Source organism: Phocaeicola plebeius DSM 17135 (assembly GCF_000187895.1).
Lineage (GTDB): Bacteria > Bacteroidota > Bacteroidia > Bacteroidales > Bacteroidaceae > Phocaeicola > Phocaeicola plebeius.
The window spans coordinates 403,701-461,371 of record NZ_DS990134.1; the positions used below are offsets into that span (position 1 = coordinate 403,701).

The 57,671-nt window shown below is 40.8% G+C and carries 40 protein-coding genes and 2 tRNA genes (2 of these 42 cut by a window edge); 32 read left to right on the top strand and 10 right to left on the bottom strand.

Features of this window, described 5'->3' with window-relative positions:
- The 4 genes from BACPLE_RS16565 to xerD all read right to left on the bottom strand — a co-directional run.
- Nucleotides 1–1,528, bottom strand: the 5' portion of a protein-coding gene (locus BACPLE_RS16565; RefSeq protein ID WP_007564069.1) for a YifB family Mg chelatase-like AAA ATPase. Its footprint begins 11 nt before the window's first position; only the first 1,528 of its 1,539 coding nucleotides appear in the window; its start codon is at nt 1,526–1,528; its stop codon lies off the left edge, out of view.
- Between the two features lie 22 nt (nt 1,529–1,550).
- Nucleotides 1,551–2,573, bottom strand: coding sequence for a thioredoxin-like domain-containing protein (locus tag BACPLE_RS16570; protein ID WP_040313357.1), 1,023 nt, complete (start codon nt 2,571–2,573; stop codon nt 1,551–1,553).
- A 138-nt stretch (nt 2,574–2,711) separates the two neighbouring features.
- On the bottom strand, nt 2,712–4,388 hold the full coding sequence (locus BACPLE_RS16575) for a tetratricopeptide repeat protein (protein ID WP_007564072.1): 1,677 nt from the start codon (nt 4,386–4,388) through the stop codon (nt 2,712–2,714).
- Between the two features lie 146 nt (nt 4,389–4,534).
- Nucleotides 4,535–5,446: a site-specific tyrosine recombinase XerD gene (gene xerD, locus BACPLE_RS16580; RefSeq protein WP_007564074.1), complete on the bottom strand. Its 912-nt coding sequence runs from the start codon at nt 5,444–5,446 to the stop codon at nt 4,535–4,537.
- A 65-nt stretch (nt 5,447–5,511) separates the two neighbouring features.
- Between xerD and aroQ the strand changes: the two genes are divergently transcribed.
- The 5 genes from aroQ (at nt 5,512) to BACPLE_RS16605 (ending at nt 9,730) form a co-directional block, all read left to right on the top strand.
- The gene (gene aroQ / locus BACPLE_RS16585; RefSeq protein WP_007564077.1) at nt 5,512–5,943 is read left to right on the top strand and encodes a type II 3-dehydroquinate dehydratase; all 432 of its coding nucleotides are present in this window, start codon (nt 5,512–5,514) and stop codon (nt 5,941–5,943) included.
- 10 nt (nt 5,944–5,953) lie between these two features.
- Nucleotides 5,954–7,414, top strand: coding sequence for a pyruvate kinase (gene pyk, locus BACPLE_RS16590; protein ID WP_007564079.1), 1,461 nt, complete (start codon nt 5,954–5,956; stop codon nt 7,412–7,414).
- A gap of 2 nt (nt 7,415–7,416) precedes the next feature.
- Entirely contained in the window at nt 7,417–8,055 is a 639-nt protein-coding gene (locus BACPLE_RS16595; protein ID WP_007564081.1) for an O-methyltransferase, read from the top strand.
- Between the two features lie 9 nt (nt 8,056–8,064).
- A complete protein-coding gene (rbfA, locus tag BACPLE_RS16600) occupies nt 8,065–8,400 on the top strand; it encodes a 30S ribosome-binding factor RbfA (protein WP_007564083.1) in 336 nt (111 codons plus the stop codon).
- 100 nt (nt 8,401–8,500) lie between these two features.
- Complete coding sequence (locus tag BACPLE_RS16605) at nt 8,501–9,730, top strand: FtsX-like permease family protein (RefSeq protein ID WP_040313358.1); 1,230 nt, start codon at nt 8,501–8,503, stop codon at nt 9,728–9,730.
- On the opposite strand, the gene BACPLE_RS16610 is transcribed toward BACPLE_RS16605, so the two are convergent.
- Together BACPLE_RS16610 and BACPLE_RS16615 are read right to left on the bottom strand one after the other, a co-directional pair.
- Nucleotides 9,654–10,343: an HU family DNA-binding protein gene (locus BACPLE_RS16610; RefSeq protein WP_167535727.1), complete on the bottom strand. Its 690-nt coding sequence runs from the start codon at nt 10,341–10,343 to the stop codon at nt 9,654–9,656. The two genes, BACPLE_RS16605 and BACPLE_RS16610, sit on opposite strands and share 77 nt — an antisense overlap.
- A gap of 232 nt (nt 10,344–10,575) precedes the next feature.
- Entirely contained in the window at nt 10,576–11,607 is a 1,032-nt protein-coding gene (locus BACPLE_RS16615; protein WP_007564089.1) for an endonuclease/exonuclease/phosphatase family protein, read from the bottom strand.
- Nucleotides 11,608–12,089: 482 nt separating this feature from the next.
- On the opposite strand from BACPLE_RS16615, the gene BACPLE_RS16620 reads away from it, so the two are divergent.
- The 9 genes from BACPLE_RS16620 to BACPLE_RS16660 all read left to right on the top strand — a co-directional run bounded on the left by BACPLE_RS16620 (nt 12,090) and on the right by BACPLE_RS16660 (nt 27,079).
- Complete coding sequence (locus BACPLE_RS16620; protein WP_007564091.1) at nt 12,090–15,023, top strand: SusC/RagA family TonB-linked outer membrane protein; 2,934 nt, start codon at nt 12,090–12,092, stop codon at nt 15,021–15,023.
- 15 nt (nt 15,024–15,038) lie between these two features.
- Entirely contained in the window at nt 15,039–16,553 is a 1,515-nt protein-coding gene (locus tag BACPLE_RS16625) for a RagB/SusD family nutrient uptake outer membrane protein (RefSeq protein WP_007564093.1), read from the top strand.
- Nucleotides 16,554–16,575: 22 nt separating this feature from the next.
- On the top strand, nt 16,576–17,472 hold the full coding sequence (locus BACPLE_RS16630; protein ID WP_007564094.1) for a DUF4984 domain-containing protein: 897 nt from the start codon (nt 16,576–16,578) through the stop codon (nt 17,470–17,472).
- A gap of 25 nt (nt 17,473–17,497) precedes the next feature.
- A complete protein-coding gene (locus BACPLE_RS16635; protein ID WP_007564096.1) occupies nt 17,498–19,069 on the top strand; it encodes a DUF5003 domain-containing protein in 1,572 nt (523 codons plus the stop codon).
- Nucleotides 19,070–19,079: 10 nt separating this feature from the next.
- Nucleotides 19,080–21,671, top strand: coding sequence for a DUF4458 domain-containing protein (locus tag BACPLE_RS16640; RefSeq protein ID WP_040313416.1), 2,592 nt, complete (start codon nt 19,080–19,082; stop codon nt 21,669–21,671).
- 15 nt (nt 21,672–21,686) lie between these two features.
- Nucleotides 21,687–23,612 (top strand): BACON domain-containing protein, encoded by a 1,926-nt coding sequence (locus BACPLE_RS16645; RefSeq protein WP_007564100.1) that lies wholly within the window; start codon nt 21,687–21,689, stop codon nt 23,610–23,612.
- Nucleotides 23,613–23,731: 119 nt separating this feature from the next.
- Nucleotides 23,732–25,771, top strand: coding sequence for a S8 family peptidase (locus BACPLE_RS16650; protein WP_007564102.1), 2,040 nt, complete (start codon nt 23,732–23,734; stop codon nt 25,769–25,771).
- 20 nt (nt 25,772–25,791) lie between these two features.
- Nucleotides 25,792–26,586 (top strand): DUF1573 domain-containing protein, encoded by a 795-nt coding sequence (locus BACPLE_RS16655; protein WP_007564104.1) that lies wholly within the window; start codon nt 25,792–25,794, stop codon nt 26,584–26,586.
- 22 nt (nt 26,587–26,608) lie between these two features.
- Nucleotides 26,609–27,079, top strand: coding sequence for a lipocalin family protein (locus BACPLE_RS16660; protein ID WP_007564106.1), 471 nt, complete (start codon nt 26,609–26,611; stop codon nt 27,077–27,079).
- A 344-nt stretch (nt 27,080–27,423) separates the two neighbouring features.
- On the opposite strand, the gene BACPLE_RS16665 is transcribed toward BACPLE_RS16660, so the two are convergent.
- On the bottom strand, nt 27,424–28,731 hold the full coding sequence (locus BACPLE_RS16665) for an IS5-like element ISBpl1 family transposase (protein ID WP_007560346.1): 1,308 nt from the start codon (nt 28,729–28,731) through the stop codon (nt 27,424–27,426).
- Nucleotides 28,732–29,137: 406 nt separating this feature from the next.
- Between BACPLE_RS16665 and BACPLE_RS16670 the strand changes: the two genes are divergently transcribed.
- The 8 genes from BACPLE_RS16670 (at nt 29,138) to BACPLE_RS16705 (ending at nt 43,964) form a co-directional block, all read left to right on the top strand.
- Complete coding sequence (locus BACPLE_RS16670) at nt 29,138–32,083, top strand: SusC/RagA family TonB-linked outer membrane protein (RefSeq protein WP_007564111.1); 2,946 nt, start codon at nt 29,138–29,140, stop codon at nt 32,081–32,083.
- Between the two features lie 24 nt (nt 32,084–32,107).
- Entirely contained in the window at nt 32,108–33,658 is a 1,551-nt protein-coding gene (locus BACPLE_RS16675; protein WP_007564112.1) for a RagB/SusD family nutrient uptake outer membrane protein, read from the top strand.
- A 14-nt stretch (nt 33,659–33,672) separates the two neighbouring features.
- Nucleotides 33,673–34,548 (top strand): DUF4843 domain-containing protein, encoded by an 876-nt coding sequence (locus tag BACPLE_RS16680; RefSeq protein ID WP_007564114.1) that lies wholly within the window; start codon nt 33,673–33,675, stop codon nt 34,546–34,548.
- A 20-nt stretch (nt 34,549–34,568) separates the two neighbouring features.
- On the top strand, nt 34,569–36,416 hold the full coding sequence (locus tag BACPLE_RS16685) for a BACON domain-containing protein (protein WP_148374554.1): 1,848 nt from the start codon (nt 34,569–34,571) through the stop codon (nt 36,414–36,416).
- 44 nt (nt 36,417–36,460) lie between these two features.
- Nucleotides 36,461–39,157, top strand: a complete 2,697-nt coding sequence (locus tag BACPLE_RS16690; RefSeq protein WP_167535728.1) for a DUF4458 domain-containing protein — start codon at nt 36,461–36,463, stop codon at nt 39,155–39,157.
- A 16-nt stretch (nt 39,158–39,173) separates the two neighbouring features.
- Nucleotides 39,174–40,967 carry a BACON domain-containing protein gene (locus BACPLE_RS16695; RefSeq protein ID WP_007564120.1) on the top strand — a complete coding sequence of 598 codons (1,794 nt, stop codon included), beginning with the start codon at nt 39,174–39,176 and terminating at the stop codon, nt 40,965–40,967.
- Entirely contained in the window at nt 40,930–42,771 is a 1,842-nt protein-coding gene (locus BACPLE_RS16700) for a leucine-rich repeat domain-containing protein (RefSeq protein WP_167535729.1), read from the top strand. Before BACPLE_RS16695 ends, BACPLE_RS16700 begins: the two co-directional genes overlap by 38 nt.
- Before the next feature lie 77 nt (nt 42,772–42,848).
- Complete coding sequence (locus BACPLE_RS16705) at nt 42,849–43,964, top strand: hypothetical protein (protein WP_007564124.1); 1,116 nt, start codon at nt 42,849–42,851, stop codon at nt 43,962–43,964.
- Between the two features lie 19 nt (nt 43,965–43,983).
- Here BACPLE_RS16705 and BACPLE_RS18655 read toward each other — a convergent pair whose 3' ends face one another.
- Entirely contained in the window at nt 43,984–44,682 is a 699-nt protein-coding gene (locus BACPLE_RS18655) for a DUF1573 domain-containing protein (RefSeq protein WP_007564126.1), read from the bottom strand.
- Between the two features lie 98 nt (nt 44,683–44,780).
- Nucleotides 44,781–44,853: transfer RNA gene (locus tag BACPLE_RS16715), tRNA-Phe, on the bottom strand.
- A 163-nt stretch (nt 44,854–45,016) separates the two neighbouring features.
- Between BACPLE_RS16715 and BACPLE_RS16720 the strand changes: the two genes are divergently transcribed.
- From BACPLE_RS16720 to BACPLE_RS16760, 9 genes are all read left to right on the top strand, one after another.
- Nucleotides 45,017–45,089 (top strand) — tRNA-Pro (locus tag BACPLE_RS16720).
- 174 nt (nt 45,090–45,263) lie between these two features.
- Nucleotides 45,264–45,731: a ribosome assembly cofactor RimP gene (gene rimP / locus BACPLE_RS16725; RefSeq protein ID WP_007564129.1), complete on the top strand. Its 468-nt coding sequence runs from the start codon at nt 45,264–45,266 to the stop codon at nt 45,729–45,731.
- 2 nt (nt 45,732–45,733) lie between these two features.
- On the top strand, nt 45,734–46,993 hold the full coding sequence (gene nusA / locus BACPLE_RS16730) for a transcription termination factor NusA (RefSeq protein WP_007564131.1): 1,260 nt from the start codon (nt 45,734–45,736) through the stop codon (nt 46,991–46,993).
- A 102-nt stretch (nt 46,994–47,095) separates the two neighbouring features.
- On the top strand, nt 47,096–50,017 hold the full coding sequence (gene infB / locus BACPLE_RS16735; RefSeq protein WP_007564133.1) for a translation initiation factor IF-2: 2,922 nt from the start codon (nt 47,096–47,098) through the stop codon (nt 50,015–50,017).
- Nucleotides 50,018–50,151: 134 nt separating this feature from the next.
- A complete protein-coding gene (locus tag BACPLE_RS16740) occupies nt 50,152–50,670 on the top strand; it encodes a CvpA family protein (protein WP_007564135.1) in 519 nt (172 codons plus the stop codon).
- A gap of 1 nt (nt 50,671) precedes the next feature.
- The gene (gene sufB, locus BACPLE_RS16745) at nt 50,672–52,123 is read left to right on the top strand and encodes a Fe-S cluster assembly protein SufB (RefSeq protein WP_007564137.1); all 1,452 of its coding nucleotides are present in this window, start codon (nt 50,672–50,674) and stop codon (nt 52,121–52,123) included.
- 19 nt (nt 52,124–52,142) lie between these two features.
- Nucleotides 52,143–52,895, top strand: a complete 753-nt coding sequence (sufC, locus tag BACPLE_RS16750) for a Fe-S cluster assembly ATPase SufC (RefSeq protein WP_007564139.1) — start codon at nt 52,143–52,145, stop codon at nt 52,893–52,895.
- A gap of 2 nt (nt 52,896–52,897) precedes the next feature.
- A complete protein-coding gene (gene sufD / locus BACPLE_RS16755) occupies nt 52,898–54,241 on the top strand; it encodes a Fe-S cluster assembly protein SufD (protein ID WP_040313418.1) in 1,344 nt (447 codons plus the stop codon).
- Nucleotides 54,242–54,262: 21 nt separating this feature from the next.
- Nucleotides 54,263–55,483 (top strand): aminotransferase class V-fold PLP-dependent enzyme, encoded by a 1,221-nt coding sequence (locus BACPLE_RS16760; RefSeq protein ID WP_007564143.1) that lies wholly within the window; start codon nt 54,263–54,265, stop codon nt 55,481–55,483.
- A gap of 81 nt (nt 55,484–55,564) precedes the next feature.
- On the opposite strand, the gene BACPLE_RS16765 is transcribed toward BACPLE_RS16760, so the two are convergent.
- Nucleotides 55,565–57,346, bottom strand: a complete 1,782-nt coding sequence (locus tag BACPLE_RS16765) for an aminopeptidase P family protein (RefSeq protein ID WP_040313363.1) — start codon at nt 57,344–57,346, stop codon at nt 55,565–55,567.
- 199 nt (nt 57,347–57,545) lie between these two features.
- Here BACPLE_RS16765 and rpsU point away from each other — a divergent pair, with 199 nt between their 5' ends.
- Nucleotides 57,546–57,671, top strand: partial view of a 30S ribosomal protein S21 gene (gene rpsU / locus BACPLE_RS16775; RefSeq protein ID WP_007564149.1) — the 5' portion only. Its footprint extends 66 nt past the window's final position; 126 of the gene's 192 nt are visible here — the first part of the coding sequence; its start codon is at nt 57,546–57,548; its stop codon lies off the right edge, out of view.

The following is a 57,671-nucleotide window of genomic DNA, read 5'->3' on the forward strand; positions in this document are numbered from 1 at the left end:
AGTTTTCTCTGTCCAGATTGCGATAGCTGATAGCCTCTGCCAAATGTTCCGGACGTATTTCATTACTTCCTTCCAAATCTGCAATGGTACGCGAGACCTTAAGAATACGGTCGTAGGCACGGGCTGAAAGGTTCAGTCGGTTCATGGCATTTCTTAAAAGTTCCAGGCCAGCGGCATCCGGTTGTGCATAGAGGTGTAGCAGTTTAGAAGTCATTTGGGCGTTACTATAGATTCCATGTTCATTAGCAAAGCGTTGGCTTTGTATTTGTCGGGCGCGGACTACACGTTCGCGAATGCTGGCACTGCTTTCTCCCGGTGTGCTTTTGGAGATTTCTTCAAAAGGAACGGGTACAATTTCTACTTGAATGTCTATGCGGTCGAGCAGAGGACCTGAGATTTTGTTCAGGTATCGTTGTACTTGTCCCGGACTACATACACAATTTCGTGTGGGATGGTTATAGTAGCCACACGGGCATGGGTTCATGGAAGCGATTAATTGAAAGTTAGCTGGATACTCCAGGCTATACTTTGCTCTTGAAATAGTGATACGATGGTCTTCAAGGGGCTGCCGAAGCACTTCCAGTACGCTTCTGCTGAACTCAGGGAGTTCATCAAGAAATAGCACTCCATTGTGTGCCAGGCTGATTTCTCCAGGTTGAGGTGTAGCTCCGCCACCTACCATGGCTACTTGAGAGATGGTGTGGTGTGGGCTGCGGAACGGTCGGGTGGCAATAAGCGAGGAACCTTTTTTCAGTTTTCCAGCTACTGAATGTATCTTAGTTGTTTCCAGGCTTTCTCCTAATGAGAGTGGAGGAAGGATGCTGGGAAGGCGTTTGGCCATCATGGACTTGCCACTTCCTGGGGCTCCAATGAGCAGCACGTTGTGTCCGCCTGCTGCGGCTACTTCAAGTGCTCGTTTTACATTTTCCTGTCCTTTTACTTCTGCAAAGTCAAAGGAGAAAGTAGACTGGTGTTTATAGAACTCTTCACGTGTGTTGACAATGGTAGGTTGTAAACTGCAAGTGCCGTTCAGAAAATCGATTACTTCTGTAATGCGTTCTACGCCATATACGTCCAGATTATTTACGACAGCGGCTTCCGATGCATTCTGTTGTGGAAGAATAATCCCTTTAAAACCTTGTTGACGGGCAGCAATGGCGATAGGAAGTGCACCTTTAATGGGTTGCAGACTTCCGTCCAGGCTTAATTCTCCAATAATCAGATAATCTGTCAAGTGTTCAGAGGAGATTGTTTCATTAGCTGCCAGGATACCGATAGCCAGCGGGAGATCGTATGAGGCTCCTTCTTTCCGGATATCAGCCGGAGCCATGTTGACTACTATCTGTCGGGTAGGAAACTTATATCCGTTTACTTGTAGAGCGGATACGATACGTTCGTGGCTCTCCTTGACAGCAGAGTCTGGGAGACCCACTAAATAAAATTTTATTCCGCGCGAACAGTTGACTTCAATTGTTACAATAGTGGCATCAATGCCTTGTACTGCGGCTCCAAAAAGTTTGACAAGCATTTAAGGTCGTTTTTATTGTGTTTTACTTTTGTTGTTTGTCTTCTGCTATCAAGGCTTCCATCATGGTCTGTAATGCATTTCCGTAAAGATTACTGCCTAAAATTTTCCGGTTCCGGTCTATCAGTATGTTGTATGGAAGACGCTGTATGTTTTGTTGTTTCAGAATCTGATTATTCCATCCTTTGTAGTCGCATACTTCAATCCATTGTTCTGTATCTTTTTGCGTATTTTTTTCCCATTCTTCCTTGTTATAATCTAGTGAGAAGTTGACAACCCGGAAATTGTTCTTAGAGAATTTTTCGCATAGAGCATATAGGGAGTCTTTTATAGCTATGCTTTCCTTATCCCAACTTGCCCAAAAGTTAATGAGCGAATATTGCTTTTGTGTCCCACTGCTGCTCCATGACAAATATTCGCTGTTTCTTTTCTTTACAGACAAGTAATTCAGATAAGTCGAAGTGCTTTTTTCTTTTTCGGGTAGTTTCTGTAGAACTTCATTCAATACTCTACAATCTTTCACTTTACCGGTCAAAGGCTCAGCCAGTCTGGCAATGAGGGACAGATTGGGATTGGCTGATTGTGAAAAATACCAGTACAGTATATAAGCCGAAGCAGGTGAGGATGGATGGCTCTTGATAAAGTTCTCAGCTTGTTGGCATATTTGTGCAGAATCTTTCAGCGCGTGTATACTTTGCAGAAATTCTTGGTATTCATTATTCGGACCATCTCCTTTAATTTCCGGATGTGCGAAACTTCCTTTTACAGACACTTTCCAGCCTTTGTCTGCAAATATCGGAAAGACTTCACCTGAATCATTAACTAATCGGAAAGTATTCAATGTGTCGGGAGAGAAGGCATAAGTGAATTTACCTCCTCTTGGATAAATAGTATCCAGTTTGGAATCCGGGTCATCAAAGACTACCAGAATCATGTCGGAAGTAATGCCTTCCAGTTCCCCTTTGAGTTCAAATTCATCGCTTTGTCTGCACGAATCCAGACAAAACAACAGATATACAGATAAGAGGAGCAGGTATAATTTTTTCATAAACCGTATTTTGTTTTTGCGAAAATACATATTTTCATTTTATAATCTTTCATCTTCTTCCGATTCTTTCCCGTAAAAGCATAAAAAAACCGGAATCACTTCAAGTGATTCCGGTTCCTTTTATGTAATTAAGTCAGATTACTTTATTTCGTTTGCATATTTTGCAAATTCACGGTCGTTCTGAGCTTTAGCAGCCAAAGCAGCATCCTGCTGTTTTACTTTGTCCATGCTGCTCTTAACCAAGTCAGCGTTGTTAGTTCTAGCACCAACAATTGCCATCAGGTAGTTAGTGTAAGCGTCCGGATTCTTCACTGCAGACAGAGTAGATTTAGCTTTGTTATAGTCCTTAGCCAAGATCTGAGCCAAAGCAGCTGAGTTAGTCTTAGTGTCACCGAATGCCTGTACAGCACGGTCATACTGACCTTGTTTGATGTACAAGTTACCCAGAGCTTCGTTAGCTGTGTTAGCACCTGTAGACTTGCTCAAGTAAGTTTCAGCGTTAGCTACGTTACCCTTAGTCAATTCAATCAAACCAAGGTTAGTGTTAACTTCTGCAGCGTTAGAGCTCTTGCTAGCAGCCTGTTTGAAGTAGTTTTCAGCTGTAGCTAAGTCACCGTTAGCATAAGCCATCATACCCAAGTTGTTGTAAGCACGATAGTCGTTCGGATACAATTCAACAGTTTTCTTATAGATAGCTTCTTTACGAGCGTTGTCGTTAGTCAGAGTTGCAGCATACAGCAATTCATCGTTGCTCAATACTTTAGCGTCAGTATCGAATGCAGCGTTGATTTCTTCGTCGCTACGTCCGATTACATCGTAGTTAGCAGTCAAACGAGCACGACGCAACTGCGGCAGGATTTCGTCAGCCAAAGTTTTGTAAACTGAAGAAATGTTCTTGATTTCAGTTTCACGCTGTTCTGGATCGCTGTACATAGAAAGAACACGCAAGATCAGGTCTTTATCCTGAATGTTAGATTTAGAAACCAATTCCTGGAATCCGTCCCAGTCCTGAGCTGTGTATTTAGCATCTACTTCAGTTTCAATCTTACCTTTCTTCAACTGCTGGTTCATGTATTTTTCAGTGTTGTTCTGACGATTTTCAGCCAAAGTAGTATTCAGTTCAACACCACCATCAGGTGAAGCGTAAGCAGAAATTTCGATGTTGTTCAGTTTGTAGTTCTTAGTGTCACCAGCTACAGCTACCACTTGTTTGTGGAATGCTTTCAAGCTGTCAGACTTCAATTCGCTTGCGCGGAGGTTAGCCTGCTGGATCAAGAACATGATCTGAGCTTCTTTAGCCTGCTTGATGATACGCTGGAATGCATCCGGAGCGTAAGCAGCATTAGCAGAGTTTACAGTAGGAAGTTCTGAAGTAGCGATTACACCGTCAGCAATCTTTACAGAAGGAATAGTGTATTCTTTTTTACCTTTCTTAATTTTGAAATCCAGGTAAAGTTCAGATTTAGCCATTTCAGGAACATAGTCGAAAGAAGCTTTCATTGTATAAGTACCACCAGTCTTGTAAGAGATAGTCTGGTCGTTACCTTGTACTTTTTCGCCCTGGAATGTAGCTGGCTGACCTTTAGCTTCGCCACCTTCCCATCTCAAAACCGGAGTAACTTCAACTGTTGCGTTTTTCTTGAAGTATTTTTCCGGGAATTTTCCTGTAATAGTTACAGGTACCTTGCCACCAACAGCTTCCAACACTTCAGGGTTGGTAGTGAAGTAGTCAGGAGATAATTCGCCCATCTTGCTACATGAAGAGAAAGCAAGGACTAACAATGCCACTAACGGCAAATACAACTTCTTAATCATGATGTTAAATATTTAGTTTGTATAAATGAATAATCTTATTGTTTGATTATTTGGGGCAAAGATAAGAAAAACTCTATTACGTGTTAATCATTATCTGTTTTTTTTTGTGCGTTCGTTCGAAAAAACCTTAAAAAATCGTTCTTGCCTTACAATCTGTTCATATTTCTGGGGTGGTGTTCCAAGATTTCTTGGCGCAAGCGACTGCGGTCAAGGTGGGTATAAATCTCAGTCGTGCCTATACTTTCATGGCCCAGCATACATTGTATGGCTCGCAGGTTGGCGCCGCCTTCCAGCAGATGAGTAGCAAAAGAATGACGGAAAGTGTGGGGGCTGATTGTTTTCTTCAACCCAATCTGTTCGGCTAGCTCTTTAATGATGTGAAAGACCATGATGCGTGAAATGTTTTTCCCGAAACGACTGATAAATACAAAATCTTCGTATCCAGGTTTTATCAGTCCTTCATTGCGGTCTGGAAAGTACAGTTCCAGTTCATGAATGGCGCGTGGGGAGATGGGTACCAGCCGTTGTTTGCTTCCCTTCCCTTCTACTTTGATGAACTTTTCTTTTAGATAGAGATCGGATAGTTTCAGATTGCATAGTTCGGATACACGGAGTCCGCAACTGTATAGGGTTTCCAAAATAGCCCGGTTGCGCTGTCCTTCACGGGTGCTTCGGTCGATGCTTCCTATAAGCCTGTCTATCTCTTCTACCGTCAGTACGTCAGGCAGGTGTTTGCCGATTTGGGGTGATTCTAGCAATTCTGAGGGGTCTTGTTGTATGTAGTCTTCCAGTAAAAGAAAACGAAAAAAAGAGCGTATTCCAGACAAAATTCGAGCTTGGGAACGTGGGTGAATGCCGATGTCTCTTAATCCGGCTGAAAAAGTTTCCAAATTCTCCAGGGTGACCTCAGTAAAATGAATGCTTTCCAGTTCCAGAAATGCGAATAGTTTGTCCAAGTCTGTAAGATAAGCCTCCACCGTGTTTGCTGAAAGTGATTTTTCGAGTTTCAGGTATTGCCTATACTTTATTATTATGCTTTTTTTATCGGCCTTTTTCATTTATTTTTCGTATCTTTGTGCCAAATTCTTCTACAAAGGTATTAAATTTCAGCAGAAGTATACAGATGAGAATACAAATAATCAATGGCCCTAACATTAACCTGTTGGGCAAACGGGAGCCTTCCATTTATGGAGCCGAATCTTTTGAAAGTTATCTGGAGAAATTAAAAGAATGGTATCCGTCGGTAGAGTTTGCATATTACCAGTCGAATGTGGAAGGGGAACTGATTAATAAAATTCATGAGACAGGCTTTTCGTATGATGGCATTGTGCTGAATGCCGGGGCCTATACTCACACTTCCATTGCTTTACAGGATGCTATCCGTGCAGTTACGTCTCCAGTCGTGGAGGTACATATTTCCAATGTTCACCGGCGGGAGGAGTTTCGTCACAAATCAATGATTTCCTGTGCTTGTGTAGGAGTAATCTGCGGATTCGGACTGAATTCCTATCGTCTGGCCGTAGAATCCATTTTATTAGACAACAACAAATTATAGTATATTTATTATGATGCTTAAACAAACAAAAATCGTTGCGTCCATTTCGGACTTGCGCTGCGAAGTAGATTTTATCAGAGACCTTTTTAATGCAGGTATGAACGTGGTACGTATGAATACCGCACATGCCAGCCGTGAAGGTTTTGAAAAGTTGATTAATAATGTGCGTACCGTTTCTAACCGTATCGGTATTCTGATGGATACCAAAGGTCCGGAAGTACGTACTACGGCCAGTGCAGAAGGCCCGATTGATTTCAAGACAGGTGAAAAGGTTCGTATTGTGGGAAATCCGGAACAGGAAACTACTCATGAATGTATTGCTGTAACTTACCCGGGATTTGTACACGACCTGTCAGTTGGAGCAGATGTGTTGATGGACGACGGTGAACTGGCACTGAAGGTAATCGATAAGAATGAAGATACTTTGTTCTGTGAAGTACGCAATGATGCTACTTTGGGAAGCCGCAAGAGTGTGAATGTGCCGGGTGTACGCATCAACTTGCCTTCTTTGACTGAAAAGGACCGCAACAATATTTTGTATGCGATTGAGAAAGACATCGATTTCATTGCGCATTCATTTGTTCGCAATCGTCAGGATGTACTTGATATTCGTGAAATCCTGGATGCACATCACAGCGACATCAAGATTATTGCTAAGATTGAAAACCAGGAAGGTGTGGATAACATCGATGAAATCCTGGAAGTAGCTGATGGTGTAATGGTAGCTCGTGGTGACCTGGGTATTGAAGTGCCGCAGGAACGCATTCCGGGTATTCAGCGTATCTTGATTAAGAAATGTATCTTGGCTAAGAAACCGGTAATCGTGGCTACGCAGATGTTGCACACCATGATCAACAATCCGCGTCCGACTCGTGCTGAGGTTACTGATATCGCCAATGCTATCTACTATCGTACCGATGCGTTGATGCTGAGTGGAGAAACAGCGTATGGTAAATATCCGGTAGAAGCTGTGAAGACTATGGCGAAGATTGCTGCTCAGGCTGAAAAAGATAAGATGGAAGAAAACGATATTCCAATTCCTTTGACTCCGGAAAATACGGATGTAACCAGCTTCCTCGCAAAACAGGCCGTACGCGCTACTAACCTGATGCCTATCCGTGCCATCATTACCGATAGCTTCAGTGGCTTGACTGCCCGCAATCTGGCTGCTTTCCGTGGAAAATATCCGGTATTGGCTATCTGCTACAAGGAAAAGACCATGCGTCATCTGGCATTGTCATACGGTGTGGAAGCTATCTATATGCCGGAAAAAGCCAACGGACAGGAATATTATTTCGCTGCATTGCGTAAGCTGATGGACGACGGTGTACTGTCAGAAAACGAAATGGTGGCTTATCTGAGCGGTGGTAAACAAGGTACTCATACTTCATTCCTCGAAATCAACCAGGTAGGTGATGTCTTGAAGAGCGGAGATGACTACGTTTTACCCAACCGTAACCGTTACTTGTAATCATGAAAGAGACTGACGCGCTCGATGAATACATTCTTCAGCATATTGATGAAGAGAACGACTACCTGAAAGCGCTGTACCGGGCGACGCACGTAAAACTGCTGCGTCCCCGTATGGCTTCGGGACACTTGCAAGGTCGTATGCTGAAGATGTTCGTGCAGATGATACGTCCGAAGCAGGTACTTGAGATTGGTACCTACAGCGGATACTCCGCACTTTGTCTGGCAGAGGGACTGGAGGAAGGGGCTATGCTTCATACCTTTGAAATCAACGACGAGCAGGAAGATTTCACTCGTCCGTGGCTGGAAAATTCACCCTATGCCGATAAAATCAAGTTTTATATCGGTGATGCCCTTGAAATTGTGCCCGACATGGACATTGTGTTCGACTTGGCATTTGTAGACGGAAACAAGCGCTTCTATGTGGAATATTATGAAATGATTCTGCAAAAGATGCATTCCGGCGGTTATATCATAGCCGACAATACCTTGTGGGACGGACATGTGCTTGAAGAGCCGCATCACACGGACACGCAGACCATCGGAATCAAGAAGTTCAATGACTTGGTGGCTGCCGATACACGGGTGGAAAAAGTAATCCTGCCCTTGCGTGACGGTCTGACTATTATACGTAAAAAATAAAAAGGTAATATGGAAACAACCAGACAAAACAAGATTGCCCGCCTCATTCAGAAGGAACTGAGCGAAATCTTTCTTTTGCAGACCAAGTCAATGCCTGGTGTGCTGGTTTCGGTCAGCATTGTCCGCATCAGTCCCGATATGAGTTATGCGCGTGTATATCTGAGCGTCTTCCCTTCAGAGAGAAGTGAAGAAATCGTGAAGAACATCAATACCAATATGAAGTCAATTCGTTTTGAGCTGGGAAACCGCGTACGCCATCAGTTGCGCATCATTCCCGAGTTGAAGTTCTTCGTGGACGATTCTCTGGATTATGCAGAGAAAATTGACGAACTGTTGAAGAAATAATGTATTCAATATTTTAGTAAATACTCACAGAAGAACAAGGGGCGTTGCTTCCGGCTTCTGTGGGTTTTTATTTTGTGTTATATATAAATAAGGTATAACGGTGAACTTTCCTTTTTACATAGCCCGACGATATTTGTTCTCCAAGAAATCTCATAATGCCATTAATGTGATTTCTGGGATTTCCGTATGTGGAGTAGCGTTGGCTACATTGGCCTTAGTCTGCACCTTGTCTGTATTCAACGGTTTTCAGGACCTGGTATCCAACTTGTTCACGGCTTTCGATCCAGAACTGAAAATTGTACCCACCACCGGGAAAGTGTTCGACGGACAGGATAAAGATATCGCTGCTATTCGGAAGATGCCCGAGGTGGCATTGGTGTCCGAATCGTTGGAAGACAATGCCTTGGTGCAGTATCAGGGGCGTCAGGCCATGGCTGTGATAAAAGGAGTAGAAGATAACTTTGAAGAACTGACACCGATTGATACCATACTTTTCGGAAGAGGAGAACTGCTGCTTCATGATGAGGTGGTGGACTATGCCATTCCCGGTGTGCAGTTGCTGGCTACCTTGGGTACCGGCATTCGTTTCCTTGATCCGTTGGAAGTGTATGCTCCCAAGCGAGGGGCTAAAGTGAACATGGCCAATCCGGCAGCTTCCTTTACAGGAGGAAACCTGTTCTCGTCCGGACTGGTGTTTGCCGTGAATCAGGAGAAATACGATGGCTCCTATATCCTTACTTCTTTGAAGTTTGCCCGACAGTTGTTTCAATACACTACCGAAGTCAGTGCCATTAACCTGAAAATGAAGGAAGGCACCGATATAGATGCCTTTAAGCGCAAACTGGAAAAACATTTGGGTGAACGCTTCCGTGTGCTCGACCGTTATGAACAGCAGGCCGACACGTTCCGTATCATGAAAATAGAGAAATTTATATCCTATTTGTTTCTGACCTTCATCCTGATGATAGCCTGCTTCAATGTCATCGGTTCTCTGTCCATGCTCATTATTGATAAGCGTGACGATGTAGTTACGCTTCGTAACCTGGGGGCAAACGACCGGCAGATTGTGCGTATCTTCCTTTTTGAAGGGCGTCTGATTTCATTTATCGGAGCCGTGTCGGGTATTGTGTTAGGTGTGCTGCTTTGCTGGTTGCAACAGACTTTCGGGTTGATTTCCTTAGGAGCTGCCGGCAGCTTTATTGTCGACGCCTATCCCGTCAGTGTGCACTGGGAGGACGTAGTGCTTATTTTCTTTACCGTGCTGGCTGTAGGCTTTCTTTCTGTCTGGTATCCGGTGCGTTACTTGAGTCGTCGGTTGCTGTCGAAGTAGTTTCTTCCGGAAGTATATAGATTTTATGAGGTGCTTTCCCTTTGCTTCCTAAAATTTTGCTTTTTACCCATCCGTTCAAATCCTTCCAGGCTTTTGATTTTTGCAATCCGGTCAGTTGACCGTATTCCGTTCGTGTGATAAACGGATGCTGTTGCAAATGCTCCATGAGCAGTTGTAGTCGTTCCTCTTTCGAGTAGCGGGCTGAACTTTGCTGAAATTTCCATTCCGTTCTGACTCGCGAAAGTTCCTGGCCTTTGCATCTCCGATTGAAGCTTTTGCTTGTGCGAAACCGTACTTTATCGAATCGGATGTTTTGTGCGTGAATTCCATTTTCATCTGTCACCTCCTTTTCAGCTTTCAGATTAGCTACCGCATAGGCCATGTGTCCTATTTCTACACATTCTCCTCTGGAAATATAGAAAGATGTCCATTTCTCCACTTCTTCCATTACTCCAATCACGGTTCCTTCCTTGAATCCGGAAGAACGGGCTATCTGACGGATGATGTCGCTGAAGGGAACAGCTCCTCTGGTTACGAGCTTAGGGTAAAGTTTTGGGTTCTTTTCACCGTTCTTTGTACCCGGTACGGGGAGAAAATCATACTGTGCTTCCATGTCTTTTAATTTTTTACAAGTTACTATTTATGTTTTCAATATCCGGACCGTATGTTTCCTTGAGCAAAGCCCAACGTCTTCGGTTCGGAAAACGTTGGGTTTTCGTCAGGAAAACATAGTAGTCTCCTGTGCGAAGATAAAAACTCTCTTAGGGGCTTTGTAGACATATGAAGACTTAAGAAGACATAGGAAGACTTTCTCCTGAAAAAAACAAATGAGTGAAAGTATATTTTTATCTTTTCAGTAAGAACGTTACGAATACGCCTTTGTGGTCGGTTGGCCAAGTACCTAATGGCTCTATAAACGGGTCTTTAGACGTTTCTTTTTCCCGCTGGTTTTTTACGATACTGCCTTGGGGGCCGAAGATAGCTGCATTTTTTAATTCCAGTTGGGGGTGTGGATAATAGAATATGTAGTCTATACGGTCTCGTTCATCCGATTTAGGTGCCCAAGTCAGTTTCTGGGTAGGGACTTTCTCATTGTCGGATGGAAATGTGAATCCAGGATAATCAAGTACGTTAGGATAAAGGGTACGGTAAGCATCTGCAAATCCGTTATTATCCAAAATCAGTGGTACAGTCCAGGGTACAATTAGGCCGTTGTGATCATACAGATCTTTGGTCTCTCGTGTCCAGTCCAGGTGTGACGGTTCATTGAAGTCTCCTCCCAGTATCACCATTCTTCCCTCTGCTATATCCTTCTTCGCGGCTTTGACAAATTCACGGATTGCATCATCTCGTTGAGAGGCATCATTGATGGCCAGTACCTCTTGTACAGTTTCTGGAATCGGAATCTCCTTCCATGTAGAACCATCGTATCCTCTTACATTATAATACGCATCACTCAGGTAATCCAGATGGGCTGTGTATACGGCAATCTGTTGCCCATTGACTGAAGCTACCATACGATAAATGCTGCCGTGGTCATTCTTTTCAGGGAAGACGGTGGTAGAATCAGTGATGGGATGTTTGCTGAGCAGGCCGGAGTCGTAGCTGTAGAACGAGTAGTAGGTTTTTCCCTTTTCTCGTAAAGAGGTGACGATACGGTCGCAAAAACGGGTTTGGTGGTAATTCCGGACTTCACTGAACGTTACGAAATCCGGTTCCAACCGGGCTATTTCTGAAACAATGGCTTCATATCCTCCGGGAACCATTGTGCCTTCCTGCCAGATGTTCCATTGCAGGACTTTCAGTTCAGTCTGTGCATTGACTTTGCTGCATCCTATTATACCACATAATCCACATAGTAAAAGTAGTTTTTTCATAGTTTGAAAGTTAAAAGTAAATAATTGTGGGTAAAGATAGAAGGAATTGGTGTTTTTTGTATACTTATGATTAAAAATACCTTTTGTTTTATATTTATTTGGTTAATGCCTTACTGTAGGTAAAATAAAAATAGATAAAAATATGTCATATTATAGTTTTTATATACCTTTGCAACCTAAATTATTATATGGGTAGAGAGACATGAATATAAATTCATTTTATATGATTATTGGCGTTAATAATCAAGATTTATTATTTCGTAACGTGAAATCGCGAGATTCATTTAGTATATCTATTGGGTTCCAGAGGGGACTTTTATTGATGACGTTGTTCGTATTTTTTTCTGAAAGGTACTTTCTTGTGCGAAGTAGGCCTTTTGGTGTTATATCTGGCTGTATTCATAAATAGAGCCGGTACCTATATTTTTGTTTTTAGCTGAAATTTTTTATTTAATCATTAATTATTTTATAACAGGCAAAAGATGAAAAGATTTAGTCTTTGGTTACTCTTTTTTGCAGTGTTAGGTATTCAGTCAGCCTTGGCCCAGTCGTATCGGGTAAAAGGTAACGTTGTGTCGAAGACAGGCAACGAACCTCTGATTGGAGTATCTATCTTGCAAAAAGGAACTACTAATGGAGTGGTTACCGACATTGATGGTAACTATGAGTTGCAGATTCAGGGTGGCGAAGCTACTTTGGTCTTCTCTTATATCGGTATGCAGACACAAGAGTTGAAAGTGAATTCACGTACCGGTGTGCTGAATGTAACAATGTTGGACGATTCACAGATGATTGACGATGTGGTAGTCGTGGCGTATGGTGTGCGTAAGAAAGGTACCATTGCCGGTTCTGTATCGACTGTGAAAAGTGAGAAACTGGAAAATGTACCTACTGCCAGCTTTGACCAGGCATTGCAGGGACAGACACCGGGTTTGACCGTGATGGCAGCTTCTGGTGAACCTAGCCGTGCAGCCACTTTCCAGATTCGTGGTACAAACTCTATTAACTCTGGTACTACTCCGTTGTTTATCTTGGATGGAGTGCCTGTAGAATCATCAAGCTTTAATTCAATCAGTCCTAGTGACATTGAAAGCATTTCAGTGTTGAAAGACGCTTCTTCTACTTCTATCTATGGTGCCCGTGCCGCAAACGGTGTAGTGGTGATTACCACTAAGCGTGGACGTAACGTAGGAGATGCCAATGTGACTTTCCGTGGTCAGTGGGGATTCTCACAGCTGGCCGGAAGCAACTGGGACATGATGAATACGGCAGAACGTATACAATATGAAAAAGAAATTGGTCTTGACCTCGGTGATGAGTATTATGATAAGGTAAGAGGTATAGACGTAAACTGGATGGATGAAGTGTTTAACAACAATGCTCCTACCCAGAGTTACGAACTTGCCGTGAATGGTGCTACCGAAAAAACGAACTATTATGTGTCGGGAGGATTCTTTGATCAGGATGGTATTACCTTCGGTTCCTCTTTCCGTCGTTATAATGTGCGTGCCAACGTAGAGAACCGTGCCAAAGAATGGTTGAAACTGGGAACAAGTACCATGCTTGCCTATCAGGAAACACAGCAGGCTGTGGATGGATATTATGCCATTTATGCGCCGATTTCAGCATCACACTTTATGTTGCCTTACTGGAATCCTTACAATGAAGATGGTTCTTTGGCTTCTACCAATGATGGAACCTGGAAGGGAAGTGGAGTAAACCCTATTGAATGGTTGACTAACAATCCGATCACATATAAAACCTATAAAGTGATTTCATCGGTTTTTGCTGAAGTGACTCCGATTGAAGGACTTACAATCCGTTCTCAGTTTGGTGTGGACTATTCACATGATACTGCTTTCTCTACCTCTACTCCAAGTTATTCTCTGAATGCTGGATTAGGTAGTGCCGGACGCTCATCGTTAGATGACCTGACTCTGACCATTACCAATACGGTTAATTATCGCTTTAACCTGAACGACAGACATGATTTCAACTTTATGTTGGGTCAGGAAGGGGTGAATTATCATTCTGAGAATTTCAATGTTACTACAAGCAAGCAGAACAATGACGCGCTGGTAAATCTTTCGTCAGGTTCATTTGCAGCTTCATGGGGCGATTCTACTACGGAATATGCTTTCCTGTCTTTCTTTGGACGTGGTGAGTATAACCTGGATGGCAAATATTATGCAGACTTCTCTGTACGTGCAGATGCTTCTTCACGTTTTGGTAAAGACAATCGTTGGGCTGGTTTCTGGTCTGTAGGTCTGATGTGGGACTTCAAGAAGGAAGAGTTCTTTGAGGGTTATGACTGGCTTACCAATGCTCAGCTGACATTCAGTACAGGTACTTCTGGTAACTCTTCTATTTCTAACTATGAACATCTGGCTTTGGTGACAGGTAGTTCCAACTATCTGGGTGAAACAGGAATTAAACCTTCACAGCGTGGAAATGAGAATCTTACTTGGGAAAAACTTTGGACAACTAACGTAGGATTGCGTCTGGGCTTCTTTGACCGCATAAACTTTACAGCCGAATTTTATAATAAGCTGACTACTGACATGTTGATGCAGGTGCCTGTAAGCTATGCCGATGGAGGTTACGGATCTTATTGGGACAATGTAGGTGCAATGGTTAACCGTGGTATCGAATTGTCGGTAGATGCAGACATTATCCGTACAAAAGATTTTACCTGGAATGTGTTTGCCAATGCTTCTTTCAATAAGAACAAACTTACGGAACTTTATAACGGAATTGACCAGTATGTAGACAGTAACGTAAACATGTATGCAGTAGGACACGATGTAGCAAACTTCTACATGGTACGTTATGCAGGTGTGAATCCGGCAAACGGAGATGCACTCTGGTATACTAAAGACGGTGAGATTACCAATGTGTTCAGCGAAGAAGACCGTGTGTTGATTGAAGGAAAGAGCTTCATTGCTCCTTGGCAGGGTGGTTTCGGAACAACACTTTCATGGAAAGGCTTGATGCTTTCTGCACAGTTCAGCTGGATGGCAGACCGTTGGGCTTACAACAATGACCGTATTATGGATGAAAGTAATGGTTTGTATACTTCTTATAACCAGTCAAAACGTTTGCTTTATGACCGCTGGAAAGAACCTGGAGATGTGACAGATATTCCTCGCCATGGAATCACACCTCAGTTTGATACGCATTACCTGGAAAATGCTTCCTTCTTGCGTTTGAAGAACCTGATGCTTTCTTACAATCTACCTCAGAGTGTATTGAAAAGTACGAAATTCTTTAACGGAGCGCGTGTGTATGTACAAGGACAGAACTTATTGACATTTACTAAGTTCACCGGACTTGATCCAGAATTTTCTTCTAACATATACCGTGCACAGTATCCTATGTCACGTCAGTTTACTTTGGGCGTAGAATTGAATTTTTAAAAGCTGAAGACAACGATGAGAAACTTTAAAATATATTTATTAGGAGTAGCGGCGATGCTGTTCTCTACTTCATGTTTGGACAAGGACCCTACACATGCTATTCTGGCCGATCAGTCCATTACTACAGTGGAAGAAGCCAATCAGGCTGTCATGGGAATTTACTCAGACTTCATGAGTCGTTATCTGTATAGTGGTAATCTGACTTTGTTGCCTGATATCCAGTCAGATTTGGTATATGCTGTAAATGGCTACTCCAATACTTATGGAGATATCTGGCGCTGGAACATCAATCCTACCAATGCAGATATTGAAGCAGTTTACGGTTCACTTTACAAAGTGATTGGTGACTGTAACTTCTTCTTTGAACAAGTGGCTAAATGGGAAAATGACATTGTAGATGATGATGCTTACGAGAAACTGGAAGCGTATAAGGGAGAAGTATATTTTGCCCGTGCTCTGGCTTATTCAGAATTAATCAAATGTTTCTGTAAGGCATACGATCCGGCTACTGCTAAGGATGAACTGGGTGTAGTGCTGGTATCAAGCTATTCTAACCCGGGCGAAATGAAGCGTGCCTCTTTGTATGATTCATATCAGTTTGTCCTGAATGATTTGGCAAAGGCTTATGATTATATGGAGCCGGATGAAGGTACTACGCTTGTGGCATCTGACTATTATGATTCACCTTATTTCAATGAATTTACGGTGCAGGCACTGATGGCTCGTGTATACCTCTATATGCAGGATTGGGATAATGCCATTAAGTATTCTTCTAAGTTGATAGACAGTGATTTGTATCTGCTTTCAAGTGCCACTACAGTCTATACAAACGATATGTCATATTATGACTATATGTGGAAATATGATGCCTCTACTGAGACTATCTGGAAAGTAGGTTTCTTGCCCACATCCTATGGTGGTGCATTGGGACAGGTATTCTTGAACTTTGATGAGATCAGTTATCGTCCGGATTATGTACCTGGACAAGCTGCACTGAACACGTATGAGGGAAATGATTTGCGTTATGCTTCTTTCTTTCAGGATATGCCGACCGGATATTCTCATGGTTTGGTTTGGCCATTGCTGATGAAGTATTATGGAAACATGGAGTTTGTTTCTAATTACCGTATTTATCATGTGAATATGCCGAAAGTATTCCGCTTGTCAGAACAGTATCTGATTCGTGCAGAGGCATATTGTCAGAAAGAAGACTTTGCAAAGGCATCTGCTGATATTTCTACTTTGCGCCAGGCACGTTATCAATCGTATGGTTCTGCTACTCTGACTTCAGAAAACTGGCTGGATGAAATTGACAAGGAGCGTCTTCGTGAATTGTTTATGGAAGGATTCCGCTTGCAGGATTTGAAACGTTGGGGAAAAGGCTTTGAACGTAAACCTCAGGAACAAAGTGTGAGCGATGGAAGCAGTCTGAAAATAGAAGCTGGCAATCCGTTGTTTGTATGGCCAATTCCGCAGCATGAACTTGATTTGCCGGGCTCTGCCATTGAACCGAATGAAAGTAATAAATAACGAATAATATAAAGGAATAACGATGAAAAGATTTTTCGGAAAATTGGGAATAATTGCCTTTGCTGCCACATTGTTTGTTGGATGTAGCGAAGACCGTGTTTCCTATGCAGGTCCTGACTATGTAATGTTTTCTGATTCGTTGCAGACCATTGCTATACAAAACTCAGAGACCTATTATGATATTCCTGTTTCTGCCACTACGGCATGTGATTATGATCGTACGTATGCCGTAGAGGTAGTCGATAAGGGAAGTAATGCCATTGAAGGATTACACTATGAACTGCAGTCAAACTCTGTTACCATTAAGGCTGGAGAATTGGCTTCTTCTGTAAAAATCAAAGGCTTCTATGAGAACTTTGAGGATACAGACTCTTTGGGTATCAATCTGAGACTGGTTGCACCACAAGAAAAAATCTGGGATATATACGGGGATGAAACAAAGGTACAGCTTGTAAAGATTTGCCCGTTTGATATTCAGCGTTTTATAGGATATGCTAAAGTTACTTCCAATTTCTTTACGGATTATATGCAGGATACGGAATTCCGTTTGGTGACTGTAGAGCAAGATCCGGAAAAAGAGAACGGAGTTATTATTAATGACTTCTTCCTGGATGGAATGGACCTGAAAATCAGTTTTAATACGCAGAAACCCCTTGAACCCAAGGTGGAAATGGAAACTCAAGCGGTTACCAAGTTGTCAGAGATTAGTGGTGGAGCGGTATTGGGAACAGACATGGTTTTGGCTGTGCCTTATACAGGAGCAGTTTCATACTTTAATGTATGTCAGGGTTTTGCTCTGCTGTATCACACTTTCTATGTGGAGGGATATGAGTCAGCTGGTCCGATAGGTACATACCCGACTGTAGTTGAATGGATTTCTGAAGAGGAATATAATTATCTGAAGAAACAAGGATATTAACACGTAATGTCAAAAGAATAGACGTATGAAATATATAAACATATTATCAAAAATGTGGCTTATAGCTGTAGCTGCGATGGTTGTGGCTTGTTCTGAGGATGAGGGGGCACCTGTGACTCCTTCTTTCCCGGAAGAAGAACAAATCCTCTCGGTGAAGGCAGGAGAGTCTGTTGAAATTGTTTTTGATGCCTCAATGGATTGGAAACTGTATTCTTCAACTTTGTGGTGTAGATTCTCTAATGGAATGACTTCTATTAGCGGGCAGGCAGGAAAGCAAGCCGTACAGGTGTCTGTAAATGAAGACATGCTGAATTATGGAGAAATGCAGGCCGAAATTACCTTGAAACAGGGTGATGTGGAAAAAGTCATTGCAAAACTGACTCGTCAGGGTGAGATGTTGCTGGCAGTAGGCGAAGAAGGTGAAATTTTTACGGAAGAGTCTCCATTATTGCTGAATTTCTCTAGAACAAGTACCACTTTGAGCTTTACTGAGAGCTTTACGTTGAATTTCCCTTGGGAATTTGATCAGGCTTCATTGCCAGAATGGTTAGCAGTGAAGAATCCTCCAGTGAAAGGAGGCATGCATCAGAAAGCAGAACTTACCGTGGAGATTACAGATGATTATTTGGCAAATGAATGGACAGGAAGCTTTCGCTTCAAGATGCAGGGAGAAGATCGTTATGCAGATGTACCTGTGAAATATACAGGATTGCCTGCTGATGAGTTGGTTATTAGAGGAATTTCTACGAAGTGGAACTGGAGTGTTTCAACGGATGGACTGCAATACTGGACAGGCGGATTGACAGAAGGTGATGACGAACCTGAAAAACTTTCTTTCCCATTGTCATTTAGAGTCTTAGCAAAGAACAGTGAATATGTGGTGAAGGCTGTTTATCAGGATGGAGACTATCTTTGGATAGATGGAGTTGATGGAGCAAAAGCGTTCTTTGATATCAAAGATGATGCTCATGGGAATTTGGAGTTGTGTAATGTGCAGGAAAATACATCTGCCAAAAGAAGAGGTTATATACTGGTATTCCCTAAAAGTGTGTATGATGAACTTTCTCATGGAGGTACATGGTCTGATATGAATACTTTGTTAAATTCTGAGGGAACGGATCTTTCTGAGGATGTGAGTGATGAATATATTGTGATGGTATTTGATCAGGAAAGTTCACAAACTTCTTCTGTTGCTCCTGTGAAAGTAAATGTAAATGGTGAAGGTGATATCGAAGCTACCCAGGGCATGGGAGAAATCTTGAATCCGGATGTGCTGGAGGCTGTTAATCAACTTTATTTTGCAGATAATGAGAATAAGAATGATTATATATTTAATTATTCTGTATCGGCAAAGAGCGAGGTGATCATTACTCCTTATATCAAAAACTACTTTGGTGAAAATTCTCCTATCGGTTCATGTGAAGTAAGATCTTTCTCTGATCCATGGAGTCCGGATTCATCGATTGCGGTAAGCCAAGAGGGGGATACTTATGAAAACAGTAATGTGTATTTCCAGTGTGGAAATGAATCTTTACTTGTTATATTTAAAGATGATTTTGGAATGGTTTGTAAAGTATTGATATTAAATATCCAATAAAATGCATGATATGATTAAGAAACTAAGAAATATACATGTGATCTGTACTAACCTGATTCTTCTGTCGTTGTTATTTTTAGGTTTTGGATGTAATGATGACAAGGAAGTGTTTCAGACCGGTAACGGTTATGTACAGTTTAAGGTGTACAAGAGCGCATCTTATGTAAAGGATGAGGCCTCTCGTGCAGGTGGAAATGTACTTGATTCACTTTATGAGGCAAATAAAGTGAAAGTGGTGTTGAGAAGCAATGATTATGACTTCTCTCAGACACTTATGTTGCATGCGTATGATGAACAAAGTGCAGAATATGGCTTGCGTAGTGACAAACTGGAATTGCAGCCGGGGGAATATACCGTGGTAGGTTTTTATCTTTACGATAGAGCGGAGAAAGAGCCTATTTTTGCTGGTATCCCGTCTGAAAAAACAACCTTTACAATTGTAAGTGGTGGGCTTGTTATGCAAGACTTGCTGGTGGATGCAATCGGTAAAGGTCTAGTAAAGTTTGAATTGATTAAGAATATTCAGTCATCTCGTGGTGCAAGTGATTCTGAACCTTATCCATTTAGTGATATTAATAAAGTGGACATAAAGGTACAGAATATGGATACGAAGGAAACCCAGGAGTTTAAGTCTTTGAAAGTAACGTATGTAGAGGACTTTGATGGTCAGGGTATCGGTTATCGTACTTCTGTAGGGAGAATTGATACACTTGTTACAGCTGAGGCTGGAAATTACAAGATTCTTTCGTACGCGGCATATAACCGTACGGAACTTTTGCAATATTTTAATGATGAGGTATTAGGTGAGGCTACATTTACGGTCACTGATAACAAGCAGACGGAAGCAAAAGTTCCTGTTACTATATTGGAAACAGCTGCAAACATAAAAGATTATTATAATCTTCGTACTTTGTGGGAGCAGCTAGGAGGACAAAACTGGTCTTATGTTGGTGAAAGCTATCCGCAAGGAACTAACTGGGATTTTGAAAATAAAGATGTGGACATGTGGGGCGACCAGCCGGGAGTAAGCCTTGACAAGAATGGTCGTGTGATAGGTCTGTCTATTGGTGATTTTAATCCGACAGGAGAGGTACCTGATGTGATTGGCGAGTTTACAGAACTTCAAAGTTTGGCTTTGGGTACACACAATGATAAATTGCGCCCCGGGGAAAATCCGTTGGCTGATTTAAAGGGTGGCTTGACTCCTGCAGTTCTTGAAGAACTTCGTTCTGACTACATGGATAATTTTGCATTGCGCGATTCCAGACAGGATTGGGATGTGCAGATGCAACGCTGTATGGTAGAATCCGGGCAACCGGCTATCAAGAAATCCATAGTACAGCCTAAGGATGTAATTCATGGTGATATGACCAACGGCATTAAAGGTATCAGTGAAGCAATTGGAAAGTTGCAGAAGCTTGAAGTGTTGTATATTGCCAATTCACCTATTGCAGAGTTACCTCAAGCTTTGGGTGATTTGGAAAGTTGTACAGACCTTGAAATTTACAATTGTTCTCGCCTGACAGCATTCCCTGATCAGCTGGCTAGAATGAAGAATCTGACTCAGTTGAATATGGCAATGAATCCTCAGTTAGCGGCAGCGTTCCCAGACGGAATAAAAAAATTGGCAGAGGGTGATGCAGGTAAATCTTTACAGATTCTTTACTTAGGTTATAATAATATCGCATCTTTACCGGCAGAAGTTTCTAAGATGAAGAAGCTGGGTAAGATTGATTTGATATACAATAAGTTGACAGCTCTACCTGCTTTTGGAAAAGATGTAAATTTGGTTCAGGGTACTTTTGATTATAATAAGATTGCAAGTATTGCTACAGATGAGAATGGTATATTCTGTGGTATGGACGATGTGGAATCATTGTCTTTCTCACACAATGAACTGACAGAATTTCCAGATATATTTGACGCAAGCTCAATTTATATAATGGCTTCTGTGAACTTCTCTTATAACAAGATTAAGAAGGTTGCTACAAAGAAAGGAATCAATGTGAATGAGTTGTCTTTGGCTGGCAATGAACTAGAAAAGTTCCCGGCAGATTTGTTTAAGACTAATTCTCCATTGACGGTGCTGAATCTTAGTGGAAATAGAATCAAGGATTTTACCAATGAAGATATGAAGGGTGCCAAAGTGTATATGATGACAAGCTTTGACTTATCAAATAACCGTTTGGAAAAACTTCCGGATGATTTGAACGGAACCACTATGCCACACTTGTATGGTATTGATATAAGCGGAAACCAGTTGTCGGCATTCCCATGGGGATTGGCAAATATTTCTTATCTGAATACATTGATTATGCGTAATCAGCGTGATGATGACGGTAACCGTGTATATAAGGAGTGGCCTACAAATATTGGTAACCACAAAGGCTTACGTGCATTGCTTTTGGGTGGAAATGATATTGGAAAGGTTCCTGAGACAGAAAAACTTTCGTATCTTATCAATACACTCGATGTAAGTGATAACCCTAACCTCATTCTTAATGTATCATCTGTTTGTCCTTATATCAAGGCTGGCATGTATTTGCTGATTTATGATACGACACAAGATATTCGTGGATGTGATTATCTGACTTTGGAATAATTTAAGAAATAATGTATGAAAAGATTTTTTAATACTATAATGATTATTTCGGCCTGCATGGTATTGGCGATATCCTGTAAGGAAGAAGACAATGTCGTGTCAGAATTCTCTATTGATAAGACGGAGATTGCTATCGGGGCCGATGGTGGTAGCGAATTGCTGGAGATAAAAGGCAATGTCAAGTGGCAGGGAACTTCAGAAAGTTCTTGGTTGAAGTTTAGTCCTTCCAATGGCGAAGGATCGGCTATTTGCGAAGTTTTAGTAGACTCATCTGTAGTGGCAGAGCCGCGCGAAGGTGTTATTACTTTTATGGCGGCAGGTCAGACTTCTGCAACTACTGTAAAAGTAATGCAGATGGGATATGCAAAAGGTATCTTTGTAAGTGAAGAAGACAGAACGATTTCTGTAGAGAATTCAGCAAAACTGGAGGAGCGTTTCTTTGAGGTTACAATGATGGCCAATGTGAATTTTGATGTGCAAGTCAACAACTTGCCGGCTGAAGACGGAACTGTTGATAAAGAATGGCTGACATACAAGAAAGAAACTCCCAATTATGAGTATGGTGATCGTCCGCGTTTATTGAAATTGCATTTTGACTGGGATGTCAACATGAGTGAAAAAGCACGTACAGCTGAAGTGATTATTACTCCGCAGGAAACATCTGATACGGAAGGAGACGGAGCGATAAAACTGGTAGTTACTCAGAAAGCAGCTCCGGTAATTACTGATGACAGAGCTGGTGACTCTCTGGCTATTCTCTCTATATACAGCAGTATGAACGGTCTGTTTGCCTGGGATGCCAGTGAGAATATGAGATACTGGAAAGGTGTAGAACTTTGGGAAGCTACTGACAAATATATCAAGATAGAAGCAGACGGAACGATTAATTATTCTGCTCCAGTGCCTGAAGAACTGGTTGGCCGTTTGAAATCTGTAGAGTTTACTTTATTTGAAACAGAAGAATCGCTTCCCTATCAAGTGAAATATCTTAAAACAGCGGAATCAATTACTTTCTCAGGAAACTCTAATACATTCTTAAAGAATATTGTATTGGGAAATGAAATTTGTGACCTGGTGAAATATGGCAACTTGCGTAAACTTACTGTACGTGCTTATGGTTTAGTGGGACTGCCGGTAAACTTTACTGAGTTTGGAAAGACACTTATCTCTTTGGATTTGAGTAGCAACAATTTTGAGGTGATGGGTAAGTCTGGCAGTACTATAAATGGAGTGAAAGTCTTAGGTATTGAGAGTATTACTCGGGAGAATTTCCCGCATTTACGCAATTTGTATCTGAATAAGATTAATCGTTATGATACAACGAAAGACCTTTCAGCCTATACAAATAAGAAAGATGAAAAGTTAGGTTTCCGTTGGACTACAGGTTTTGGAGAAGGATTTCTTACTCCGGCAGAAGGATATAATAATTCTTATTTCAAAGAATTGCTGAAATGGGAAGAACTTGAATGTTTGTCATTGTCCTTGAATATGCTTGATGGTCAGTTGCCTTCGGATGCAGAAGTTAAACAGCTTCTTGGTGCAGATAAGGTTTATACGGAAAGCTATATCCAGAATGCTGAGTATAAGGATACCATTTCAATTCAGGATGCTGAAAAATATTTGCTGGCAAATGGAGGAGCTCCTAGGGTTTGGCCGAAGATGAAGAGTCTTTCTTTGAACTTGAACTTCTTGACCGGAAAGTTGCCTGATTGGATATTATATCATCCATATCTTACTTTCTGGGATCCGTTTACTATGATTTTCCAGCAGGAACTTAGTACTACGGCTTCAAAAGCTAAGAATACAAAGGGTGAGGTTATTACGACGTTTAGTAATGAGCCTACAAACTTGAGTAATTATGGCGAAGGGAAGACAAGTTATTATGAAATGTATCCTAAGAGAAAACCTCAGATTACAGATGACTCTACAGAAGAGAATTAAAAGAGGAATTTCTTAGAGATAGTTTTAGTTGAATAATATAAAAATAGAATTTTGCAAAACTCCCGGTCTGTTAAGTTATGGACCGGGGGGTGCATGGTTCGAAAATTAAATGATTAAAGATGAAGAAAAAATATATTTTTGCCGCTCTTGTGAGTGCTATGGGATTGTTTTCTTGCTCTGATTCTGAAACGTTCTTAGAATCGGGTGTGCAAGAAAATACGGTAGCTCCTATATCTGGCTTGGCTGACGAGGCAGTGGAAGGTGAACTTCTCATCAAATTTAAGCCAGAAGTGGAAGAAGTACTTGAGAATGCTCAAATGTTAAGCCGCAGTGGAGTGCAGACTCGTTCTAGTATTCCTTCGGTAGATGAAATACTGGATATTGCCGGTGCATATACTTTTGAACGTGTCTTTCCTGTAGATAAACGTCACGAAGAACGTACCCGTAAAAATGGTTTGCATTTGTGGTATGTGGTGAAGTTTGATAAGGATATGGACCTGAATAAGGTAGCCTTGGATATGTCTAAACTTTCTGAGGTGGCAACCGTGGAATATAATCAGGTTATAAAGAGAGGATATGATACCACAAAAAAAGCGAAGGGGTTGAATAGTGCTACAAGAGAAGCTATTCAAACATTAGGCAGCCAGGCTGAAAATATGAAACTTCAGTGGGGTATAGGAAATGACGGAACTGTGGTTGAGGGTGCTCGTGCCGGATACGATGTAAATTGTGCTACAGCCTGGGAAAAATGCCAGGGAGATCCTTCTATTATTGTGGCCGTAGTGGATGAAGGGGTTATGTATAATCATGAGGATCTTGCTAATAACATGTGGATTAATCCTGCTGAAACATTCGGGTCGGATGAAGATGCGGATGGCAATGGATATGCAGGTGACAAATATGGCTATAATTTTGTTGCAGGTAATGGTCATATCTCATATACGCAAACAGGAGATACAGGACATGCGACCCATGTAGCAGGAGTAATTGCTGCAGATAATAATGAAGTAGGTATTCGAGGAATTGCTGGAGGTAATGGAACTCCTGGAACTGGTGTGAAGATTATGTCTTGCCAGATTTTCAGTGGAAATGGTAGTTCATCTGTCTTAAATCAAGCTAAAGCTATTAAGTATGCAGCGGATAACGGAGCTGTAATCTTGCAGTGCAGTTGGTCTGCTTCATCTGGACGTATCAATCCTTTGATGGGTACTCCTGGCTTTACTTCGGATGAAGAATGGTCTAGTTCTGTAGTACTTCAGAAAGAGGCTTTGGAGTATTTTATTCATAATGCTGGCGATCCTAACGGAGTAATTGACGGAGGTATTGCTGTTTTTGCAGCAGGTAATGAATACGCTCCTATGGTCAGCTATCCGGGAGCTTATGGTGACTTTGTTTGTGTAACTGCACTTGATCCGGCTGGAAAACCTTCTTGTTATACGAATTATGTCAGCCCGAGTGGAAGTAAGAATTTGATTGCTGCTCCTGGTGGTGATGCTAATGCATTTAAGAGCGAAAAAGCATCTATTCTTTCTACAATGCCGAATTCAGCTATTGAGGGTTCCGATCTTACAGCAAGTCAAAGTGGGTATGGTTATATGGATGGAACTTCAATGGCTTGTCCGCATGTGTCGGGAGTAGCTGCTTTAGGTTTGTCTTATGCTGCCAAATTGCGTAAGCATTATCGTGCAGCGGATTTTAAAGACTTGCTGCTGGCGTCAGTAAGAGATTTGAGTAGCAATCTTTCAGGCGAGAAGAGTTATTGGGAGAATTGGGGAAGTGTAGGTGATGCTGCTCCTCATCTGAGAATGAACTTGCCGGCATATAGAGATAACATCGGAGGCTTGATAGATGCACAAGCTGTGCTGGACAATATTGATGGCAGTAACTACGGTGCTCAGCCTATGCGTGTGCCTAATGTATATGTAGCCCTTGATGCCACAGAGGTAGTAGATTTGAACAGAGTCTATGCAGAAAATGTTACTGCTACAGAGTTCAATGTCGTGGATAGCAGTATTGCTGCTGTTTCTTTGAACAACAATCAGTTGACGGTAAAAGGTACTAAGGTAGGAACCACCAAAGCTTCTGTTACTAGCAGTGATGGACAGACACAAGAATTTGTGATTACAGTACGTAAAGCGACTGGCAACGGGTGGATGTAATCTAATCATATAGAGCTTTTATGAGAACTGTAATTATCTGGATGTTCATATTGCTTTCTGTGTCTTCTTTGATGGCACAGAAAGCCTTTTCTCAAAAGGAGCTTGATGCTGTGCTGAATCCTGTATTGGTTGAGCATGCGGAAGAAATGCTTCGTTTTGAACGTATGGAGATAAATGCAGGAACTCTGTCTGAGGATGATAAACCGCAAGTTTTCGCTTTTATTTGCACGAATATCGGAACGGAAAAGGTGGTGGTAACGAAGATTACGACTACATGTGGATGTACAAATGCTCAAATAGATTCTCCGATAATTAATCCAGGAGAAAAGGCGATGATTCGATTGACTTATAATCCGTTCGGACAGCCGGGAACTATTTACACCAGAGCTTTTGTATATGCTAGTATCTCAGAAAAAAGACCGGTTGCGGCATTGACTATTTTGGGAAAGGTAACTCCTTCGGCTGCTTTATGGAAGGATTACAGGTATACCATGGGGCATTTAAAAATACGTGCTAAAACACTAAATATGGGAACTGTAACGTCTACTATGCGTAAGGTTGAGCGAATAGCTTGCGCTAATGCCGGAAGTGCTCCTTTAAAGATTGGTGCTGTAAAGGGATTCCTTCCAGAATTCTTGAGTTTACGAACGGAACCTGAGGTTTTGGAGCCTGCACAAGAAGGCTTCTTGATTGTGGAACTGGATGGAAAAAAACTTTTCGAACAGAAGGGGCAGAAATCATTCAGTATTTTACTTGATGGTATTTCTGGGCGACCATCCGATAGGACAATAAAAATAAGTATGGATATAAAATAGTAATTTTTATAAATAAGAATATATGGTAAAATTCATATTCAGAATTATGATGTGTGTCTCGTTGCTGGCAATGACAACGGCTTGTAGCGAGGACGAAGAGACTCCAGTGGTATATCAGGAGGTAAATTATGCCACTATGAATGGAACATGGATGTTGACCGAATTTAATGGGGCACCCTTGCAAGAAGGTCAATATGTATATATTACGTTTAATAGAAAGGAACATACTTTTGAGATGTATGAAAATATGGGAAGTATGTATTCACATAAATCTACAGGCTCTTTTGAAATTGAAGAAGATGAAGATTTGGGATATATTTTGACGGGTGAATATGATTATTCACATAATCCGTTGAAAGAATACATTGTTTCAGAAATGACTGATGAAACAATGAAGTGGACTGTGAAGGATAACGCAGAAGATGTATCTGTATATACACGTTGTGCGGAAATTCCTGAAGATATTTTGAATGGAAGTAGAAGTTTGAAATAATCTGATAAACAAAAATAGGAATATCCTGTTGCTGATCAATGTATCAGTGGCAGGATATTTTTATTTAAAGATATTTGGTTTCTTGGATATTGGAAATAAAAATTTTATTTCATTATGGGAACTGTTCCAGGCTTTTATGATGAATGTTTTTTATTCTTTTTCTATTGTTATTATTTGTGTGTAGTTGGAATAATAAATATTTATAATATGCAAATTATTAAATAGTGTTATATTTAAGTTTATTTGCTGAATGTGTTTTTCCTGATAAAATAAATTAGATAAAAAACATGTCATATTATAGTTTTTATATAACTTTGCAAAAAGAATTGTTATATAGTCGTCCCTTAAAAAGTGCCCATCTGCGGAATATTGTACGGAAACAGTATCCCGCAGATTTTTTCAATAAGCCACAAAAGAGTCCTCATGGCTCTTTTGAAGTTGTATGCGGCGGCAGCTAAAAGCAGATTGACAGTATCACCGAATACCCCTTTATAAAAGTTGCGTCCTAAACGAAAATCTGATTTCAAATGCCCGATAGTCGGCTCTATTCCCGCACGCTTGCAGAAAAGCTTATGTTTCTTCCTGCGGGTATAATAACTGTCTTTCCGGTTTGGAACATCAGGTATCAATATTTGAGTGCCGCAAACTTCTTTCTTTCCCCTGTAACCCCTGTCTCCTGCCAGTCTCCTGATTCTCTTTCCGGTAATTCGTTTCACCTGTAAGAGGGAGTCTTCAATGGTGTGTCCGTCATATTCGTTCCGGAAGGACTTGGCCCCCAGGATAATTCCGGTAATTGAGCGGATGATTGAGACCTTGTTCCCAAATTCGTACTTCTTATGTTCCTTCCCCTTGCTGATACACTGTACTTCCGGCTCATGCAGGGAATAGATTTTCCCCGGAGAGTTACGTTTCTGTGAAAGAACCCGCTCAAAGAGGGCGAGCTGAGAGTCATAGTCATGGTTTCCACTCAGGTTACGCTTCAGTTCCCTGACAAGCCTTCCCGCAATGGTGCGTAGCCGTCTGTCGGCCTTCAGTGCCTTGCTGCGGTTTTTCGGATGGTTACGGAAGCGTTGGTCACGGTAAATCTTCTTAAGGGTGAAAGTGTAGCTCTGGCGCAAAGGAAGGTCTAAGGATTTTACGATGGACAACACTTTGCGGATTATCTTTTTATGCAACTTGGCATCCGTGGGATAAGTCACGTTCTTTTCCTGTACCGTGGAGTCGATGAAGGCCGTGTCGTGATGGTCCCGGTCATCATCCTGTTGATTGACACGTATGCTTTCTGACAGAATCAGTTCCAAACCCTTCTCACCGATACGCTTGCGGAAGTGTACCAGTTCGCTTGCATTGCAGGGATAGGATGGCGTGAACTCCAACATACCGCAAAAGTACTGGTAATAAGCATTCTCACTCCATTGCTCAACAACCGATTCATCGGAAAGGTTACGGACATGTTTAAGAATCAGAAGTCCGCACATCAAACGGACGGGTTTGGCAGGACGCCCGTTGTCTGCACAATACAGCGGAGAGAAAGCTTCCTCGAAACGGTGCCAGTCAATCTTGTCGGCAAGCAGATACAAGGGATGCTTTTGGTTCAGTTGGTCTGCCAACGAACTGAACAGAGAGGGCTGGGACAAGGTGGTTTTTATCATATTATCTGCAAGTTTTCAACCATAAAGGTACAAAAACTTGCAGATATATCAAAGAAATTTAGCCATTAATATATTGACTATTAGCAGGAAAAGGGTACTTTAAGGGACGACTATATAGATAGGGGATTATGGATATAAATTCATTTTATATATTCTGGTGTGTTAATAATCAGGAATTGGTATTTCGAAATGTAAAGTCTCGTGATTCGTTTTAATGCATTTGCTTAACCTAAGGGAAATTCTGTGTAAAAACCATTGTTCATTTTATTTTCTTAAAGACGCAATTATTAACTATGCGTTTTTTTACACGTTTAAGCATCTCTTAATTGAGAGGTTTGTATCTGTATTATTGATATTTGACTGAAATTTTTATTTAATCATTAATTTATTTTATAACAGGCAAAAGATGAAAAGGTTTAGTCTTTGGTTAGTCCTTTTTGTGCTATTAGGAGTACAATCAGCCTTGGCTCAATCGTACACGATTAAAGGAAGTGTCGTGTCGAAATCGAATAATGAGCCTCTGATTGGAGTTTCTATTTTACAAAAAGGAACTACGAATGGTGTGGTTACCGACGTTGACGGTAATTATGTGCTTCAGGTTCAAGGTGGCGACGCTACTTTGATCTTCTCTTACATTGGTATGCAAACGCAAGAATTGAGAGTAAATTCTCGGATGGGAGTGCTGAATGTTGTAATGCAGGATGACGCTCAGCTTGTGGACGAAGTTGTTGTGGTGGCATATGGTGTACGTAAAAAAGGAACTATTGCTGGTTCAGTTTCTACGGTAAAAGGTGATAAATTTGAAAGTGTTCCTGCTGCTAGTTTTGATCAGGCATTACAAGGACAGGCATCTGGATTACAGGTTATGTCGAATTCTGGTGAACCGAGTGCAGCGGCTTCTTTCCAGATTCGTGGTGTAAACTCTATTAATGCAGGAGTCAGTCCATTGTTTATTCTGGATGGTATCGCAGTTTCAGCAGATGATTTTTCAGCTTTAAATCCGAGTGATATAGAGAGTGTTTCTGTATTGAAGGATGCTTCTTCTACATCTATTTATGGAGCGCGTGCTGCGAATGGTGTAGTTGTTATTACTACTAAGCGTGGTAAGATGGGGGAAAAAGGACATATTACGGCAAGAGCTCAATATGGTGTTTCTAAACTGGCATACGGAAAATGGAACCAGATGAATACTTCAGAACGTCTGGACTACGAAGAAGAAATTGGTTTGCGTGTTCCTGGTACTTATGACCGTGAATTACTGGAAAGAACAAATATTGACTGGAGAGATGCAGTATATAATGATAATGCTCCCTTCTCAAATGTAGAACTTCAGTTCAGTGGCGCTTCTGATCGCTATAATTACTATGTTTCAGGGGGTGTATATAATCAAGAAGGTATTGCTTTAGGTTCTGATTTCACTCGTTATTCTTTCCGTGCAAATCTGGAAGCAAAGCTGAATAGTTGGTTTAAGATTGGAACAAACTCTGCAGTATCGTATGAAGACATAAGTGAAGCCACTTCTGGTGAATATACAACTGTAACTCCTATTTCTGCAGCAAGATTCATGTTACCTTACTGGAATCCTTACAAGGCAGATGGTTCATACGCTTCTGTAAGTGATGATACTTGGCTGGGTACTAATGTCAATCCGTTGGAATGGCAGGCTAATAATCCGACTAACTCAAACAAGTGGAAAGTGATGGCTAACTTGTATGGTGAATTGAGACCGATTGAAGGACTTGTTATCAAATCTATTGGCGGTATTGATTTCTTGGATCGTCGTGGAGATGTATCTTCAAATCCGAGTTATTTACCTAACATGGGTGAAGGGTATTTAGGACGTTCTTTCTCCCGTTATTATAATCTTACATGGACAAATACAATTAATTATGTATTTGATTACAAAGATGACCATCATTTCAATGTGCTTTTAGGACAGGAAGCCGTAAATAATCAGTCGGAAGCATTCTCTATCATTACACGTGGTCAGAGCAGCGACAAATTGCTTAACATGTCTTCTGCTACACGTGCTGAGAGTCCAAGTGACAGTTTTTCTGGTTCTACTTATTTGTCTTTCTTTGCACGTGGTGAATATAACTATCAGGGAAAATATTATGCTGATTTCTCTGTTCGTCGTGATGGCTCGTCTCGTTTTGGTAAAAACTCTCGTTGGGCAAATTTCTGGTCAGTAGGTTTGATGTGGGATGCAAAACGTGAAGCTTTCCTTGAAGATTATGAGTGGCTGACAAACGCACAGTTGTCTGCCAGCGTCGGAACTTCTGGTAACTCTTCTATTCCGCCATACGACCATTTAGCTCTTTTTGCTGGTGGCCCGACTTATGGACTTGAAGGCTCTGTGTTACCGGGTATTGCTCCTTATTCAAGAGGTAATGAAGACCTGACATGGGAAAAACTTCTGACTACGAACATTGCTTTGAAGCTGGGATTCTTTGACCGCATTAATGTAGTAGCAGAGTTTTATCATAAGAAAACTACTGACATGTTGATGGCAGTTCCCGTGACTTTGACTTCTGGTTATGTGGAACAATGGGATAACATCGGTGCAATGGTAAACAAGGGTGTTGACTTGAGTTTTGATATTGATATTCTGAGAATGAGAGATTTCAGATGGAATGTGGGTGCAAATATCTCATACAATCATAATGAAATTACTGAACTGTATGGCGGTAGAGATGTGTACGAATTGGCTAATACCAACTTGCTGTTGAAGAAAGGACATTCATACGGTGAATTCTATGTAAATCGTTTCGCAGGTGTAAATTCAGTCAATGGAGATGCTCTGTGGTATGATAAAGATGGTAATATTACCAATGTATATAGTGAAAACGATAAAGTACTTGTCGGAAAGAACAGCATTGCTCCATGGCAAGGTGGTTTTAATACGATGTTCTCTTGGAAAGGCCTTTCTGTAAGTGCTCAGTTCAGCTGGGTAAAAGACCGTTGGGTGATGAACAACGACCGCTATTTTGATGAAAGTAACGGTATGTTTATCAATCAGAACCAGTCCAAGAAACTTTTATATGACCGTTGGAAGAAACCTGGTGATATCGCATCGGTTCCACGTCATGGTGTAGTGATGGAATTTGACGACCGTTTGCTTGAAGATGCTTCTTTCTTGCGATTGAAGAATCTTAATATCTCTTATTCTTTCGACAGAAAGTTATTGCAAAAAACGAGAATCATAGAAAATCTGCGCGTATTTGCTCAGGCACAGAACCTGTTTACATTTACGAAATTTCAGGGTATGGATCCTGAATCTACAGGTAATATGTATCAGGCACAGTATCCTATGTCACGTCAGTTCTCTATAGGCTTGGAAGTAGGATTTTAATTGATAAAAATAAAATATAGAAATATGATAAAAAATATAAGATTAATCTTGTTGTCATTGGTATTGGTAGGAAGTTCTTCATGTAAAGGCTTTCTGGACGAATATCCTGATTCGGCAATACCTGAAGAAATGGCGATGGAGACACTTGATGACTGTACCACTATCGTTACAGGAATATACAGCGCCTTTAAGTCAGGCTACCTATATTCTGGAAGCATGACACTTCTTCCGGATATTCAGGCAGATATGGCGTATGCTTCGGATGCTAATATGGGAGTTTATACCGAATTCTACCGCTGGCAGTTTAAACCGACCAATGCAGATGTACAGGGAGTTTATGCTTCATTGTATTCTATCGTATCTACATGTAACTTTTTTATTGAGAATATAGAGAAAGTACAAAGTAAGCTTACTTCAGATGCAGAGAAAGAAGAACTGGAAAGACGTTTGGGTGACGTGTATTTTGCTCGTGCACTTGCATACGCTGAATTGATTCGTTTCTACTGTGAAGCTTACGATGAAGACATTGCCGATAAGGAAGAGATGGGAGTTTCACTGAAGCTTTCGTATGCAGATGCTTCTCCTGTTAAACGCTCTACACTTCGTGAATCGTATGCACAGGTAATCAGTGATCTGGAATTCGCTGAAAAGTATATTCCGTCTTCACGTTCAGTGGCTGACAGTCCTTATTTTAGCATCGGTGCGGTAAATGCCTTGAGATCTCGAATCTATTTGTATATGGGCGGAACAGGCAATACTCCTGATGCAGAAGCAGAAAAGAAGAATCTTGAGAAGTGTATAGAATATGCAGGCAAAGTTATCAATTCTGATATATATGAATTGTGTAACGGAACAACCGGTAGCGGATCAGATTATGAGAAAATCTGGTCATTCGATACAGGTTCTGAAGTAATCTGGAAGGTTGCAATGAGTTCAACTAGCCTTGGTTCTTCTTTGGGTAAGATTTTCTTGAACTTCGTAGCTCCCGATTATTATAATCCGGATTATGTATTTGCGGAAGAAATTCGTAAACTGTTCTATGAAGGCGATTGCCGTTCTTCTCTTTTCGTAACAGATTACACTGTAGGTACAGGACATGACCAGCCAATGGTTATCAAATATTTTGGTAACACGAATTTGGATGGAGGAGCTACCAAGAAGTTTATTAACATGCCTAAGGTATTCCGCTTGTCGGAAGTATATTTGCTTCGTGCGGAAGCATATTATAAGCTTGGATTGGAAGAAGAAGCTAATGCGGATATTACAGCCATCCGTAAGAAACGTATCACAAGTTATGGTAGCAGTGGTGCTTCTGGTGACGATTTGTTTAAGGAAATCCAGAACGAACGTGCTATAGAACTTTATATGGAAGGTTTCCGTTTGTCAGACCTGAAACGTTGGAAGTTGCCTATACAGCGTAAGAAACAAATCTATACTGTAGATGGTCCGGACAATAATGAGTTGAATATACCTTATAACAGTACCAAATATTGTCTGACCACTTGGCCTATTCCAAAACATGAGTTGGAAGCTACAGATGGTGTGGTGAAGGGCAATGCAAGTAATGATTTATAAAATTGAAGTAAGACATGAAAAAGAATATTTTTTCGACCTTGTTTGGTTTGCTTCTGATGGTAGCAGGTTTTTCTTCCTGCAATCAGGAAGAGAAATTTTACAATGGCCCCCAGTATGCTTTGTTCAGTGATTCACTCTACCTGATGCCTGTAGTGGAAAATCCGGATGAAGTATTTACGGTTCCGGTTGGTGTGACTAATGTAGCAGACTATGACCGTCATTATGCTGTAGAGGTTGTTAATGAGAAATCAACAGCCGTACGTGGTTATCATTATGACTTTGTAGACGGAACGGAAAACATCACGATTAAGAAGGGTGAAACAACCGCAGAGATTAAATTGAAGGGAGATTATAACAAGTTTATGCGTGAAGATACGCTGAAAGCTTGTTTTCGCCTGATTGCTCCAAAAGAAGAGATCTCTTCTGCTTATAAAGACGAAACTGTAGTAGAGATGTTGCAGTGCAAATCATTTGTTATGGATGAGTTCTTGAAGGAAGGCGGAAATATTGAGATGATTGCTTCCTTTCCTTTTGGCGAGAATGCAGCTTCTTATTTGGTGAAGGGTGAGAAGATAGACGATCACTCTATGCAAGTATATATTTTTGACGATGAGGAAAGATTGCCTATCCGTTTGAATTTTGACGATTCGGACCCGTTGAATCCTACTATTACCGTGCCTGAACAGGAAGCTTTCTATGAAAGTTCGTTCAGTAGAGTATATGTACGTTCTGTAGAACAATATCCATGTTACTTCAATACTTACGAAAATTTCTTCGTCCTTTGGCTTGAAGTATTTGTTCCTCAGGCCGGAAGCTTTGGTGTGTATCAATATGCTTTCCGTTGTCTGACTCAGGAAGAAGCCGATGATATGAATAACGGTGTTGGATAATAACTTTAAAAATAATAATTATGAAACAGATAAAAAATTTGGTTTGTTCATTGTTGCTGTCTGTTTGTGGAGCAACAATGTTTACAGCATGTTCCGAAGATAATGAAGCTATTGACGCTAAAGATTTGGAATTGAGTAAAAGCGAGCTGGTTTTCTTGGCAGAACCGGGCGAAGCTCAAACGGTTACTTTTACAGCTAATGCTGATTGGAAAGCCACTTCTGAGCAAGGTTGGATTTTGATTGATACTCCAGTTGGAAAGAAGGGTGAAAGTTCTGTCAGTGTATCTGTAAAGCAAAATCTAGAGAAAGTATCACGTCAGGGTAATGTGATTATTACCGAACCTTCTACTGGCAAGATGGCATCTTTTAAGGTGATTCAGGAGGCAGAAGGAGTAGACTTTGCTGTAAGTAAAGAAGTTGGAGAACTGGCTATTGATAGTGAGAATAAAGTAATTTCTGATAGAATTAGTGTAGTTGCTAACTTCGATTACGATATACAAATTAAAGATGTAGATTGGGTTACGTATTCTATTGATGAAGTAACTAAGGACATCATTTTTTATGCTGACAATGAAAAGGCAACGACAGAAGCAAAAGATATTATTGTAAATTTCGTGCCAGAAGAAGAAAATGTGGAAACACAGTCCTGGACTTTGAAATGGGGAGGATTTACTCCGACTGTAGAATTTTATAGATATAAAGTGGAAGGAGATGTACAAAGTGAGCTGATTCCTGTTACTGATGCAGTGGAATTAATCAGATCAGAAGGTAAAACTCAAGTTTCATTGGTTGTAAAATCGAATGTCCCATGGACGTTATTAACTGAACTAGATAATACAATTATTGGTGAAGTAAGTAATGTAGAACAAGGAGAGAACCTGGATCGTATTTTTACAAATTCACTGACAATATTCCCAGTCTTTGATGAACAGAAATTGGATTCAGAAGATAAATCAGCTACACTTTCTTTTGGTTATGAAAATGCAGATAAAAAAACGGTTGACATAACTTTATTGAAGAAAGGTGTTGGAGATAATTATATTGAAATTGATAATAAGGCATTTAATAAATTGACTGCAGATCTTACGGGTACTGGATGGAAAATGTTTCCTGCGACAGCAGAGGATGGAAGCTTGTCTATTGAAATTGAAGTACGTGCAACTACTCCTGAGGTTTACCCTATAGTCATGTATTATAATAGTGTAAATGAGACTTATGCACCAACTACTCCTATGGTAATTACATGTAAAGATGTCTCTGCAACGCGTGCTATAGCTCAGACAAAGACATTTAGGCTAGAAGTAAAGGATCGTAGTAAATCTATGAATGATGATGGAGAGGCTAGATATTTTAAATTATTTATGGCCGAAAATGCAGATTTTACGAAATTCTTTGATCCTACAGATGAAAATTGGACGGCTTTTAAGTTAAAGGCGAATGTAATGGGTATTTGTGAGAGTATCCCTTTTGGTCAAGCTGCTTATGTGAAAGAATATACGTTTGAATCAGAAGATGTAAGTAAAGTAACCCCACCTGTGCATAAGATTGGAGCTGATGGTGGAGTCTTGACTATTAATTATTCTTCAGACGAACCTGGATATCTTTCCATATATAGTAATGTAAATCTGATAGATAATGATAAATATATTGAATCAGGTGAACTATATGAAGTTCCATGGGCTAGTTTGGATTTTGACTCTTATAAGCCTGGAAAAGAGTTTAGTTTTAAGATAGAGAAGAATGAAACAGGAAGTGAAAGATCTGTAAAAGTATATATAGGTGCATGGCTTGGTGAAGGAAAACCTGAACAGTATTTTGGTGCTTTTGAGATTAGACAGGCTGCTGCAACTTCTACTTCAGAACAATAATTTAGAGGAACGAAATGAAATATAAAGATATAATAAACAAACTAATGTTACTCCTGCTTTTTGTTGCAGGGGTAACATCTTGCTCGGACGAAGATTCTGAGCAATTGGAGAGCGGATATGGATACGTACAGTTTCATGTGGCATCTGTAGGAACCCGTTCTTCGCAGGAACTGGAATATTTGAGTGAAGCCAAGAAAATAGAGGTTACACTCTTGAACAATGATAACCGTATCACGCAGACACTGAATCTTACGTCTGTAGAAGGTATGGGAGACATGGGCTTGACTTCTGAAAAATTGCAACTTCTGGATGGTGAATATAAACTGCAGAGCTATACACTTTATGGTATATCAGAAATAGTTGGTAACGATCTTGAGCCATTGATACAAGTAGATTTGGATGAACTCACTCCGTTTGAAGTTATGTCTTCTTCTATTACAAAAGTGGATGTGGATGTAAAATCTATTGTAAGAGGAAAGGTTTCTTTCTTGCTGACGAAAGATTTGTCGGCTTTTGATAATATAAAAGGTGAGGCAAATAAATCAACATCAAGAGCTATCGAAGCAGATGTAGAGCAAAATCCGAATGAATTTAATTATAACAACATTGAAAGTGTAGAGATTTTCTATAAGAAAAAAGGATCTCAGCAACAGCCTTTCAGCCGTTTATGTAAGGTGTATCGCGATTATGAAACCGGATTGTTCCGTACGGATACACTTGCTATGGAAGCAAAAGAGTATGAAGTTACTCAGTTGAGAATGTTCGCATCAAATGAAATGGTTCTTCTTTTGGCACAGGATATGAAGGATTGTTTTGTCAATGTATTGGCAAATGAAACAACTTCTTCTGATGTACCGGTGAAATACGATGCAAATAATCTGGCTATAAAAGATTATATCGCACTTTTCAATATTTGGAAAAATATGAAGGGTGAAGAATGGAGCTATTATGGAGAAAACTTCCCGATTGGTGCAAACTGGCGTTTTGAAAATCGTCCGGTTGATGAATGGGGAAAACAGCCTTGTGTAACATTGAATAATGCAGGACGTGTCACTCAGCTTGATCTGGGTGCCTTCAACCCTTATGGAGATGTACCGGAAGATTTGTGTAACCTGACAGAATTGGAAGTGCTGTATTTAGGACATCATAATGAAGAAGGAGACCCAAGTGTCATTACAGATGAGACAAATGGGTTTGCTATTGATATGTGGAAACTGAACCATAATCCTAATTATAATTTCAAGAGAGATTACATGGATGTGTTCCGTGCTCGCATGGCGTTGCTGCATCCTTCTACGGTACGTACAGACTTATATAAACCGAAGAAAGGACAAGTAGACGTGAAGAAATATGCTACTCCAGTAACATACGGAAACAATCAGGGAAGACAAACAAATAGAATTAAGAGTTTGCCGAAGAATATTGGAAATCTGAAGAAACTAAGAGCAATGTTCATTGCCAATGGTTTGGTGAGTGAACTGCCGGAATCATTCAAGGAATTGACTTCTCTTCAAGAATTCGAACTATATAACTGTAAGAATATGAAAAAGGTTCCACAATGTTTAAAAGATTTGAATCTTGTGGTGCTGAATTTTGGTGTGAATCCTCAAATGTTTGAGGGAGAGGGAGCAACTGGAAATAATGATTTGAATAGCTTATTTGATAATGCAAATAACAATATTTGTAAGACATTGCAGTTGTTGTATCTTATTGGCAATAAGATTAGCGTGTTCCCTAAGAATATTATGAATATTGCTGACCTGAGAATGCTTGATATGACCAGAAATCGTCTTAAAGAACTTCCGGCATTGGTTGATGCTAGTGGCAATCGAAAATTTAATCCGGTTCAGGCATTCTTTGCAGATAACCAGATTACGTATATGGATGATAATTTCTGTGGAACGGACGATATTGAAAGCTTTAGCGTGACCAATAATGCTTTGACAGAATTCCCTAATATGTATAAGGAAAAGATAAATGGCGATCCTGATGCTACAATATACGGAGCGACATCGTTGGATTTCTCTTATAATAAGATAAACTCTTTCAGAGGAGGAAAAGAAGGTAAGTTTAATGGAGTAAAGACTGAAACTTTGAATCTGATATCAAATAGATTTAAGACGAATAAAGATAATTGTGATCCGAAAAACGGTAATAGATGCTATTTCCCGGATGATTTGGTGGAATCCGGATCTATTGTTTTGAATCTCCAGCTTGCTAATTGTGAGTTAGATTCTATTCCAGCAACTTCATTTGTGGGACTGAAACGTCTGGTTGCATTAGACCTGAAGGGAAATCGTTTGCGCTATATTCCGATGGAGTTCGATTTGGAAAATTTCCCGTACTTTACTGGAGTAGACCTGAGTAACAATGCTTTTTCTATATTCCCTTCGAATATCTTTAACGTACAGGCAATGAGTAAAGTATTGTTGTCTGGCCAGTTTGAGATTAAGAAGATGAATGGCAAAGAAGTGACTGTTCCTTGTTTGAAGGCCTTCCCTCCTAACTTATCAAAAGCATTAGGATTACGTGCTCTGGATATATCAGGTAATGATATACGTAAAATTCCAGAAACAGATTTCCCTACTCAGTTAGCAGAATTTAATGTGCAAAGCAATCCTAATTTGGAGATGGTAATTCCTTCAGAGGTATGTACGTTTATTCAGATGGGTAGAATGTATTTATATTATGATGCTACACAGATGATTACAGGATGTCCTATCTTGGAAACAGAGAACTAATTAAACAGAAGACATTATGAATAGATTTATAAATAAAATATTAATCATAGCAATAATCAGTCTTATTACTTTCTCATGTAAGGATGATGATGCTACTCCAGTAGCAGGCATTGAGATTGACAAGACTGAATTGAATTTGTATGATGCAGGCGGAGAAGAAGAAATCTTTGTCAAGGCTAACGGGGAATGGATTGCCAAGTCTGATGCTTCGTGGTGCATGGTATCTCCAGCTAATGGAAACGGAGATGCAGAGTGTAGAGTTGTAGTGGATCAGTCTACTCGATATGATGAGCGTACAGCAAAAATTACTTTCATCTGTGGTTCTGATTATAAAGAGGTAAAGGTTACTCAACTTGGATATGCTCCGGTTATTAAAGTAATAACAGAAGAAACTTCTTTACCTTATTATGCAGATGAAGAAAAAGCATATTTTGATGTAGAAGTAATGGCTAACGTGCCCTATGAAGCTGTTATTGAGGATGCAGAGGCTGCAGACAAATGGCTAAGTACAGATAAAGACTATAAGTATGAGTATACGCCGTCATTGACTAAGCCGGAAACACAAACTTTCAGATTCCATTATGATATTAATAGCAGCACAGAAAATAGAACGCTTGCCATTAGCTTTAAGGAAAAGAAAGAGGGGGGGATTGTAAGTACATATAAGGTGACTCAGGAGCACATGGAACGGATTATTCCTTCTCGTCGTGGTGACTCTCTGACAGTGGTGACATTGGCTCGTCTGATGGGATTGTATGGTACATACTGGGATACCAGCCGTCCTATTACTCACTGGGACAATATTGAAACGGAAGAGATTCAATATGAATATGTGGATGAGGTAGCAGGTATTAGAAAAGATTCAATAGAAGAACGTATTGTAGGCATCAGTTTCTTTATGTTCGACACAGACCGTTCTATCCCGTTCCAGATTGTGAACTTGAAAGAACTGCGTACATTGGAAATTAAGGCAAACTCTAACTCTTATCTTCGTTCTATTAAGTTGGGTAATGAGATTACTAAGTTGGATAAACTTCAGAGTTTGTCACTCTATGCATATGGTATTAGTGAACTTCCGGCACCGGAGGATTGGGCTAATATGAGTAATCTGGAAGAGTTGAATTTGTATGGAAATAGCTTCATTGAATTAGGGGCTCCAAACAAACCGGGTAGTTTGCTGTGGTCTTTGAGCGGTCTCTCAAATGGCAGAGTGATTACCAAGCAGGATGGAACAAGCATGACTGTGACGAGAAAGAAATCGTTAAAATACTTAGAACTAGGTGGTAACCGTAAAAAAGATTCAATGGATGATATGACAGATATACCATTGGGAGTTAACTGGAAGACTGATTTAGGGCTGACAGGAGAAGTGGATGAGTCTTTATTTACTATGTTCCCTGATTTGGAGCATTTAGGAATTGGTTATAACTATTTATATGGAGAACTTCCAGAAATAGAGGGTAATGTGTTGCCAAAACTTCGTTCTTTCCGAATAAGTTTGAATAAGTTCTCTGGTAATCTACCTAACTGGGTTTTGAAACATGCTAATCGCAATTGCTGGGACCCAGATATACGTGTATTTAATCAAACAGGTAAACCTCCTAAGGAAGCGAATAGTGAGACGGTTGGATTTACTAACCTGAAAGATTTTGATTATAGCACACCTTGTCCGGAGGAAACAGAAGAAGCTGTGACTACAGCCCTATACCTGCCGGAACTGAATGATTACGAAAAGACTAAGGGCGCACCTTTGGCTGGTTACTGGCGCTATTATGAACGTTTTAATTTGTGGAAGAATCATGAAAATTAAAAATTACTTATTATACTGTTTAGTATTGTTTACTGCGTTTTTTATCTCTTGTAAGGATGAAAATGCAGAAACACCCCTTGCCGAAGGACAAGGGGAAGTCACTTTCCGTTTTTACGAGCATACTGTATATACAATTGATGATATTGCAGATGTAGCACGTATTAAGGTTACCCTTCAGAAAGAAGGAAGCGAGGAAGAATTGGTTCTTCCTACTATTGATGTAAATGCAGACGGAGAAGAGATGGTGTCTGAAGTACTGCGTTTGGATGTAGGTACTTATTCGGTAGTAAGATACATTGCATACAATAATAAAGGTGATCAGATACATGACATGTATTTGCCAGAGTCTGGTGATAATACATTTGTGATTAAGCACGAGGAAGCAGTAGCTTTTTATTTCCCTGTAAATATCCTTGAGGTACAATCAGCAGATATGCTGAAGAATAAGCTTTTTGGTTTATGTACGGAAATCCTTGGCCCGGATTCTACATTGTGGCCTAAGACTTGGAGAGAAGAAAATGATGACTTCAAGACTTGGGAAAATCTGGAGTTTGAGGAAGATGGTAATCATAATATTCTTTATCTTGCAGGTATTGTATTTGATGAGAAATTTAAGGGTATGAAGAAATTGCCTGCAAACATTTCTCGTTTTACGACACTTGAGAATATTATGATTCGGGATATTCCTGAGTTTGAGGAGTTGCCTATTGAATTGAACGAAAGTAACCTGCAGTCATTGGAGATTATCAATACTTCTTTGGCTTCATTACCCGAAAACTTGCAAATTAAGCATCTATACAAGATTTCTATTATTGACAGTAAGTTGACAGAGTTCCCTTCATGTTTGAGTAACCATAAGGGACTGGAAATGGTGGACTTGGTAGGAAATGAAATTGCTCAGATTCCTGAAAATGCGTTTGACAACTGGGAAAAGCTATCTCAGCTACGTATTCAGCGTACAAAAATCTCATCATTGCCTGCTAATACATTTACTAAGTTGTATAGAGTGTATACATTTGATTTCCGTTGGAATGAAAATCTTTCTACTCTTCCTGTAGATGTTCCGCAAGAACATACTAAATTCCAAGGGTTGTTGCTTGACGGATGTGCTTTTACAGATATTCCGGAAGCAGTAGGTAAGATTAGGGAATTGAGAACACTTTCAATGGCTGGTAACAAGTTGACTACTGTTGATCTTAGCAAATTGAATATTGGCCATAATGAACTTGATCAGGTATTCTTTGATAATAACAAATTGACTTCTTTTGGAAAATTGCAAAGCGATAAGATTATTCTTGTTAGCTTGAATAATTGTGGTCTGACTGAAATTCCAGATTTGTCAGGAATGCCTAATTTGCGTTATTTGTCAGTGGCAAATAATAATATTGCTGCAATTCCTGTTGGCAAGTTTAAGGATAATGCACTTCTGTCAGTAATAGATTTGTCTGAAAATACTACATTGTCATCTGTTCCAGCTGATTTTGGGGTGTACACAGAAACGAAAAATAGCAGAAATGATGTGCCAGTCAATCTAACAGCATTGGATTTGGATGGTTGTTTGTCATTAACTTGGACCGTTCCGGCAAATTGGTGCTGTATAGAAGGTGAATACATGTTTGGGGGTAACGGTGATAAACTATTGCCTGCGCATCCTGTTATTGTTTATAATCGTGATGCGAAGGGAGTTACGTATGAGAAATGTTGGAATAAAGATTGTCCGTTTAGACTTGAAGCCAATCATTATCAGTTGAATTTTGCACAAGATTTTGATGAAATCTGGGCTGAGTTACATAAAGAGAAATAAATTTTATTCATTCTAATTATCGCCGGACGGCATGGAACGTATTTCTATCCGTCCGGTTTTCTTATTTTTGGTGTATCATGAAATATTTGTATACAATTTTTTGTGTTTGCTTGTCTTTGTCCTTGCTGGCTTGTGACTCTGAAAATGAAGCGCAAGAAGGTGGAAAGCAGCCTGAGACCCCAGAAGTTCCAGAGGATTCTGTCTGTGAGATATTATGGGATAATTCTCATTCTTATTTTATGGGTTTGAAAGGGAACCCTGTTGAAATGATCGAGAAACGTATTCAGGAAGAGGATGGTGAGAAAATAGAAATGCCTTATGTTTATTCTTTCAATGAAAAGGGAAATTTGGTGAAATACGATCCTTTTGGGGTGACTGAGCAGGCTAGCCGTTGGGTTCCGGTAGATGCGCGAATTTCTACTTACCAGTATGATGATAAGGGAAGACTTGTGGTTGCATTGATTAAGACGGTTGGAGCTTCAGGAGATGATTTGGTGTATACTATTGAATATGGGAACCATAATTTGTATGTCCCATTGCCTTTTGCCGTAGGAACGTTGGATTTTGTGTTACAAAAAGGAGTTGCTACAATTAGAGAGAATGGGAATGTGTTGTTGACTTGTGACGGAGTGAATACTGCTTTTTATACAAACGAAGAATCTACGGGGTTCTTTAAGTTAAAAGTGGAAAGAACGTATCAATATGATAATAAAAAGTATCCTGTTTCGTCTGTGGAAACAAAGACAATGCAGGCAATGATTATTTCTAAGCAGACTGTGAAATATGATTTTGATGAGAATGGCTTCTTATTAAATCGTGAGATTCTAACGGATATGTCTGGTGAATATGAAATGCCGGAAGGTAGCTGCTGGGAGAAAAAGGTTACAACTTATGACAATGAGTCTTATATGGCTGCTCAAAAAACGACTGTAGATTATGTCAATATAATTGAAGGCATGGAAAGCGAAAATCACTATGAATTGCAGTATTGGTATAATGATAAGAAGTTTTTGACAGGCATTACCAAGAAAACTGCTGGATTAACTTCTGGAGAAGATGCAGAAGAATCATATAGCTATTCTTCCTTTGATGAACAAGGTAACTGGGTGGAAGGTCATTATTGGTTGAATACTGACGTGGATGAAACTCATTTGACAGGTGATTTCATTGTTCAGCGCAAGTTCGTTTACTAATTTCTGATAATGAGTTGCATTATTTGTCTTTTATGACTTTTAATGCAACTTCATTGTTTATAGTCTTTTTTTCTATAATTCTAATAGAAACCAGCTGAGACTTCTTTGGGGAAAAATAAATAGGTAATTCGTATGTCTCATGTCCAGCCAAAGTGATTTGTGTTTCTTCAAAAAGGATGCCTTCTATATCAGAACTTAGAGTTACTTTTACTGCTTGGGGTGTTGCATTGATTAATGGAAATGTTCGCATGAAAGTCTGACCCTCTGAAGCTTGTAGGGTAGCTCTTATATTTTTTAATTGTAATTTCCCCAATACATAATGATAGCCATCTATCAGATTTTCTGGGGCAATCACATTTCCACTTAAATATAGATGTACAGGATTTTTGCTATCTGCAAAGTATACAGTTATCTGTTTCTTGAAATATCCTTTTATGCCTATGGGATTAAATGATACTTGAATCGTACGTTGCTCTCCTGTTTGTATAGGTCGTTTGTCAAATGAGGGAGTTGTACATCCGCAGTTCGATGCAATTCGTGTGATGGCAGTGGGATGCTTAGAATTATTCTTGAAAGTGTAATTGATCTTTTGTATGTCTCCGTTTGATTGAATTGTGCCTATTTCCTGATTATAGGTCTTAAATACGACTTGCGATGATATTTGATTGCTATATAGTATTGAAACGATAATGATTAAGTAGGTAAAGATGGCTTTCATTGTGCTATGCCTTTTCAATATGTCATTATAGAGATAGGTTGATTTGTAGAAAGAAAATAAAAAATCCCGATTTCATTAGAAATCAGGATTTGTATTTGTGGTGCCACCAGGAATCGAACCGGGGACACAAGGATTTTCAGTCCTTTGCTCTACCAACTGAGCTATGGCACCATCGTTTTGCGGTTGCAAAGATAGAGCAAAATCTTTAATCTCCAAAATAAATGAGATGAAAATGAGAAAAAATAATTTTTTATGAAAAAAACTCGTTTTTCTTTTGTTGGTATTGAAAATATGTCTACCTTTGCAGCGCAAACGAAAAAACAAACGTTTCAATCGGAATGTAGCGCAGTTGGTAGCGCACTACGTTCGGGACGTAGGGGTCGGGCGTTCGAGTCGCCTCATTCCGACAGAAGAGCGGCAGATGATTCTATATCATTTGCCGCTCTTTCATACTACTCCTCAGTAATAAATAATTTTGTCATTATTTTGTGTGGCATGAGATTATTTATATCTTTGCAAATGATTGGATGAAAAGGTGGAGGGGCGATTTTGCTCCTTTTTTTGTTCTTAATAGTTAATACATGATAGATAAAAACGTTGTAGCTCGGATTGTAGAGGAATGGCTGGAAGATAAAAGTTATTTTCTGGTTGATGTAAATGTGAGTCCGGATGACAAAATTGTAGTGGAAATAGACCATGCAGAAGGCGTGTGGATAGACGACTGTGTGGAGCTGAGCCGCTATATTGAGTCAAAATTAAGTCGTGAAGAAGAAGATTACGAACTGGAAGTAGGTTCTGCAGGAATCGGTCAGCCATTTAAGGTATTGCAGCAGTATGTAGCACATGTAGGTTGCGAAGTAGAAGTGCTGGACAAAACCGGAAAGAAATGGACAGGTGTGCTGGCGGATGCCAACGAAGAGAATTTTACGGTTACGGTAGAAGTGAAAATAAAACCGGAAGGTGCCAAGCGTCCGAAGCTGGTGGAACAGAATGTAACCTTTACGTATGATGAGATAAAATACACCAAATACTTAATTAGCTTTAAATAATTATGGCCAAAAAAGAAGAAACTGTCAGCTTGATTGACACATTCTCGGAATTTAAGGAATTGAAGAACATTGATCGCACCACGATGGTGAGCGTGTTGGAAGAGTCGTTCCGCAGTGTGATTGCAAAAATGTTCGGTACAGATGAAAACTATGATGTGATTGTAAATCCTGACAAGGGGGATTTCGAAATCTGGCGTAACCGTGAAGTTGTGGCGGATGAGGAGCTGACTAACCCGAACCTGCAGATTGCATTGTCGGAAGCACGCAAGATTGATGCATCATATGAAGTGGGAGAGGAAGTGACCGATGAGGTGATTTTTGAAAAATTCGGCCGCCGTGCAATTCTGAATCTTCGTCAGACACTGGCTTCAAAGATTCTGGAATTGGAAAAGGACAGCTTGTATAATAAATACATTGATAAGGTAGGTACTGTAATTAGTGCAGAAGTTTATCAAATTTGGAAAAAGGAAATTCTGTTGCTGGATGATGAGGGTAATGAACTGCTGTTGCCAAAGACTGAACAGATTCCGAGTGACTTCTACCGGAAAGGAGAAACAGCTCGTGCTGTGGTGGCGCGTGTAGATAATAAGAACAATAATCCGAAGATTATTTTGAGCCGTACATCACCGGTATTCCTGCAGCGCTTGTTTGAACAGGAAGTTCCTGAAATCAATGATGGACTGATTACCATCAAGAAAATCGCCCGTATCCCAGGAGAACGTGCGAAAATTGCGGTAGAATCGTATGATGAACGTATTGATCCGGTAGGTGCATGTGTTGGTGTAAAAGGTTCTCGTATTCATGGTATCGTGCGTGAATTGCGTAATGAAAATATTGATGTGATTAACTATACATCTAATATTCAGTTGTTTATTCAACGTGCTTTAAGTCCGGCAAAAGTTTCGTCTATCATCATGCATGAGGATGAAAAGAGAGCTGAGGTATATCTGAAACCAGAAGAAGTTTCATTGGCTATCGGTAAGGGCGGATTGAATATTAAATTGGCTAGTATGCTGACAGAATATACAATCGATGTATATCGTGAACTGGGTGAAGATGCAGTGGCTGATGAGGATATCTATCTGGATGAGTTCAAGGATGAGATTGACGAATGGGTTATTAACGCAATTAAGGCTATCGGTATTGATACGGCTAAAGGCGTATTGAATGCACCGCGTGAAATGCTCATCGAGAAAGCAGACTTGGAAGAAAATACGGTGGATGATGTCCTGAGAATTTTAAAAGCAGAGTTTGAGGAATAGCGCTTGCTTGTAATGAACAGATGAGGATGAGGGCTTCATTCTCGTCTGCTTGTTTATCTGTGACTGATATATTTTCCCAAACTCTAAAAATTGTGATGAATTATGACTATAAGATTGAATAAAGTAACAAGAGATTTGAACGTTGGAATAACCACGGTGGTAGACTTTTTGCAGAAAAAAGGATATACAGTCGAGGCGAATCCAAATACCAAAATTACTGAAGAACAGTATGCTGCACTGATAAAGGAGTTCAGCAAAGATAAGGATTTGAAAATAGAGTCTGAGAAAATTATTCAGGAACGGCAGAACAAGGAGCGTAATAAGGTTTCTGTCTCTATTGAGGATATTCATCCGGAATTAAAGAAACCGGAGGTTATAGAGACAGTGGTTCCAGAAGATGTGCGACCTAAGTTCAAGCCTGTGGGTAAAATAGACTTGGATGGTCTGAAGAAAAAGAAAAAACCGGCTGTGGTTGAGCCTGCTGAAATGCCTGTGGCTGAAGAAGGACCAGCTAAGCCAGAACCTGAGAATAAACAAGCTGAGGTGGCAGAACCGGAAGTTAAAATTGAAGAGGCTCCTGTACAACAACCTCAGGTAGAAGAAAAAGAAGAATCGAAACAGCCGGAGATAAAGGCAGAAGAATTGAAACCAGAGCCGATGGAAGAAGAAAAAAAGCAACAAACCGTTCAGGAAAATAAAGAAGACGAAGTTTTTAAAATTCGTCCGACAGAATTTAAATCAAAAATTAATGTAGTAGGCCAGATTGATTTGGCTGCATTGAACCAGTCTACCCGTCCAAAGAAAAAATCAAAGGAAGAAAAGAAGAAAGAAAGAGAGGAAAAGGATAAGTTGCGTCAGGAGCAGCGTAAGCAGATGAAGGATGCGATTATCAAGGAAATCCGTAAGAGTGATGAAAAAACAGATAAGGGTGGCTTGAGTGATGAGGCTGCAAAAAAGAAAAAACGCAACCGAATTAATAAGGAACGGGTTGATATCAATAATGCAACCTCCAACGTATCTGGATCTTCACGAAATGAAAAATCTGGAAAAAGTAATCAGAGCCAGGGACAAGGTGGAAAACATAACAAGGATCGTTTTAAAAAGCCTGTGGTAAAGCAGGAGGTGAGCGATGAGGATGTAGCAAAGCAGGTGAAAGAAACACTTGCCCGCCTGACAAATAAGGGAAAGAATAAGGCTGCTAAGTATCGTAAGGAAAAACGTGAAAATATTCAGAACCGTCAACTGGAACAGGAGGAACTGGAACAGGAAGAAAGCAAGGTATTGAAGCTGACAGAATTTGTAACAGCAAATGAGTTGGCTAACATGATGGATATTCCCGTGACTCAGGTTATCTCAACTTGTATGAGTGTGGGTATCATGGTGTCTATCAACCAGCGTCTGGATGCAGAAACAATTAACCTTGTGGCAGAAGAATTTGGCTACAAGACAGAATATGTAAGTGCGGAAGTGGCACAGGCTGTAGAGGAAGAGGCTGATGCGGAAGAAGATTTGCAACCGCGTGCACCGATTGTTACCGTGATGGGTCACGTAGATCATGGTAAGACTTCTTTGCTGGACTATATCCGTAAAGCAAATGTAATTGCGGGTGAGGCCGGAGGTATCACACAGCACATTGGTGCATATAATGTGAAACTGGAGGATGGACGTCGCATTACGTTCCTGGATACTCCGGGACACGAAGCATTTACAGCTATGCGTGCACGTGGTGCAAAAGTAACTGACGTAGTAATCATTATCGTAGCTGCCGATGACAACGTGATGCCGCAGACAAAAGAAGCTATCAACCATGCGATGGCTGCAGGAGTGCCTATCGTGTTTGCTATCAATAAGGTAGATAAACCGAATGCAAACCCGGATAAGATTAAGGAAGAACTGGCTGCCATGAACTTCCTGGTGGAAGAATGGGGTGGAAAATACCAGTCTCAGGATATTTCAGCCAAGAAAGGTACCGGTGTTCCTGAATTGCTTGAAAAGGTATTGCTGGAAGCTGAAATGTTGGATTTGAAAGCAAATCCGAACCGTAAGGCTACCGGTTCAATTATTGAATCTTCTTTGGATAAAGGACGTGGATATGTGGCTACGGTGCTGGTTTCTAATGGAACGCTGCATGTAGGGGATATTGTGTTGGCCGGAACTTCATACGGTAAGGTGAAAGCGATGTTCAACGAGCGTAATCAACGCTTGAAAGAAGCTGGTCCTTCTGAGCCGGTATTGATCTTAGGATTGAACGGAGCACCGGCTGCGGGTGATACATTCCATGTGTTTGATACGGATCAGGAAGCACGTGAGATTGCCAACAAACGTGAACAGCTGGCTCGTGAACAGGGCTTGCGTACACAGAAGATGTTGACACTGGATGAAGTGGGACGTCGTCTGGCATTGGGTGACTTCCATGAACTGAATGTGATTGTGAAAGGTGACGTGGATGGTTCTGTAGAAGCTTTGAGCGACTCATTGATCAAGTTGTCTACCGAACAGATTCAGGTGAATGTAATCCATAAGGGTGTCGGACAGATTTCAGAATCGGATGTATCGCTGGCTGCGGCATCGGATGCAATTATCGTAGGTTTCCAGGTACGTCCGTCAGGAAATGCGGCTAAGCTTGCTGAACAGGAAGGTGTGGATATTCGTAAGTATTCTATTATTTACGATGCGATTGAAGAAGTGAAGTCGGCAATGGAAGGTATGTTGGCTCCGACATTGAAAGAACAGGTTACTTCTACAATCGAAGTGCGTGAAGTGTTCAACATCAGCAAGGTGGGTATGGTTGCCGGTGCGATGGTGAAGACCGGAAAAGTAAAACGTACGGACAAGGCTCGTTTGATTCGCGACGGTATCGTAATCTTTACGGGTTCAATCAATGCGTTGAAACGCTTCAAGGACGATGTGAAAGAAGTGGGTACTAACTTTGAATGTGGTATCAGCTTGACGAACTGCAACGACTTGAAAGTGGGTGACGTGATTGAAACGTATGAAGAAGTGGAAGTAAAACAGACATTGTAAAGACGTAACGTCTGACCATTGTTTGGGTGCAAATAAATACATTTGTCATTCAGAGCAAAGCGAAGATTCTTGTATTCACCCATCAGACAGGGGAACAAGTTCTTCGCTTTGTTTTTAATATATATTTCGGATAAATGGCAACAATAGACTGGGTGATTATCACCTTATTGGCTTTAGGAGCTGTTTCTGGTTTTATGAAAGGATTTTTCAAACAACTGGCAGCGGTTGTAGGGCTGATAGCCGGACTGCTGGTAGCACGTGCTTTATTTGCCGGTTTAGGTGAGCAATTGGCCGTAGCGGTAGGTACTTCTGTGACATTCGGGCAGATACTGGCTTTTCTGTTGATAGGTTTGATAGTACCTTTGGTGTTGTCTCTTTTGGCTTCTGCCTTGACGAAAATCGTGGATATGACAGGATTAGGTTTTATCAACCGCCTTTTGGGGGCAGTGCTTGGAGCGATAAAATATGCGCTTGTAATCAGCCTGGTCATCCATTTTATTGATTTTGCCGACTCTAAAGATAACTTAATACATTCAACCACTAAAGGAAGTTCGTTGTTATATTATCCGATAAAGGATTTTTCCGCTTTCTTTTATCCTGTGGTGAAAACTGTAACAGAGAAATTTATAGAAACAGATAATATTCAGAATTGATATGCAAATAGAACCCAATAAATATGTGAAGGAGCTGACGCAGGCGAAGTATAAATATGGCTTCACTACGGATGTTCACACAGATATTATAGAGAAGGGACTGAATGAGGATGTCGTGCGGCTGATTTCTTCAAAGAAAGGTGAGCCCGACTGGTTGCTTGAGTTCCGTTTGAAGGCGTTTCGCTATTGGCAAACGCTGGAAATGCCTACATGGGCACATTTGAATATTCCGGAGATTGATTATCAGGCTATTTCATATTATGCAGATCCTACTAAGAAAAAAGAAGGGCCGAAGAGTCTGGATGAAGTGGATCCGGAACTGTTGAAAACCTTTGACAAACTGGGTATTCCTTTGGAAGAGCGTATGGCGCTGAGTGGTATGGCGGTAGATGCGGTTATGGACTCCGTTTCTGTGAAGACAACTTTTAAGGAGACACTGATGGAAAAGGGGATTATATTCTGCTCTATCAGTGAAGCGGTGCGTGAACATCCGGATTTGGTGAAGAAGTATTTAGGTTCGGTAGTGGGCTATCGTGATAATTTCTTTGCCGCATTGAACTCGGCTGTGTTCAGCGATGGTTCGTTTGTGTATATTCCGAAGGGGGTTCGCTGTCCGATGGAGTTGTCTACGTACTTCCGTATCAATGCGGCCAATACCGGACAGTTTGAACGTACGCTGATTGTTGCAGATGATGACAGTTATGTCTCTTACCTGGAAGGATGTACGGCACCAATGCGTGATGAAAACCAGTTGCACGCGGCAATTGTAGAAATCGTGGTGCTTGACCGTGCGGAAGTGAAATATTCTACTGTGCAGAACTGGTATCCTGGTGATGCTGAAGGTAAGGGTGGTGTGTATAACTTTGTAACCAAAAGAGGTAACTGTAAAGGGGTGGATAGTAAACTTTCCTGGACACAGGTCGAGACTGGGTCGGCCATTACATGGAAGTATCCAAGTTGTATTTTGAGTGGAGACAATTCTACTGCAGAGTTCTATTCTGTAGCGGTAACCAATAATTATCAGCAGGCAGATACGGGTACGAAGATGATTCACCTAGGTAAAAATACTCGCTCTACTATCGTAAGTAAGGGTATCAGTGCAGGAAAGAGTCAGAATTCTTATCGTGGGCTGGTGCGTGTAGCTGAAAAGGCAGATAATGCAAGAAACTACAGTCAGTGTGATTCTCTGTTGTTGGGTAGCCATTGCGGAGCGCATACATTCCCTTATATGGACATTCACAATGAAACGGCTGTGGTGGAACATGAGGCTACGACTTCCAAGATTTCGGAAGACCAGATTTTCTATTGCAACCAGCGTGGTATCTCTACTGAGGATGCCGTAGGACTGATTGTGAATGGGTATGCAAAGGAAGTCCTGAATAAACTTCCGATGGAGTTTGCCGTAGAGGCTCAGAAATTGCTGTCTGTATCGTTGGAGGGCAGTGTGGGATAAACGATAAAAATAGATTGTTATGCTAGAGATAAAGAATTTACATGCCAACATCAATGGCAAAGAGATATTGAAAGGTATTAACCTGACTGTAAAGGCAGGTGAAGTCCATGCGATTATGGGACCTAACGGTTCGGGAAAGAGTACATTGAGCAATGTATTGGTCGGTCATCCGGCTTATGAGGTGACGAAAGGAACCGTAACGTTTGATGGAAAGGATTTATTGGCTTTGAGTCCGGCAGACCGCAGTCATGAAGGATTGTTTCTGTCATTCCAGTATCCGGTAGAAATTCCGGGAGTGAGCATGGTGAATTTCATGCGTGCGGCCGTGAATGAACAGCGTAAGTACAAAGGACTTCCTGCTTTGACGGCCAGTGAGTTTTTGAAACTGATGCGCCAAAAGAGAGAGATTGTAGAGCTGGACAGCAAGTTGGCAAACCGTTCGGTAAATGAGGGATTCTCTGGGGGTGAGAAGAAGCGTAATGAAATATTCCAGATGGCTATGCTGGAGCCGAAGCTGAGCATCCTGGACGAAACCGACTCCGGACTGGATATTGATGCGTTGCGTATTGTGGCAGAAGGAGTGAATAAGCTGAAAACTCCAGAAACAAGCTGTATTGTGATTACGCACTATCAGCGTTTGCTGGATTACATTAAACCGGATATTGTACATGTACTTTATAAAGGCCGTATCGTAAAAACTGCAGGTCCGGAGCTGGCATTGGAACTGGAAGAAAAAGGATACGATTGGATTAAGAAAGAACTGGGAGAATGAGCATGAAAGCAGAACAGCAATATATTGATCTTTTCACGCAGTGCGAGGCAATGATTTGTCGGCAAAGTGCGGATGTGCTGAATGTGCCCCGTGCGAAGGCATTTGCTGATTTTGAGAAGCTGGGCTTCCCGACTCGCAAACAGGAAAAGTATAAGTATACGGAGGTGAGCAAGTATTTTGCTCCGGATTATGGGTTGAACTTGAATCGTCTGGAATTTCCGGTTAATCCGTATGAAGTGTTCAAGTGTGATGTGCCCAATATGAGTACCTCACTTTATTTTGTGGTAAATGATACGTTTGACAAGCATGTGCATCCTTCTGCTCAGTTGCCGGAGGGAGTTTACTTCGGTAGCTTGAAGGATGTGGCTGAACAACGTCCTGATTTGGTCAGAAAATATTACGGAAAGTTGGCTGATACGTCGAAGGATGCTCTGGCGGCATTTAATACGATGTTTGCACAGGATGGTGTGTGTATGTATGTACCGAAGAATGTGGTGTTGGAACGTCCAATCCAGCTGGTGAATATCTTGCGTGCGGATGTGGATTTCATGGTAAACCGTCGTGTCCTGATTATATTGGAGGATGGTGCACAGGCTAAGTTGCTGGTATGCGACCATGCGATGGACGACGTGAATTTCCTTTCTACTCAGGTAGTGGAAGTCTTTGCAGGAGAAAATGCTGTATTCGACTTGTATGAACTGGAAGAAACTCATAACAGTACGGTACGTTTCAATAACTTATATGTGAATCAGGAAGCTGGCAGTAATGTGCTGTTGAACGGGATGACACTGCACAATGGAACGACTCGTAATACCACAGAAGTGACATTGGCTGGTCGTGGTGCAGAAATCAGTTTGTGCGGAATGGCTATTGTCGATCAGAATGAGCAGGTAGATAACCATACTTTTATTGATCATAAAGTGCCCGACTGCACAAGTAATGAATTGTTTAAGTATGTGCTTGACGACCAGGCTGTGGGAGCTTTTGCCGGAAAGGTACTTGTGAGAGAAGGAGCACAGCATACCTCTTCCCAGCAGACAAACCGGAATCTGTGTGCGACCCGTGAAGCACGTATGTACACTCAGCCTCAGCTGGAAATCTATGCAGATGATGTGAAATGTTCTCATGGAGCTACAGTAGGACAGTTGGATGAAAATGCATTGTTCTATATGCAGCAGCGTGGTATTAGCCTAAAAGAAGCACGTTTGCTGTTGATGTTTGCTTTTGTCAACGAAGTGATTGACCATATCCGGATGGATGCCCTGAAAGATCGCTTGCATCTGCTGGTAGAAAAACGCTTCCGTGGAGAACTGAATAAATGCCAGGGCTGTGCGATTTGTAAATAATCATATTTTAACAAAAAAATTATGCAATACGATGTCAATAAGATAAGAGAGGATTTTCCGATTCTTTCACGGTCGGTGTATGGAAAGCCGCTGGTCTATTTGGATAACGGGGCTACGACTCAGAAGCCTCGTTGCGTGGTGGAATCTATTACAGACGAGTATTATTCGGTAAATGCGAATGTACACCGTGGAGTGCATTTCTTGTCTCAACAGGCAACGAATTTGCATGAGGCTTCACGTGAGACAGTACGTCGGTTTATTAATGCACGCAGTATTTCGGAAATTGTCTTTACTCGTGGAACGACTGAGAGCATTAACCTGATTGCTTCTTCATTTGCCGATAGTCAGATGAAGGAAGGGGATGAGGTTATTGTTTCTGTGATGGAGCACCACAGTAATATTGTTTCTTGGCAGCTTCAGGCTGCACGGAAAGGAATCGTGCTGAAAGTAATTCCGATGAATAACCGGGGGGAACTTTTGTTGGATGAATATAAGAAGCTTTTTTCGGAAAAGACGAAACTTGTCTCTGTTGCGCATGTATCCAATGTGTTGGGAACAATTAATCCGGTAAAGGATATGATTGCCTTTGCACATTCGCAAGGTGTCCCAGTGCTGGTGGATGGAGCACAGAGTATTCCACATATGAAAGTGGATGTACAAGATTTGGATGCTGACTTTTATGTGTTCAGTGGGCACAAAGTGTACGGTCCTACGGGTATCGGCGTGCTGTATGGAAAGGAAGTCTGGTTGGACAAACTGCCCCCTTATCAGGGAGGAGGGGAAATGATTAAGAATGTTTCTTTTGAAAAGACGACATTTAATGAACTTCCTTTTAAATTTGAGGCCGGCACTCCCGATTATATTGGGTCTACAGCACTGGCAAAGGCATTGGATTATGTTTCAGCCATAGGAATGGATAACATTTTTGCCTATGAGCATGACCTGACCCAGTATGCCATGAGCCGTTTAAAAGAAATCCCGGGAATGAGGATTTTGGGTGAAGCGGAGCAGAAAGGAGGGGTTATTTCTTTCTTGGTAGGGGATATACACCATTTTGATATGGGGACCTTGCTTGACCGCCTAGGTATAGCTGTTCGTACCGGACATCACTGTGCGGAACCTTTGATGCACCGTTTGGGTATTGAGGGCACGGTGCGTGCATCTTTGGGATTGTATAATACGAAAGAAGAAATAGATGCGCTGGTGGAAGGTGTGCTTCGAGTAAGTAAAATGTTTGCTTAAATAAAAAGTAATAAAAGAGCTCTCCCGGTCAGGATTTTCATACAGAGAATGCTGACCGGGAGATTTTTATTTATAAACTGATTAGTGGATGGCTTTTGTGCTTTCTTTCAACCAGTTCTTTTCTTCCTTGCTGAGGTATGGGCTGAGTGTGGCATATACTTTCTGGTGATAATCGTTTAACCATACTTTTTCTTCCGAACTGAGTAAATCAGGCAGAATCGGTTTAAGGTCGATAGGGCATAGGGTCAATGCTTCAAATTTGTAGAATTTGCCAAAGTCAGTCGTTTGGTCGTCTACAATTAGCATGGTGTTTTCTGTGCGTACACCATATTTCCCGGATTTGTATACTCCTGGCTCATTGGTGACCGTCATTCCTGGAAGGAGAAGAGCAGGCATGTGGTTCATACGGAACTGATGAGGCCCTTCGTGCACATTCAGAAAATGTCCGACGCCATGTCCTGTACCATGTCCGTAGTTCATACCTTCTTTCCATATAAATTGTCGCGCCAATATGTCGAGCTGGGTGCCACAGGTGCCATATGGGAAGTGAGCCATGGAGAGCTGTATGAATCCTTTTAGGATAAGGGTATAATCTTTCTTCTGCTCTTCTGTGACGTGCCCTAATGCGATGGTACGAGTGATGTCGGTTGTTCCATCGAGGTATTGTCCTCCGCTGTCAAGAAGAAGGAAGCCTTCAGGTTTTAGGGTTGCTGCGGTTTCTTCAGTTGCTTCGTAATGTACGATTGCGCCATGTGCCTGATAACCGGCTATGGTATCAAAGCTGATACCTTGGAAGTTTTCTTGTGCAGAACGGAATTCGTATAGCTTCTGGTCAATGGATAATTCGGTTTCTGTTCCACTTTTTACAGCGTTTTCTAACCAATAAAGGAAGCGAACCATAGCCACTCCATCGCGTGTCATGGCTTGTTTGAATCCGGCGATTTCTGTAGAGTTTTTGATAGATTTCAAATATAATACCGGAGACTCAATCTGTTTTACCTGACTGCTTTTGCTGGCTGCTTGATAAAGGGTATAGTTGGTTGAATAGGGTAGCTGTAAGCAGCCTTCTTTATATTCCTCCAAATCTTGGGCTATTTGTGTATAGTCTTTAATAGAAACCTGGTTTGTTTCTAAATAGCGACGTACCTCATCTGTTAGTTTATCCGGCTGGATGTACAATGTACTTGAAGTAGAGGTGATGAAAAGATAGGAAACGAATACCGGATTGCAATGTACGTCAGTGCCCCTTAAGTTTAAAGTCCAGGCTATTTCATCCAAGGCGGAAATTAAGATGCCATTGACTTGATTTTCTTTAAGAATAGTTTGTATCCGACTGATTTTTTGATTACACGTCTCTCCGCTGTATTCCAAAGGCAAAATAAATGGAGGGTTCAGCGGTAGTGAGGGACGGTCTTTCCACAATAAACTAAACGGGTCCTCCACGTTAACCAGTTCCAAATGATATTTTTCAAGTGCTTTTTGCAATTGCAGAGCTTCGGACGTGCTGTTTACCCATCCGTCGATACCGACTTTTTCTCCAGGTTTCAGAACGCTTCCTAACCAATCAGCAATGGAAGGAGTTTCCGGAAGACGGTCTTTGAATAAAATTAGTCCGCTTCCTTGAAGTTGTTCTTCTGCTTGTAAAAAATAACGGGAGTCGGTCCATAATCCTCCTTGTGCCATGGTGATTACAGCTGTACCGGCCGAACCGGTGAATCCGGAAATCCATTTCCGTGATTCCCAATGAGCAGGTACATATTCTCCAGAATGAGGGTCGGTACTGGGCACAATAAATGCAGATATGCCTTTGGTATGCATAAATCTGCGTAAGGCTTCAATTCTATCAGATATACGGTTCATGATGTAAATGAATTTAAGGAGATTCTAAACAAACATGACAAAAATAATAAATGGTGTGGAAAGGGGAGGCTTGATTTTGTCTGAAGTTGATTTTTTGAATAAAATCTTTTGGAAAGTTTTGTAAATAAAGAAAGTATGTGTAATTTTGCGCCGCAAATTGACTGCGAAATAATTTAATAACAACATACTTAATTTTAAAAACATGATTGTAGTACCAGTAAAAGAAGGCGAAAACATTGAAAAAGCGCTGAAGAAATTCAAAAGAAAATTTGAAAAAACAGGTGTTGTAAAAGAACTGAGAAGCAGACAGCAGTATGACAAACCGTCT

Coding starts and splice junctions, on each gene's coding strand:
- BACPLE_RS16695 (WP_007564120.1), top strand. CDS start 39,174: ATGAATAGATTTATAAATAAAATATTAATCATAGCAATAATCAGTCTT.
- BACPLE_RS16740 (WP_007564135.1), top strand. CDS start 50,152: ATGGCAACAATAGACTGGGTGATTATCACCTTATTGGCTTTAGGAGCT.
- BACPLE_RS16625 (WP_007564093.1), top strand. CDS start 15,039: ATGAGAAACTTTAAAATATATTTATTAGGAGTAGCGGCGATGCTGTTC.
- sufD (WP_040313418.1), top strand. CDS start 52,898: ATGAAAGCAGAACAGCAATATATTGATCTTTTCACGCAGTGCGAGGCA.
- BACPLE_RS16685 (WP_148374554.1), top strand. CDS start 34,569: ATGAAACAGATAAAAAATTTGGTTTGTTCATTGTTGCTGTCTGTTTGT.
- BACPLE_RS16655 (WP_007564104.1), top strand. CDS start 25,792: ATGAGAACTGTAATTATCTGGATGTTCATATTGCTTTCTGTGTCTTCT.
- BACPLE_RS16630 (WP_007564094.1), top strand. CDS start 16,576: ATGAAAAGATTTTTCGGAAAATTGGGAATAATTGCCTTTGCTGCCACA.
- BACPLE_RS16690 (WP_167535728.1), top strand. CDS start 36,461: ATGTTACTCCTGCTTTTTGTTGCAGGGGTAACATCTTGCTCGGACGAA.
- BACPLE_RS16620 (WP_007564091.1), top strand. CDS start 12,090: ATGAAAAGATTTAGTCTTTGGTTACTCTTTTTTGCAGTGTTAGGTATT.
- BACPLE_RS16645 (WP_007564100.1), top strand. CDS start 21,687: ATGAAAAGATTTTTTAATACTATAATGATTATTTCGGCCTGCATGGTA.
- BACPLE_RS16595 (WP_007564081.1), top strand. CDS start 7,417: ATGAAAGAGACTGACGCGCTCGATGAATACATTCTTCAGCATATTGAT.
- BACPLE_RS16635 (WP_007564096.1), top strand. CDS start 17,498: ATGAAATATATAAACATATTATCAAAAATGTGGCTTATAGCTGTAGCT.
- pyk (WP_007564079.1), top strand. CDS start 5,954: ATGATGCTTAAACAAACAAAAATCGTTGCGTCCATTTCGGACTTGCGC.
- sufC (WP_007564139.1), top strand. CDS start 52,143: ATGCTAGAGATAAAGAATTTACATGCCAACATCAATGGCAAAGAGATA.
- xerD (WP_007564074.1), bottom strand. CDS start 5,446: ATGAAAAAGGCCGATAAAAAAAGCATAATAATAAAGTATAGGCAATAC.
- BACPLE_RS16650 (WP_007564102.1), top strand. CDS start 23,732: ATGAAGAAAAAATATATTTTTGCCGCTCTTGTGAGTGCTATGGGATTG.
- sufB (WP_007564137.1), top strand. CDS start 50,672: ATGCAAATAGAACCCAATAAATATGTGAAGGAGCTGACGCAGGCGAAG.
- BACPLE_RS16575 (WP_007564072.1), bottom strand. CDS start 4,388: ATGATTAAGAAGTTGTATTTGCCGTTAGTGGCATTGTTAGTCCTTGCT.
- BACPLE_RS16665 (WP_007560346.1), bottom strand. CDS start 28,731: ATGATAAAAACCACCTTGTCCCAGCCCTCTCTGTTCAGTTCGTTGGCA.
- rimP (WP_007564129.1), top strand. CDS start 45,264: ATGATAGATAAAAACGTTGTAGCTCGGATTGTAGAGGAATGGCTGGAA.
- BACPLE_RS16610 (WP_167535727.1), bottom strand. CDS start 10,343: ATGGAAGCACAGTATGATTTTCTCCCCGTACCGGGTACAAAGAACGGT.
- BACPLE_RS16760 (WP_007564143.1), top strand. CDS start 54,263: ATGCAATACGATGTCAATAAGATAAGAGAGGATTTTCCGATTCTTTCA.
- nusA (WP_007564131.1), top strand. CDS start 45,734: ATGGCCAAAAAAGAAGAAACTGTCAGCTTGATTGACACATTCTCGGAA.
- rbfA (WP_007564083.1), top strand. CDS start 8,065: ATGGAAACAACCAGACAAAACAAGATTGCCCGCCTCATTCAGAAGGAA.
- BACPLE_RS16680 (WP_007564114.1), top strand. CDS start 33,673: ATGAAAAAGAATATTTTTTCGACCTTGTTTGGTTTGCTTCTGATGGTA.
- BACPLE_RS16640 (WP_040313416.1), top strand. CDS start 19,080: ATGATTAAGAAACTAAGAAATATACATGTGATCTGTACTAACCTGATT.
- BACPLE_RS16675 (WP_007564112.1), top strand. CDS start 32,108: ATGATAAAAAATATAAGATTAATCTTGTTGTCATTGGTATTGGTAGGA.
- infB (WP_007564133.1), top strand. CDS start 47,096: ATGACTATAAGATTGAATAAAGTAACAAGAGATTTGAACGTTGGAATA.
- BACPLE_RS16705 (WP_007564124.1), top strand. CDS start 42,849: ATGAAATATTTGTATACAATTTTTTGTGTTTGCTTGTCTTTGTCCTTG.
- BACPLE_RS16615 (WP_007564089.1), bottom strand. CDS start 11,607: ATGAAAAAACTACTTTTACTATGTGGATTATGTGGTATAATAGGATGC.
- aroQ (WP_007564077.1), top strand. CDS start 5,512: ATGAGAATACAAATAATCAATGGCCCTAACATTAACCTGTTGGGCAAA.
- BACPLE_RS16670 (WP_007564111.1), top strand. CDS start 29,138: ATGAAAAGGTTTAGTCTTTGGTTAGTCCTTTTTGTGCTATTAGGAGTA.
- BACPLE_RS16660 (WP_007564106.1), top strand. CDS start 26,609: ATGGTAAAATTCATATTCAGAATTATGATGTGTGTCTCGTTGCTGGCA.
- BACPLE_RS16700 (WP_167535729.1), top strand. CDS start 40,930: ATGAACGTTTTAATTTGTGGAAGAATCATGAAAATTAAAAATTACTTA.
- BACPLE_RS16570 (WP_040313357.1), bottom strand. CDS start 2,573: ATGAAAAAATTATACCTGCTCCTCTTATCTGTATATCTGTTGTTTTGT.
- BACPLE_RS18655 (WP_007564126.1), bottom strand. CDS start 44,682: ATGAAAGCCATCTTTACCTACTTAATCATTATCGTTTCAATACTATAT.